Annotated in this window: 58 protein-coding genes (1 of these 58 running past the window's edge); 28 read left to right on the forward strand and 30 right to left on the reverse strand. The window is 31.2% G+C overall.

Annotation, left to right across the window (positions count from 1 at the left end; translation table 11 throughout):
* Together ACIQ06_RS09795 and ACIQ06_RS09800 are read right to left on the reverse strand one after the other, a co-directional pair.
* Positions 1-368, reverse strand: a 368-nt coding sequence (locus ACIQ06_RS09795; protein WP_396145873.1) for a hypothetical protein, incomplete at its 3' end; no start/stop codon positions are given.
* A gap of 10 nt (positions 369-378) precedes the next feature.
* Entirely contained in the window at positions 379-1,443 is a 1,065-nt protein-coding gene (locus ACIQ06_RS09800) for a DUF3810 domain-containing protein (RefSeq protein ID WP_396145875.1), read from the reverse strand.
* Positions 1,444-1,609: 166 nt separating this feature from the next.
* Between ACIQ06_RS09800 and ACIQ06_RS09805 the strand changes: the two genes are divergently transcribed.
* Both ACIQ06_RS09805 and ACIQ06_RS09810 read left to right on the forward strand, forming a co-directional pair.
* On the forward strand, positions 1,610-3,070 hold the full coding sequence (locus tag ACIQ06_RS09805) for an aminoacyl-histidine dipeptidase (protein ID WP_396145877.1): 1,461 nt from the start codon (positions 1,610-1,612) through the stop codon (positions 3,068-3,070).
* Between the two features lie 5 nt (positions 3,071-3,075).
* Positions 3,076-3,465, forward strand: a complete 390-nt coding sequence (locus ACIQ06_RS09810) for an acyl-CoA thioesterase (protein WP_290835662.1) — start codon at positions 3,076-3,078, stop codon at positions 3,463-3,465.
* A 55-nt stretch (positions 3,466-3,520) separates the two neighbouring features.
* Here ACIQ06_RS09810 and ACIQ06_RS09815 read toward each other — a convergent pair whose 3' ends face one another.
* Complete coding sequence (locus ACIQ06_RS09815) at positions 3,521-4,381, reverse strand: helix-turn-helix domain-containing protein (RefSeq protein ID WP_396145879.1); 861 nt, start codon at positions 4,379-4,381, stop codon at positions 3,521-3,523.
* A 91-nt stretch (positions 4,382-4,472) separates the two neighbouring features.
* Here ACIQ06_RS09815 and ACIQ06_RS09820 point away from each other — a divergent pair, with 91 nt between their 5' ends.
* Positions 4,473-4,835: a DUF983 domain-containing protein gene (locus ACIQ06_RS09820; RefSeq protein WP_396145881.1), complete on the forward strand. Its 363-nt coding sequence runs from the start codon at positions 4,473-4,475 to the stop codon at positions 4,833-4,835.
* A gap of 10 nt (positions 4,836-4,845) precedes the next feature.
* Here ACIQ06_RS09820 and ACIQ06_RS09825 read toward each other — a convergent pair whose 3' ends face one another.
* From ACIQ06_RS09825 to ACIQ06_RS09855, 7 genes are all read right to left on the reverse strand, one after another.
* Positions 4,846-5,616, reverse strand: coding sequence for a hypothetical protein (locus tag ACIQ06_RS09825; protein WP_396145883.1), 771 nt, complete (start codon positions 5,614-5,616; stop codon positions 4,846-4,848).
* 9 nt (positions 5,617-5,625) lie between these two features.
* A complete protein-coding gene (locus tag ACIQ06_RS09830) occupies positions 5,626-5,916 on the reverse strand; it encodes a hypothetical protein (protein ID WP_396145884.1) in 291 nt (96 codons plus the stop codon).
* Between the two features lie 22 nt (positions 5,917-5,938).
* On the reverse strand, positions 5,939-6,598 hold the full coding sequence (locus ACIQ06_RS09835; protein ID WP_396145886.1) for a hypothetical protein: 660 nt from the start codon (positions 6,596-6,598) through the stop codon (positions 5,939-5,941).
* A gap of 90 nt (positions 6,599-6,688) precedes the next feature.
* Complete coding sequence (locus tag ACIQ06_RS09840) at positions 6,689-7,237, reverse strand: PepSY-associated TM helix domain-containing protein (protein WP_396145888.1); 549 nt, start codon at positions 7,235-7,237, stop codon at positions 6,689-6,691.
* Positions 7,238-7,241: 4 nt separating this feature from the next.
* A complete protein-coding gene (locus ACIQ06_RS09845) occupies positions 7,242-9,443 on the reverse strand; it encodes a TonB-dependent siderophore receptor (protein ID WP_396145890.1) in 2,202 nt (733 codons plus the stop codon).
* Positions 9,444-9,638: 195 nt separating this feature from the next.
* Positions 9,639-10,142 carry a DUF6265 family protein gene (locus tag ACIQ06_RS09850; RefSeq protein ID WP_396145892.1) on the reverse strand — a complete coding sequence of 168 codons (504 nt, stop codon included), beginning with the start codon at positions 10,140-10,142 and terminating at the stop codon, positions 9,639-9,641.
* A gap of 6 nt (positions 10,143-10,148) precedes the next feature.
* Positions 10,149-10,658: a DUF6265 family protein gene (locus ACIQ06_RS09855; protein ID WP_396145894.1), complete on the reverse strand. Its 510-nt coding sequence runs from the start codon at positions 10,656-10,658 to the stop codon at positions 10,149-10,151.
* Between the two features lie 101 nt (positions 10,659-10,759).
* On the opposite strand from ACIQ06_RS09855, the gene prfA reads away from it, so the two are divergent.
* Positions 10,760-11,833 (forward strand): peptide chain release factor 1, encoded by a 1,074-nt coding sequence (gene prfA, locus ACIQ06_RS09860; protein WP_396145896.1) that lies wholly within the window; start codon positions 10,760-10,762, stop codon positions 11,831-11,833.
* A gap of 121 nt (positions 11,834-11,954) precedes the next feature.
* Complete coding sequence (gene pyrF, locus ACIQ06_RS09865; RefSeq protein ID WP_396145898.1) at positions 11,955-12,779, forward strand: orotidine-5'-phosphate decarboxylase; 825 nt, start codon at positions 11,955-11,957, stop codon at positions 12,777-12,779.
* On the opposite strand, the gene ACIQ06_RS09870 is transcribed toward pyrF, so the two are convergent.
* Positions 12,769-14,364, reverse strand: a complete 1,596-nt coding sequence (locus tag ACIQ06_RS09870; RefSeq protein ID WP_396145900.1) for a family 16 glycosylhydrolase — start codon at positions 14,362-14,364, stop codon at positions 12,769-12,771. The genes pyrF and ACIQ06_RS09870 overlap by 11 nt on opposite strands.
* A gap of 153 nt (positions 14,365-14,517) precedes the next feature.
* On the opposite strand from ACIQ06_RS09870, the gene ACIQ06_RS09875 reads away from it, so the two are divergent.
* On the forward strand, positions 14,518-15,300 hold the full coding sequence (locus ACIQ06_RS09875) for an alpha/beta fold hydrolase (RefSeq protein WP_396145902.1): 783 nt from the start codon (positions 14,518-14,520) through the stop codon (positions 15,298-15,300).
* A gap of 193 nt (positions 15,301-15,493) precedes the next feature.
* Here the strand turns inward: ACIQ06_RS09875 and ACIQ06_RS09880 are convergent, their stop codons facing one another.
* Positions 15,494-16,204: a DUF4197 domain-containing protein gene (locus tag ACIQ06_RS09880; RefSeq protein ID WP_396145904.1), complete on the reverse strand. Its 711-nt coding sequence runs from the start codon at positions 16,202-16,204 to the stop codon at positions 15,494-15,496.
* 234 nt (positions 16,205-16,438) lie between these two features.
* Between ACIQ06_RS09880 and ACIQ06_RS09885 the strand changes: the two genes are divergently transcribed.
* The 3 genes from ACIQ06_RS09885 (at position 16,439) to ACIQ06_RS09895 (ending at position 22,159) form a co-directional block, all read left to right on the forward strand.
* A complete protein-coding gene (locus tag ACIQ06_RS09885; protein ID WP_396145906.1) occupies positions 16,439-19,867 on the forward strand; it encodes a methylmalonyl-CoA mutase family protein in 3,429 nt (1,142 codons plus the stop codon).
* A 173-nt stretch (positions 19,868-20,040) separates the two neighbouring features.
* Positions 20,041-21,615 (forward strand): T9SS type A sorting domain-containing protein, encoded by a 1,575-nt coding sequence (locus ACIQ06_RS09890; protein ID WP_396145908.1) that lies wholly within the window; start codon positions 20,041-20,043, stop codon positions 21,613-21,615.
* A gap of 67 nt (positions 21,616-21,682) precedes the next feature.
* Complete coding sequence (locus tag ACIQ06_RS09895; RefSeq protein ID WP_396145910.1) at positions 21,683-22,159, forward strand: GyrI-like domain-containing protein; 477 nt, start codon at positions 21,683-21,685, stop codon at positions 22,157-22,159.
* Here the strand turns inward: ACIQ06_RS09895 and ACIQ06_RS09900 are convergent.
* On the reverse strand, positions 22,148-22,591 hold the full coding sequence (locus ACIQ06_RS09900; RefSeq protein WP_396145912.1) for a hypothetical protein: 444 nt from the start codon (positions 22,589-22,591) through the stop codon (positions 22,148-22,150). The genes ACIQ06_RS09895 and ACIQ06_RS09900 overlap by 12 nt on opposite strands.
* A gap of 203 nt (positions 22,592-22,794) precedes the next feature.
* Between ACIQ06_RS09900 and ACIQ06_RS09905 the strand changes: the two genes are divergently transcribed.
* On the forward strand, positions 22,795-22,974 hold the full coding sequence (locus ACIQ06_RS09905; protein WP_396145914.1) for a hypothetical protein: 180 nt from the start codon (positions 22,795-22,797) through the stop codon (positions 22,972-22,974).
* Positions 22,975-23,006: 32 nt separating this feature from the next.
* On the opposite strand, the gene ACIQ06_RS09910 is transcribed toward ACIQ06_RS09905, so the two are convergent.
* The 3 genes from ACIQ06_RS09910 to ACIQ06_RS09920 are packed head-to-tail and all read right to left on the reverse strand — an operon-like array spanning position 23,007 to position 24,097.
* Positions 23,007-23,381, reverse strand: coding sequence for a YchJ family protein (locus ACIQ06_RS09910; RefSeq protein ID WP_396145916.1), 375 nt, complete (start codon positions 23,379-23,381; stop codon positions 23,007-23,009).
* Between the two features lie 6 nt (positions 23,382-23,387).
* Positions 23,388-23,528 (reverse strand): hypothetical protein, encoded by a 141-nt coding sequence (locus ACIQ06_RS09915; protein WP_298307608.1) that lies wholly within the window; start codon positions 23,526-23,528, stop codon positions 23,388-23,390.
* A gap of 2 nt (positions 23,529-23,530) precedes the next feature.
* On the reverse strand, positions 23,531-24,097 hold the full coding sequence (locus ACIQ06_RS09920; RefSeq protein ID WP_396145918.1) for a DUF1543 domain-containing protein: 567 nt from the start codon (positions 24,095-24,097) through the stop codon (positions 23,531-23,533).
* An 89-nt stretch (positions 24,098-24,186) separates the two neighbouring features.
* Between ACIQ06_RS09920 and ACIQ06_RS09925 the strand changes: the two genes are divergently transcribed.
* Complete coding sequence (locus ACIQ06_RS09925) at positions 24,187-24,696, forward strand: hypothetical protein (protein ID WP_298307603.1); 510 nt, start codon at positions 24,187-24,189, stop codon at positions 24,694-24,696.
* A gap of 67 nt (positions 24,697-24,763) precedes the next feature.
* On the opposite strand, the gene ACIQ06_RS09930 is transcribed toward ACIQ06_RS09925, so the two are convergent.
* The gene (locus ACIQ06_RS09930) at positions 24,764-25,717 is read right to left on the reverse strand and encodes a TerC family protein (protein WP_396145921.1); all 954 of its coding nucleotides are present in this window, start codon (positions 25,715-25,717) and stop codon (positions 24,764-24,766) included.
* A 210-nt stretch (positions 25,718-25,927) separates the two neighbouring features.
* Here ACIQ06_RS09930 and ACIQ06_RS09935 point away from each other — a divergent pair, with 210 nt between their 5' ends.
* On the forward strand, positions 25,928-28,117 hold the full coding sequence (locus ACIQ06_RS09935; protein ID WP_396145923.1) for a glutamine synthetase III: 2,190 nt from the start codon (positions 25,928-25,930) through the stop codon (positions 28,115-28,117).
* 79 nt (positions 28,118-28,196) lie between these two features.
* On the opposite strand, the gene ACIQ06_RS09940 is transcribed toward ACIQ06_RS09935, so the two are convergent.
* Together ACIQ06_RS09940 and ACIQ06_RS09945 are read right to left on the reverse strand one after the other, a co-directional pair.
* Positions 28,197-29,231 (reverse strand): PQQ-binding-like beta-propeller repeat protein, encoded by a 1,035-nt coding sequence (locus ACIQ06_RS09940; protein WP_396145925.1) that lies wholly within the window; start codon positions 29,229-29,231, stop codon positions 28,197-28,199.
* A gap of 28 nt (positions 29,232-29,259) precedes the next feature.
* Positions 29,260-29,712 carry a T9SS type A sorting domain-containing protein gene (locus tag ACIQ06_RS09945; RefSeq protein WP_396145927.1) on the reverse strand — a complete coding sequence of 151 codons (453 nt, stop codon included), beginning with the start codon at positions 29,710-29,712 and terminating at the stop codon, positions 29,260-29,262.
* A 94-nt stretch (positions 29,713-29,806) separates the two neighbouring features.
* Between ACIQ06_RS09945 and ACIQ06_RS09950 the strand changes: the two genes are divergently transcribed.
* The 3 genes from ACIQ06_RS09950 (at position 29,807) to ACIQ06_RS09960 (ending at position 32,891) form a co-directional block, all read left to right on the forward strand.
* Positions 29,807-30,658, forward strand: coding sequence for an OmpA family protein (locus ACIQ06_RS09950; RefSeq protein WP_396145929.1), 852 nt, complete (start codon positions 29,807-29,809; stop codon positions 30,656-30,658).
* A gap of 146 nt (positions 30,659-30,804) precedes the next feature.
* Positions 30,805-31,596 carry an OmpA family protein gene (locus ACIQ06_RS09955; RefSeq protein WP_396145931.1) on the forward strand — a complete coding sequence of 264 codons (792 nt, stop codon included), beginning with the start codon at positions 30,805-30,807 and terminating at the stop codon, positions 31,594-31,596.
* 101 nt (positions 31,597-31,697) lie between these two features.
* Complete coding sequence (locus tag ACIQ06_RS09960; RefSeq protein ID WP_396145933.1) at positions 31,698-32,891, forward strand: AIR synthase related protein; 1,194 nt, start codon at positions 31,698-31,700, stop codon at positions 32,889-32,891.
* A gap of 19 nt (positions 32,892-32,910) precedes the next feature.
* Here the strand turns inward: ACIQ06_RS09960 and ACIQ06_RS09965 are convergent, their stop codons facing one another.
* The 3 genes from ACIQ06_RS09965 to ACIQ06_RS09975 all read right to left on the reverse strand — a co-directional run bounded on the left by ACIQ06_RS09965 (position 32,911) and on the right by ACIQ06_RS09975 (position 35,072).
* Positions 32,911-33,270 carry a hypothetical protein gene (locus tag ACIQ06_RS09965; protein ID WP_396145935.1) on the reverse strand — a complete coding sequence of 120 codons (360 nt, stop codon included), beginning with the start codon at positions 33,268-33,270 and terminating at the stop codon, positions 32,911-32,913.
* Between the two features lie 60 nt (positions 33,271-33,330).
* Positions 33,331-33,738, reverse strand: a complete 408-nt coding sequence (locus tag ACIQ06_RS09970) for a hypothetical protein (protein ID WP_396145937.1) — start codon at positions 33,736-33,738, stop codon at positions 33,331-33,333.
* A 173-nt stretch (positions 33,739-33,911) separates the two neighbouring features.
* Positions 33,912-35,072, reverse strand: coding sequence for a helix-turn-helix domain-containing protein (locus tag ACIQ06_RS09975; RefSeq protein WP_396145939.1), 1,161 nt, complete (start codon positions 35,070-35,072; stop codon positions 33,912-33,914).
* Between the two features lie 129 nt (positions 35,073-35,201).
* Here ACIQ06_RS09975 and ACIQ06_RS09980 point away from each other — a divergent pair, with 129 nt between their 5' ends.
* Complete coding sequence (locus ACIQ06_RS09980) at positions 35,202-35,636, forward strand: hypothetical protein (protein WP_396145941.1); 435 nt, start codon at positions 35,202-35,204, stop codon at positions 35,634-35,636.
* 61 nt (positions 35,637-35,697) lie between these two features.
* On the opposite strand, the gene ACIQ06_RS09985 is transcribed toward ACIQ06_RS09980, so the two are convergent.
* The 6 genes from ACIQ06_RS09985 to ACIQ06_RS10010 all read right to left on the reverse strand — a co-directional run bounded on the left by ACIQ06_RS09985 (position 35,698) and on the right by ACIQ06_RS10010 (position 40,731).
* Positions 35,698-36,897, reverse strand: a complete 1,200-nt coding sequence (locus tag ACIQ06_RS09985; RefSeq protein WP_396145943.1) for a peptidylprolyl isomerase — start codon at positions 36,895-36,897, stop codon at positions 35,698-35,700.
* A 30-nt stretch (positions 36,898-36,927) separates the two neighbouring features.
* A complete protein-coding gene (locus ACIQ06_RS09990) occupies positions 36,928-38,046 on the reverse strand; it encodes a peptidylprolyl isomerase (RefSeq protein WP_396145945.1) in 1,119 nt (372 codons plus the stop codon).
* An 11-nt stretch (positions 38,047-38,057) separates the two neighbouring features.
* Positions 38,058-38,612, reverse strand: coding sequence for a gliding motility-associated peptidyl-prolyl isomerase GldI (gldI, locus tag ACIQ06_RS09995; RefSeq protein WP_396145947.1), 555 nt, complete (start codon positions 38,610-38,612; stop codon positions 38,058-38,060).
* A gap of 3 nt (positions 38,613-38,615) precedes the next feature.
* A complete protein-coding gene (locus ACIQ06_RS10000; RefSeq protein ID WP_396145949.1) occupies positions 38,616-39,620 on the reverse strand; it encodes a bifunctional oligoribonuclease/PAP phosphatase NrnA in 1,005 nt (334 codons plus the stop codon).
* A 62-nt stretch (positions 39,621-39,682) separates the two neighbouring features.
* Positions 39,683-40,054, reverse strand: coding sequence for a fluoride efflux transporter CrcB (gene crcB, locus ACIQ06_RS10005; protein ID WP_396145951.1), 372 nt, complete (start codon positions 40,052-40,054; stop codon positions 39,683-39,685).
* Positions 40,054-40,731 carry a DUF805 domain-containing protein gene (locus ACIQ06_RS10010; protein ID WP_396145953.1) on the reverse strand — a complete coding sequence of 226 codons (678 nt, stop codon included), beginning with the start codon at positions 40,729-40,731 and terminating at the stop codon, positions 40,054-40,056. The genes crcB and ACIQ06_RS10010 overlap by 1 nt, the downstream gene beginning before the upstream one ends.
* A 111-nt stretch (positions 40,732-40,842) precedes the next feature.
* Between ACIQ06_RS10010 and guaA the strand changes: the two genes are divergently transcribed.
* The 6 genes from guaA to yidC all read left to right on the forward strand — a co-directional run bounded on the left by guaA (position 40,843) and on the right by yidC (position 48,839).
* Positions 40,843-42,372, forward strand: coding sequence for a glutamine-hydrolyzing GMP synthase (gene guaA / locus ACIQ06_RS10015; protein ID WP_396145955.1), 1,530 nt, complete (start codon positions 40,843-40,845; stop codon positions 42,370-42,372).
* Positions 42,373-42,430: 58 nt separating this feature from the next.
* Positions 42,431-44,329, forward strand: coding sequence for a LysM peptidoglycan-binding domain-containing protein (locus tag ACIQ06_RS10020; RefSeq protein WP_396145957.1), 1,899 nt, complete (start codon positions 42,431-42,433; stop codon positions 44,327-44,329).
* Positions 44,329-44,733 (forward strand): OsmC family protein, encoded by a 405-nt coding sequence (locus ACIQ06_RS10025; RefSeq protein WP_396145959.1) that lies wholly within the window; start codon positions 44,329-44,331, stop codon positions 44,731-44,733. The genes ACIQ06_RS10020 and ACIQ06_RS10025 overlap by 1 nt, the downstream gene beginning before the upstream one ends.
* A 168-nt stretch (positions 44,734-44,901) precedes the next feature.
* Positions 44,902-45,138, forward strand: a complete 237-nt coding sequence (locus tag ACIQ06_RS10030; RefSeq protein ID WP_344817248.1) for a DUF3820 family protein — start codon at positions 44,902-44,904, stop codon at positions 45,136-45,138.
* A gap of 126 nt (positions 45,139-45,264) precedes the next feature.
* Complete coding sequence (locus ACIQ06_RS10035) at positions 45,265-46,875, forward strand: CTP synthase (RefSeq protein ID WP_396145961.1); 1,611 nt, start codon at positions 45,265-45,267, stop codon at positions 46,873-46,875.
* Positions 46,876-46,946: 71 nt separating this feature from the next.
* Entirely contained in the window at positions 46,947-48,839 is a 1,893-nt protein-coding gene (gene yidC, locus ACIQ06_RS10040; RefSeq protein WP_396145963.1) for a membrane protein insertase YidC, read from the forward strand.
* A gap of 56 nt (positions 48,840-48,895) precedes the next feature.
* Here yidC and ACIQ06_RS10045 read toward each other — a convergent pair whose 3' ends face one another.
* Both ACIQ06_RS10045 and ACIQ06_RS10050 read right to left on the reverse strand, forming a co-directional pair.
* Positions 48,896-49,900 (reverse strand): fasciclin domain-containing protein, encoded by a 1,005-nt coding sequence (locus ACIQ06_RS10045; protein WP_396145965.1) that lies wholly within the window; start codon positions 49,898-49,900, stop codon positions 48,896-48,898.
* Positions 49,901-50,185: 285 nt separating this feature from the next.
* Positions 50,186-51,148: a fasciclin domain-containing protein gene (locus ACIQ06_RS10050; protein ID WP_396145967.1), complete on the reverse strand. Its 963-nt coding sequence runs from the start codon at positions 51,146-51,148 to the stop codon at positions 50,186-50,188.
* A gap of 162 nt (positions 51,149-51,310) precedes the next feature.
* On the opposite strand from ACIQ06_RS10050, the gene ACIQ06_RS10055 reads away from it, so the two are divergent.
* The 6 genes from ACIQ06_RS10055 to ACIQ06_RS10080 all read left to right on the forward strand — a co-directional run.
* The gene (locus ACIQ06_RS10055; protein WP_396145969.1) at positions 51,311-52,021 is read left to right on the forward strand and encodes a toxin-antitoxin system YwqK family antitoxin; all 711 of its coding nucleotides are present in this window, start codon (positions 51,311-51,313) and stop codon (positions 52,019-52,021) included.
* 104 nt (positions 52,022-52,125) lie between these two features.
* Positions 52,126-53,313 carry a tRNA 2-thiouridine(34) synthase MnmA gene (gene mnmA, locus ACIQ06_RS10060; RefSeq protein WP_396145971.1) on the forward strand — a complete coding sequence of 396 codons (1,188 nt, stop codon included), beginning with the start codon at positions 52,126-52,128 and terminating at the stop codon, positions 53,311-53,313.
* A 26-nt stretch (positions 53,314-53,339) separates the two neighbouring features.
* On the forward strand, positions 53,340-54,950 hold the full coding sequence (locus ACIQ06_RS10065; protein ID WP_396145973.1) for a S8 family serine peptidase: 1,611 nt from the start codon (positions 53,340-53,342) through the stop codon (positions 54,948-54,950).
* Positions 54,951-54,968: 18 nt separating this feature from the next.
* Positions 54,969-55,907, forward strand: coding sequence for an NAD(P)H-dependent flavin oxidoreductase (locus ACIQ06_RS10070; RefSeq protein ID WP_396145975.1), 939 nt, complete (start codon positions 54,969-54,971; stop codon positions 55,905-55,907).
* A 66-nt stretch (positions 55,908-55,973) separates the two neighbouring features.
* Complete coding sequence (gene pafA, locus ACIQ06_RS10075; protein ID WP_396145977.1) at positions 55,974-57,590, forward strand: alkaline phosphatase PafA; 1,617 nt, start codon at positions 55,974-55,976, stop codon at positions 57,588-57,590.
* A 73-nt stretch (positions 57,591-57,663) separates the two neighbouring features.
* Positions 57,664-57,671, forward strand: partial view of a YitT family protein gene (locus ACIQ06_RS10080; protein ID WP_396145979.1) — the start only. Its footprint extends 901 nt past the window's final position; only the first 8 of its 909 coding nucleotides appear in the window; it begins with the start codon at positions 57,664-57,666; the stop codon falls past the right edge of the window.

A 57,671-nucleotide genomic window follows, 5' to 3' on the forward strand; every position in this document is an offset into this window, starting at 1 on the left:
CTAATAACTAGAACAATACTTGTAATTAATTTTGATATTATTTTATTTTTATAATAGTTGTAAATATTTAAAATTAATACAATAGAGATTATAAAAAATATCAGTTTGTTAATTATTTTTTGTTGTGTGAAAATACTACTTACAGAGAAAATAATAAATAATGATAAAGAGAAAATTGTTAGGATGTAATTTGCAAAACTATTAGATATGTCATTGTCTTTTTTATGATATAATTTTAAATTACTTTTTATTTCATCTTCGTTAAAACCGTCATTTTTTAAGAAAAGGATTATTTCCGAAATTGCATAATTATTTTGTTGATAACGTTCAATTTCTATATTAATATTTTTTTTTGATGATGTTTTCATATTTTAAAATTTATTTTAATTCTTTTTCTTTGTAATAATTAATCAACAAATCCACATATTTACTATAACTTTCCAAACCATCTTTTTGCTGATTCATTTTTAAAAATTGATCGTAAAAAGCGTGAAATCCTTTGTCAATTATAGTGTCATAACTTTTCCAAAACGCTTCACTTTCTTTGTAGTTTTCAATAATTCCAGGATTGATTTTGTTTTTGTAATACTCAAATTTAGATTCACTTTTCATTCCAATGTTATTTAAACAATAACGCAAAGCATATTGATAAGCCGAATATTGAAAATACAAATCGTCGTTTTTTACACTTGCTAAAAATCCTATAAAGTTACATTCGCTTTCACTTGCAAAACCCATTTGATGTGCCATTTCGTGATTAATTGTCATCGGAAAACCAATCATCGGAATTTTATCATTCACTTGAGCTTCATTTGTAAACGGATTCAAATAACCTCCAAAACCCATATACGTCAACTGCAAACTAAACAACGATTTCTTTCTACTCGGAGTTTCATATTTGAAAAAAGTATATTGATTTTCCAAATTATCATAGCCATTTTGAGTCATTTTGAAAATAGAATCTTGCGAATAGGGAACACTTACTTTCAGGTTTTTATTATTCGTAATTTTAAAATGAATTTCATTGGTTTTTGCAATTAATTTCTCTGTAAAAAGAAACAAATCTTCATCAGAATATTCGCGTTTAATACTCATTTTTTCAAACAACGGAACTCTATAATAATTAAAACCCCATAAAAAATGAAACAAAAAATAAGCCACAGATAAAACATTGGTAATTTTCAATAGATTATTTTTCCAATGCAATCGCCACGATTTTCTCGTTTTCCAAAGTTGAATCAGTAAATAAATAATCAATAGTCCATAAATTACATCTCCAACAGAAAAAGGAATTTTGCCTAAAATAGTTCTAGAAATTCTCGAAATATAAACATACAAGCCATTGCTATAGATACGTTCAACAGTTTCAGGAAAAAAGGCAATCACTTTCAGAAATAGAATCTGAAATAGTAAAAATATTGGTAGAATGAATTTTCTTTTCATTAGTAAAATTAGAAATGTAAATATAATCACAAATCAATTCGCAAAGAAATTAAACTTTGTAACTTTGTGTTTTAATATAAAATAATGCAATCTGTAATTTCGTGAAATTTCCGCATTTAATTAATTCGTGAAAATTCGTGAAATTCGTGTCAAAACAAACATAAAAATGAGCCAAGAAATTAGAAACCTTGAACCAAAAGCACTTTGGAACAAGTTTGCCGATTTAAACGCAGTACCACGTCCATCTAAAAAAGAAGAGCGCGTAATTGAGTTTATGAAAAACTTCGGAACCAGTTTAGGATTAGAAACTTTTGAAGATGAAATCCGTAATGTAATCATCCGTAAACCTGCAACTCCTGGAATGGAAAACCGCAAAACCATTGTCTTACAAGGACATTTGGATATGGTACACCAAAAAAATAACGACACCAATTTCGATTTCTTGACGCAAGGAATTGACATGTTCGTTGATGGAGATTGGGTAAAAGCAAAAGGAACAACACTTGGTGCTGATAACGGACTTGGAGTTGCCGCAATTATGGCAGTTTTAGAAAGTAAAGACATTCCGCATCCTGCTATTGACGCACTTTTTACCATTGATGAAGAAACCGGAATGACTGGAGCTTTAAACCTAAAAGGTGGCATTTTAAAAGGAGAAATTCTTTTAAATTTAGATACTGAAGAAGACGACGAAATTGACATTGGTTGTGCTGGTGGCGTTGATGTTACAGCAACTAGAAGTTATAATGAAGAAGAAACTCCAGAAGGTTCTGTAGGTTACACAATCACTGTAAAAGGTTTGAATGGCGGACATTCAGGAATGGATATTCACAAAGGTTTGGGTAATGCTAACAAAATCATGAACCGACTTTTATTTGACGGTTTTGAGAATTTCGGACTTCAAATTGCTGAAATTTCTGGTGGAAGTTTGCGTAATGCTATTCCGAGAGAAAGTGTTGCTAAAGTGATTGTTGCGGCTATGTATGACGAAGCTTTTGTGTTTGATATGCAAGAAGTTATAGGTGATATTAAAGCCGAGTTTAAAGTAATGGAACCTAATTTGACTATCGAAATTGTAAAGTCAGATTTACCTGCTAAAGTGATGGATTTAGGAGTTCAAGAAGGTTTGCTTCGTTCTATTTATGCAGCTCATAATGGCGTTTACCGAATGAGTCCAGACATGGAAGATTTGGTAGAAACTTCTAATAATATTGCAAGAGTTATTGTTAAAGATGGTGAGATTTCTATTCAGAATTTAACGCGTTCGTCTGTTGAAAGTTCTAAATTTGATTTAGCAAATGCATTGCGTTCGGCATACGAATTATTTGGTTGCGAAGTTGATTTTGCAGGAAGTTATCCAGGTTGGACACCAAATCCGAAATCGGAAATATTAGATGTTCTAACTTCTATTTATGAAAAACAAAACGGCGATAAACCAAAAGTTGTAGCTTGTCATGCAGGTTTAGAATGTGGAATTTTAGGAACCAATTATCCAGGAATGGACATGATTTCGTTTGGACCAACGATTCACGGAGCACATTCTCCAGATGAGAGAGCTAGTATTTCTTCTTCACAAAAGTTTTGGAAATTTTTCTTAGAAATTTTAGCGAATATTCCTGTAAAGTAAATAAAATGAATGATTTAAGAGAAAGTAAAGTAGAAAATTCTGTTACTAGAGTTTTTAAAGCAGTTTTTCCAAATACTACAAATCACTATGATACTCTTTTTGGTGGTACCGCAATGCTATACATGGACGAAGTTGCTTTTATTACAGCAACGCGCTTTAGCAGACAAAAAATGGTAACTGTAAGTAGTGATCGAATTGATTTTAAAAGACCAATTCCGCATGGAACAATTATAGAATTAATAGGTAAAGTGACTTATGTAGGGTCAACCAGTTTAAAAATTAGAGTGGATATTTTTATTGAAGAAATGTATTCTGAAATAAGAGAAAAAGCTATAACTGGCGAATTCACTTTTGTTGCAATTGACGAAAATAAAAAACCAGTAAAAATTGTTTAATTCTATTTTTTTAATTTTATATAAAAGACTTTCTGTAAAACGAAAGTCTTTTTTTTTACAATTTATTTCTAAATTCACTCGGAGAATTTCCAGTTTCTTTTTTGAAGAGTTTTGCAAAATAGGAGTAGTTCTCATAATTCAATTCGTCTGCAATTTGACTTATCGATTTATTTTGATTGATTAATAGTCTTTTGGCTTCGAGAATTACTCGTTCTGTGATTAGTTCGGTTGCTGTTTTATTCAAAATTGTTTTGCAAATTCTATTCAAGTGTTTCAATGTAATACTCATTTTAGAAGCGTAAAACGATGGCGATTTTTCGGATTTAAAATGCAAATCAATTAATTTTTCAAACTGATTTATTTTATGATTGTAGATTGGTGTTTTGTGATTGTTTTCAGGTGAATATTTTCTCGAAATTTCTATGTTTATGATATCTAATAAATTTAAAATCGCCTCTTTTTGTTTAGATTTAACCGATTCGCTTTCCTTTTTCATCAAATGAAAATAAACTTCAATTTCTTTTAGTTCTTCTTCATTATAAATTAATTCAGGATTAGATTTCACTGATTGATAAAAAGAATAATCTTCAATTTTATTATTTCCAAAATGTAAATTATAGATTTCTTGCGAATAAAAAACAATGTATCCATCAATATCATCAGATAATTTCCAACTGTGAATTTGTCCAGGTTGTAACATAAAAAGACTTCCTCTATTTATTTCATATCGATCAAAATCAATTTCATGAATACCACTTCCATGTGTAAATAATACTAGTAAGTAAAAATTGTGACGGTGTGGTTTTTCAATAAAACTATGATCTTTTAGATGGTTTTTAAATGAATTTACATACAGTTCACTATTTACAGTATTGTAATTAAAATTTGAAATTCCGTATATTGGAAGTTTGTTCATTTTATAAAATGTCCTTTTTGTAGTAGTAATAGCGAATTTACAAAATGTTTTTCAAACAAATATCACTTAACTTTGTAGAAAATTTCAAAACATGTTATCTACCATATCGCACATCTTCAAAAATGAATGTCCAAATTGTTATAAAGGAAAAGTTTTTGCCGATAAAAGCTTCTTTTTTAGTGTAGGATTTCCGAAAATGAATACGCATTGCAGTCATTGTAATTATAAATTCGAAAAAGAGCCAGGTTATTTTTTTGGAGCAATGTTCGTTAATTATGCCATTACTGTTGGTCAAGCTTTGATTACCTTTTTTGTGGCATCGCGGTTTTTTGATAAAATTTTCGATTTCAGAATTTTATTCATCATTGGATTCGTAATTCTCGCCTTGAGTTTTTTCAATATTCGATTATCACGAATGATTTGGATTTATGCTTTTAAAAATTACAGAAATTAAAATGAGTTAACTACTGCGTTTCATAAATTAGTTTATGATTTTTAATTAGTTTTTGACTTTTATTTTTGATAGAAATGGGAAGTTTTTTCCAATTTTCATCATTTTCAATATGATAATTATCACCTTCATTTCCTGCTGGATAATAAGAGGTTGCTTTGCTTTTTTCGATGTTTTTATTGTTGAAAGTGTACACAATTTGTTTGTAAGGTTTGGCGTCTAAACCATCGCTATTTCCAAAATAAGACAAATAAAATTCAGGAATTCCGTCTTTATTTTCATCTGAAATGGAGCAATTTGGATAATCAAATTCAGGCCAATACACTACATTTCCAAAATCTTGAAATTTGGCTTTTTGAACAATTCCACCATGATCGTGAGCTACAATTAGAGCATATAAGTTATGCTCACTAAAATTGATTGAATCAACAACTTCGGTATTTGTGGTTGGATATGGATTAGAATCTTCCGTTAGTTTCCAACTTTTAGTTTTAAAATCAAATACTTCAGAAACACTTGTTTTTTCATAATCGAGAATTCTTGAAAGTTTCAAAATTTGTTTCTTAAAAATAAAATCAAAAGTACCATAAGCACTTTCGCAATGTACAATCATGGTTGTTTTACCAAAAGTTTTGAATTCGTAATTATATTCTAGTTCTTCAAATTGGTGATTGAATTGTAAAGAATCTTTAGGATAGAAATAAGTTACTTTTATATTTTTATTTTGACCAAAAGAAATATAAAAAACTAAAAAGCTAAGAAAAGTAAAAAGAAATTTATTCATAAAATACAATTAATTTCCAGCTATTGGACTACCAAAAATGCCAACAGCAAGTTCTGCCCAAAGCAAGAAAAGCAAAAGTAAAATAATTCCGGAAATGAGTATTCGATGCTTTGTACTTTTTACTTTACGAAGTACAAATTCAATTACCAAACTCGTTCCAAAAAGTAATATTCCAGCCATAACAAAATCCATAACCGACCAATTGACTTCATTAGTGAATTGCATCGCAATGAATGGAATTAGTAATAGTAGGAATACTATTGAGAGTAGAAGAAGGATAGTTTTTGGTTTTGGTAGCATTTTTATATTGAATAATTAATTTTTATTTTCTGTTATCTTCAATAACTTCGAAAAAGTAGCTGTCATAAATTTCATTTTTAGATTTATCAAAACCTAACAATCTATTTTTTATTTCTCTATTATTTTCATCAATTTGAATTAGATATTTTTTTGTTTTTCCGTTATCATTTTCACCGAAAGCATTTGAGATGTTTCTAATTACGAATTTATCTGTTATCAGAACATCATCAAACTTTTTCCTGTCAATTGTAATTAAACTATCTTTTATAGAATATTTTCCATAAAAGTGTTTTCTACTTGCCCAACTTCCACTTTTAATTATGTATTCTCCATTTTTTTTGAAATCAGCATAGACACCATGATTTTCTACTTTAAATAACGTTTTAGAATTTAGTTTTATTTCGTAGTAAGATACTATTCCGAGATTTAGAAAAACTAAAATAATACCAATAATTGTTATGGAATAACTCTTTAATTTTTTCGTTTTCTTGTAACTCTCAATATCATCAAAAATTCCTTTGTAAAGTGTATAAAGACCAATTCCGCCAATAATAGGATAAATAAATATCTGAAAAATATTGTCTTGATGATATGATCGAAATAGTATGTATGCGAATAAAAATCCACTTATTATTAATGTAAAAATTTTATTTTTATCAATCAGTAATTTTAAATTTTTCAATTTAGAAATTGTTTAACATTTTTTTTTGTCATAATTAATCTTCCCAAATATACCAAAAAAAGCTCCAATCTAAATCGGAGCTTTACAACCTTAAACAAAAATCAATATCAATAACGGTACTATTAATCCGGCTAGTGCTAGTTTCCAGCCACGTTTTTTGAAAGTAAACTTTCCTGCAGGAATCATGATGGCACCAGTTAGTGCTATAGTTATTAATGATAATCCAAAAATATCACTGTAATAAATCCACCAATTAGAAGTGCTTTTATGTAATTTCATGGTTTGGCTAATGATAGGTGTTTTCATGAATGTTACAATTTCACCTTTGCCAGTTTTCAAATCAATTTCAACATCATTTTTCTCGAAGGATATTTTCAATTCGTCCTCTTTCACTTTGTGACGTCTAATTTTATCATCGATGCCAAGTTGTTTGCCAAGTTCTTCGGCATACTTTTCTGTGATATCCATATCTTTTGGAATGTTTACAGAAATAGTTTTTGTTTGAACCGTATATTTTTCAGGATGCCAATGTTCTCTGTGGTTCATCAATATTCCTGAAAAGGCAAAGGAAATAATCAATCCAATGTAAAAATAACCCAAATCGCGGTGTAAGTTTCTAGCTTTTAAAGGTGAAATCATGATTTTAAAATTTGTATCGTAATGATGTTAGTACTTGTCTTGGCGCAATAGGATTAACGCTATAATTTTCGTGAACCGTGTAATTCAATTCGTTGGTAATATTTGATAATTTGCACAATAATGAGAACTTTTTCCAATCATAACCAATAGAAAAATCAATTGTTGTATAATCATTAAGCGTAATTTCTCTGTCATTAATACTAGTTGCAAATGTTGTTGGGTTTACAACTACTTGATTGTTCCAACCTCCAACACGTTTTCCAATGTAATTTCCAATGGCTCCAAAAGACAATCCTTTTAGTTTTCCGTTTGGTAAGGTATAGAAAAAACTTAAATTAGCTGTGTTTGCTGGAGTTCTTACTAATCTATCGCCAACAATAAAACTTCCATTTGTTCCAGATGTTTTGGTATATCGCATATCATTGTAACTGTAACCAGCGTTGATATTTAAACCTTCAATTGGTCTTGCTGTAATGTCAACTTCAATTCCTTTGCTCTTGGTTTCGCCACTCAAAACTTTTACAGTTGTGTCAGTATTAGTTGAACCATCGGCTTTGAATTCTGCTGTTTGAGCTAAATTGTCGTTTGTTATTTGATACAAAGTTACATTCAAACTCAGTAATCCTTTCCAAAAATCATTTTTAACTCCTACTTCATATTGAGCAATGATTGACGGATCTAAAACATCACCTGAAACTGTTGTTCCGGTATTTGGAGTAAATGAATCGGAGTAACTAGCAAATAATGAAGTATTCTTTGTCGGTTGGAATACCAAACCAATTTTTGGAGAAAAAGCTACGTCTTTTTGTTTTACACCATTTGTAGTTACATTCGGATTTACAGCTAAATTATGTGTTACAGGTTGCGATTCTTGCCAAGACCAACGAAGACCTGCCAAAATTTTAAATTTTTCTGTAATTGAAATTAAATCTTGTATATAAACTCCAAATCTATTTGTGGTTGTTTTTACAATTCGTGTGTTAGTGCTTTCTGGAATTCCTGTACCTTGATTGAAATTTTCAAAGTCGTAAATGTTTCCACTTCCATACGTAGTTGGATTAAAAACATATGTGTAGGCTTGTGCAAATGAGTTTTCATAATCTACACCAGTAAGTAATTGATGTTTAATTTTTCCAGTTGAGAAATTTCCCTGTAAACTCAATTGTTCTGAGGCAATGGCTTCTTCGTTTCTATTTTGTCCCAAAGGTCGATTCCAATCACCATTTGCAGCTGGTTGAATACGCTCAGTTCCTTTAAAAGTTCTTGTATAATCTTGAAATGAACTATTGAAATTTATTTTCCAATTAGAATTAAATTCGTGTTTAACTAATGCAGAAACTGTAGTTTGTTTCGTCTGCCCAGTTGACCAAGTTGCTCCCAAAAATAAATCTCGAGGCAAATCAATTATTTTTTTACCAATAATAACGGTACCGAAATCTGGAGTCCAATCATCATGTAAATAGTCACCTTGAATGAGAATTTCCGTTTTTTTATTTACTGCAAATAACAAAGAAGGATTAATGTAGAAACGTTCTTTCTTTACAATATCTCTAAAACTTTCTGAATTTTCGTAAGAACCATTAATGCGATAAGCTATACTTTTATTTAGAGGACCATAAAAATCTAAAGAAGGTTTGTAAAAATTATAGCTTCCTGCTTGCATGGCTATTTCTCCACCTTTGGTAAAAGAAGGTGCCTTTGTTACCATATTTAAGATGCCACCAGGAGCAACATTTCCAAATAACAAGGCAGCGCTTCCTTTCAAAATTTCAACTTTTTCAAGAGAAGAAACTTCAGGCATTGAACCACTATTTAATCGGAAACCATTTTTAAAAATATTATTGGCAGACATATCATATCCTCTAGAGAAAAATGATTCCTGAGCACCACCACGAGCCGAACCAACATAAACACCGTTAGCATTCTTTATTACATCACTTAATCTTATGGATTGTTGTTGTTCAATTATAGTGCTACCAATTACCTGAAAGCTTTGAGGTAAATCTAAAGGTTTGATGTTAGAGCGAACAACAGAAGGTGTTTTTTGATGTTTGTTTGAAATAATAACCTCTCTAAGAATTTCACCTTTTCTCTTTTTTATAGTATCATTTTCTGCATAAAAATCATCAAATGTTTCGGCTTCTTGAGAGAAACTTATGGAGCAAATCAAAAGTGATAGGATTGGAAATAATTTATATTTGTACATTTATTTAGAATAATTAAAAATAATATTGTTTTAACGGTGCAAATATAAATACGTAAAATCAATTTACAAAACTTATTTAGACTAAATATAAATAATTAACATTTCAACAAATTTAAATCATTGATTTGTTTAAAAATAGAGATAAAAAAAACTTGCCATTAAGCAAGTTTTAAAAGATTTGAAATAGGTAATTAACTATTTTACCTTATTCATAGGATAATCTTCAGCACTGTTTTTTCCGTTTTGTTTTCCGGATATGGTTGTTATTAAACTTCCATTTTTCATAAGTTTATACTGAATTTTTTGAGGATATTCATGTTTCGGATTTTCAAAAACCAATAAGCTATCTTCGTCTTTAGTCATTTGAAATGGAATAGGTGAGTCGTTGTTTTCTCCTTTAATTGTAGTTGTATAAAATAAATGTTCACCATTTTGCATTAGTTCAACTTGTTCGTTGTGCAATGTGTCTTTTTCATTTTGAATGTAATAAGACAAACCAACAAATGTGCTGTCATCTAATCGCTCCCAAATTTCTCTAAGTGTTCCTAGACTATCTTTTTTCTCCCATTCTCCCAATATCCAATTGGCTTTTTCAAGCTCTTCGTAGTCTTTTATAATATTTCCATTAGCGTCATATTTGTTACAAGAAACAATAGATAGTAATAGAATTGTAAGTAGTGATATAGATAATTTATTCATGTTCTTTTATTTAGTTTTTTTCATTGGAAAAGTTTCTTTCATTTCCTTGCCGTCTTTTTTACCATAAATAACAGCAACTAAACTATCATTTGTGATTTTTGTATAAACAATTTTGGTAGGAAAATCATGCTTTGGATTTTCGAAAGTTAACTCTTTATCGTCAGATTTTGTCAAATAAAATGAAACTGGCTTTTCCTTATTTTGATCTTTGACAGAAACTTTGTAAAACAAGGAATCGTTTGATTCAAATAAATCTATTTTTTCATAGAAAACAGTGTCTTTTTCTACAATCACAAAACTTTCTCCAACAAATGTGCTATCATTTTCCGTTTTCCAAATTTCCTTAAAGGTAGCTTCCTTTGAAATGTTCTCCCAATTACCAATAAACCAATTAGCTTTTTTAAGTTGATTGAATTCTTTTTTTGTTTTAATTCCAAAAACTTCAATTTGAGATTCTTTTTTACAAGATGTCATCAAGATAATTGAAAGTAGCGTGATTAGAAGTGTTTTTTTCATTTAAAATAATAATTTATACAATATTATAAAAAAACTGCCAACTGAACACTGCCAACTGAACACTTTTTTTACTACTTTTGCACTCCAAAATACAGATTACAATGTTAGAAAGACTTCAATATGTAAAACAGCGTTTCGATGAAATTTCAGATTTGATTATTCAACCTGATGTTATTTCGGATCAAAAGCGTTATGTGCAATTAAATCAAGAGTATAAAGGACTTAAAGATTTGATGGAAAAGCGCGAAGAATTGATAAATATTACAGGAAATATAGAAGAAGCCAACGAAATTATAGCCGATGGTTCAGATGCAGAAATGGTTGAAATGGCTAAAATGCAATTGGACGAAGCTAAAGAACGTCTTCCTCAACTAGAAGAAGAAATCAAGTTTATGTTGATTCCTAAAGATGCTGAAGATGCAAAAAATGTAATGGTTGAGATTCGTGCTGGAACTGGTGGTGATGAGGCTTCTATTTTTGCAGGAGATTTATTCAGAATGTACACTAAATATTGTGAAACACGTGGTTGGAGAACTTCTGTGGTTGATATGAACGAAGGAACTTCAGGTGGTTTTAAAGAGATTATTTTTGAAGTTACAGGTGAAGATGTTTACGGTACTTTAAAATTTGAAGCTGGCGTTCATCGTGTGCAACGTGTTCCTCAAACAGAAACTCAAGGTCGTGTGCATACATCAGCTGCAACAGTAATGGTTTTACCTGAAGCTGAAGAATTTGATGTTCAAATTGATATGAATGAAGTTCGTGTGGACTTTTTCTGTTCTTCTGGACCAGGTGGACAATCGGTAAATACTACTAAATCTGCGGTTCGTTTAACACACATTCCAACAGGATTAGTGGCTCAATGTCAAGATCAAAAATCACAACATAAGAATAAAGATAAAGCTTTAGAGGTTTTACGATCACGTTTATATGAACAAGAATTAGCCAAAAAACAAGCCGAAGATGCAACTAAACGTTCATCTCAAGTAAGTTCTGGTGACCGTTCGGCAAAAATTAGAACTTATAACTACTCTCAAGGTCGTGTAACCGATCACAGAATTGGTTTAGACGTTTTCGATATGGATGGCGTTATGAATGGTAAAATTCAAAAATTTGTTGACGAATTGCAATTGGTTAACAACATGGAGAAACTTAAAGAATCTGAGGTTTTTTAATCAAAGAAAATAGAGAATAGAATAAAGAAAAAAGAGGCTGAACAATTTATGTTTAGCTTTTTTTTTAACACATAGCGAACTTTGCAAAAAACTTTGCGAACTTTGCAATCAAACAACTACGATGACAACACAGCAACTAATCGAACAAATTCAACTAAAAAAATCCTTTCTATGTATTGGTTTAGATGTTGATTTAACCAAAATTCCGCAACATTTACTTGAAGTTGAAGATCCAATTTTTGAATTCAACAAAGCCATAATTGATGCGACACATGATTTATGTGTTTCTTATAAACCAAATACAGCTTTTTATGAAGCATACGGAATAAAAGGTTGGCAATCATTGCAAAAAACCATTAATTATATAAACGAAAAGTATCCAGAAATTTTCACAATTGCAGATGCAAAACGTGGTGATATAGGAAATACTTCATCAATGTATGCCAAAGCTTTTTTTGAAGATTTGAATTTTGATTCCGTTACGGTTGCACCATATATGGGAAAAGATTCAGTGGAACCATTTTTGGCTTTTGAAAATAAACATACTATAATGTTGGCATTAACATCCAATGAAGGTGCTTTTGATTTTCAGACATTAGAAACTAATGGAAAAGAGTTATATAAGCAAGTTTTAGAAACTTCTAAAGGATGGAAAAACTCCGAAAATCTAATGTATGTAGTAGGAGCAACCAAAGCTGAATATTTCACCGAAATAAGAAAAATAATTCCAAGTAGTTTTCTTTTAGTTCCTGGAGTTGGTGCTCAAGGTGGAAATTTACAAGATGTTTGTAAATATGGAATGAGTGATAATGTTGGGTTACTTATTAACTCGTCAAGAGCCATAATTTACGCATCCAATACAACAGAATTTGCTGAGCAATCGAGAATGGAAGCTTTAAAAATTCAGAAAGAAATGGAAATAATTTTAGATACATTTAGTTCTTAACAAATTTAAATGTTTTTATACCAGTTTCATTTTCTAATTTTATAAAGTAAATTCCATTTTGAAAATGAGCTACATCAATAGAATTTTTAATTTCATTTAAAGAAATAGAACCAACTTCTTGTCCCAAAATGGAATAAATTTTAGCTTTTGTACCAATCAGGTCATTGGTTATTTGTATAGTTAAATTAGCTGTTACAGGATTTGGATAAACAATCAAATCATTTAAATTATTTTGATCTGGTGTTGATAAAAGATTTTCTTGATATACTCTTATATAGTCTACTTCCATCGAGCTCTGGGTAAAATTAGCAGCTACACCAGGTTCAATCGCAATATTTAATAAAAAATATTGTTGCTCATTAAATGGCCATGTATTAGCATTTTTTACTGCTGGATTATAGATGTAATGTACAATATCATCAACACTAAAAATCATTCGTTCAGCAGTCCACTCTAAGGTATAAACATGAAATTCACTTGAAACAGTATTTATTGTTCGACCACCTTTATTTATAGTATTTCCAAAGCTAGACGGAGTATGCATTGCACTTTGCACATAATTTTGGTTAGAACCCCAGTGTTCCATAATGTCTATTTCTCCGCAAGCAGGCCAATTGACTGTGCCATGGGTACTAGTCCAGAATGAGCCAGGTTCAATAATGTTTTTACCTAACATCCATATAGCAGGCCAAGTGCCAGAACCGATGGGCATTTTGGCTCGCACTTCAACGCGTCCATGTTTAAAAGCAAATTTTGAATTTAATCGAGCCGATGTAAATTGTTTAGTTTGTCCTTGATCTGTAAAAGTTTCTCTTTTGGCAACAATATTTAACATGCCATTATTTACGAAAGAATTCACTTGTCTGTTAGTATAATGCTGTAATTCGCCGTTATACCAATTTCCTCCAGCAGGTAATTGTGTTTGTAAAAACCAGTTGTTTGCGTTTACAACTCCATTTCCATTAAATTCATCAGACCAAACTAAATTATTAAAAACAGGTGTGTTGGTAAATGAATAAAGAAAATCATCAATATATGCAACAACTTGATTAGTGTTGTTTTCTCCGTTAACTTGAATCACGACTCTATTGAAATCAGATCTGTATAGTGGATTGGGTGAGCCACCATTTAAATTTATATAGTTATCTGTTGCAAAATTGAAAGTTACCACCTGCCATTGGTTTAATACAATTGGTTTTATAATTTCACATTGTGTGCTCCAGGGCTCTGCCAACAAACCATTTTGAAGTTTTAATGAGATTTGATTGGTTTGATTTCCAGTTATACCAGATGAAGGGACATATATCTTTAACGAGAATGTATGGTTTGCAGTTAAGTTAAAATTTGACGCTGTATCAAATCGCACATTTGCATATTGTCCGCCTGTATCTGAGTATTGTAGTACTTTTGTAGAAGTATTTATTCCAGTTTGAAAAGGATTGGTAAAACTATTGTTCATTCCACAGTTATCACCAAACCATGTTGTTATAGTGCCATTTCCTTGAAAATTATCGGATATTGTTTGTGCTTTTGAACTGTTTACAAAGACAACGATAATAAAAAATAATAAAGTAGTTGTACGCACGATTTGGTATTTATAGATGAGCAACAAATCTAAATGTAATTTTTAATAAAATAAAATTCTTTACCTTTATAAAAACTATACTAAAGGGTCAATAATGCTCAAATAACACGATAGAATCAAACAATAATAGTATTTTTGCCAAAAAGTAAACTTTTGATTTCCTACACACTATATAAAAACGAAAATTCTAACCAATGGGTAACTTTTGTGCACGGCGCAGGAGGAAGCTCTTCCATTTGGTTTAAGCAAATTAGAGAATTTCAAAAGCATTTTAATGTGTTGTTGTTAGATTTAAGAGGTCATGGCGATTCAAATTCTCAAATAAAAAAAGCATTTAAACAAAAATATACTTTCAAGTCAATAGCAAACGATGTTTTAGAAGTATTAGATCATTTACAAATTAAAGCATCCCATTTTGTCGGAATTTCATTAGGAACAATTGTAATTCGACAACTCGCAGAAATGCATCCCAATAGAGTGAAAAGCATGATCATGGGAGGAGCAATCTTAAAAATGAATTTCCGTTCTCAAATATTAATGCGATTAGGAAACATCTTTAAATATGTCTTGCCTTATTTGGTTCTATATAAGTTTTTTGCGTTTGTCATAATGCCTAATAAAAACCACAAACAATCTCGATTACTATTTATAAACGAAGCCAAAAAGTTATACCAAAAAGAATTCATAAGATGGTTCAAACTCACAGCCGAAATCAATCCAGTTTTGAAATGGTTTCGCCAGCAAGAGCTCAATATTCCAACTTTTTATGTTATGGGTGAAGAAGATTATATGTTTTTACCATCAGTAAGAAAAGTAGTCGAAAAGCATTATAAATCTTCTAAGTTATTTGTAATTGAAAAATGTGGCCACGTTGTAAATGTCGAGCAATCAACTATCTTTAACAATAAAGTTATCGCATTTATTCAAAAGAACTAAAACTAACTTTGCGACTTTAGGACAAAAAAAATGCCAATGCTTTCACAAACACTGGCAATCTTTTTAACTAACCTAAACCAAACAAAATAATAAATCCTCATTTATTACTCTGCAAATATCTTACTTAATTCTTAATGAGTATGTTAAGATAATGTTATACTTATGTTATTGATTATTAAAATAATAGCAATTATTATTTATTATCCTGCAAAGCAAAAACTTTTTTCAATAAATCAGAGGTTCTAGAGTTTAAATCTGTTCTGATATTCTTTTCTTCCACTGAGATCATTTTAAAAACACCTTCCATAGCTTTGTTTGTTGTATAGTCAGTTAAATCAGGATTTACTTTTTTAACTAATGGAATGGAATTGTATTTGGTAATAATATTAGCCCAAACTTTGTCAGCTCCAACTTTAGCAAATGAATTTTTAATCACAGGATTAAATTTAGCATACAAAGCTGTTGAAGTTGAACTTTGTAAGTAAGTTGTGGCTGCACTTTCATTTCCCATCAAAATGTTTTTAGCATCTGTAAAAGTTATTCCTTTTATGGCATCTACAAATATTGGAGTGGCTTGTTTTACAGCATCTTCTGCAGTTCTATTTATTGCTCTCAAACCATCATCGGCCAATTTTCCTAAACCAATTTTTCTTAATCCTGCATCTACTTTTTGTAATTCTTCTGGTAACAAAATTTTGACCATTTCGTTTTTATAAAATCCATCTACAGCAGTAAGTTTAGTTACTTGTTTATTGATTCCATTGTTTAACGCTTCTTTCAATCCGCCTGCAATATCTACATTTCCTTGTTCCAAGACGCCAGGTAGTTGATTGGCTATTTGTTGCATTTCTGCACAACTAGATAAGGTTAATCCAGCTAATAAAAGTAAAATTGTTTTTCTCATGGTGTTTTATTTTCTCATATAGGTTTACAAATATAGTGCCTCAAATGTTTATTTATTTTAAAATCAGCTTAATCCTATTTTTAAAATATTTTTTTAGTTTGTAAATCAGTTAATTGCTTAAAAATTTGTAGTCAAAATGATACAAAAATGAGTTGTTTTTTTTCTTGGTAATAAAATCGTATAAAAATTATTAAATTCGTAAATTGCACTCCTAAATTTGAATAAAAATTACAAATGGAACCACAAACTCCTTATATTCCTAAAAATAAAGTAAGAATTGTAACTGCAGCATCACTTTTTGATGGTCACGATGCAGCAATTAATATCATGAGAAGAATTATCCAAGCTACCGGTGTGGAGGTAATTCATCTTGGTCATGACAGAAGTGTTGAAGAAGTTGTAAATACAGCTATTCAAGAAGATGCTAATGCCATTGCAATGACTTCTTATCAAGGTGGTCACAACGAATATTTTAAATACATGTTCGATTTGCTTAAAGAAAAAGGAGCAGGACACATCAAGATTTTTGGTGGTGGTGGTGGCGTAATCCTTCCTTCTGAAATTTCTGAATTGCACGAATATGGAATCGAAAGAATTTATTCTCCAGATGACGGTCGTGCCATGGGTTTACAAGGAATGATTAACGATTTAGTACAACGTTCTGATTATCCAATTGGGGATAAATTAAATGGCGAATTAGCTCATATTGAGGATAAAAATCCAACGGCAATTGCAAGATTAATTTCTGCAGCTGAGAATTTCCCAGAAATTGCAAAAGCAGCTTTTGATGAAATTCATAAGAAAAATGAAACGAATAAAATTCCGGTTTTAGGAATCACAGGAACTGGTGGAGCTGGAAAATCATCGTTGGTTGACGAATTAGTTAGAAGATTTTTAATTGATTTTCCAACAAAAACTATCGGATTGATTTCTGTTGATCCATCAAAACGTAAAACTGGCGGCGCGCTTTTAGGAGATAGAATTCGTATGAATGCCATCAATAATTCTAGAGTTTACATGCGTTCGTTGGCAACTCGTCAATCGAATTTGGCTTTGTCTAAATATGTGAACGAGGCAATCGAAGTTTTAAAAGCAGCTAAATACGATATTATCATTCTAGAAACTTCTGGAATTGGACAATCGGATACTGAAATTATGGATCATTCCGATGTTTCACTTTACGTAATGACACCAGAATTTGGAGCAGCTACACAATTGGAAAAAATCGATATGTTAGATTTTGCTGATTTAGTAGCGTTGAATAAATTTGACAAACGTGGCGCTTTAGATGCCATTCGAGATGTAAAAAAACAATACCAACGCAATCATAATTTGTGGGATGCTGATGTAGAAACGATGCCAATTTTCGGAACAATTGCTTCACAATTCAACGATCCTGGAATGAATACACTCTACAAATCTATTATGGATAAAATTGTAGAAAAAACAGGAGCTGATTTAAAATCTACGTTCCAAATTACTCGTGAAATGAGTGAGAAAATTTTCGTAATTCCTCCACATAGAACTAGATATTTATCGGAGATTGCTGAAAACAATAGAAAATACGATGAAACTGCTTTAACTCAAGTTGAAGTAGCTCAAAAATTATATGGAATTTATAAAACGATAGAAACTGTTTTCGGAAGCAAGCCAAACTTAACAAAAGCAGGAATCGAAGAAACTATTTTACATTCAAAAGATGAAAGTAGAAATGAGTTTTTAAATCTTTTAGTAAAAGAATTTGATCGAGTAAAAATGAATCTTGATCCATACAATTGGGAAATCATTTTGACTTGGGATGAAAAAGTAAACAAATACAAAAACCCAATTTATAGTTTTAAAGTTCGTGATAAAGTCATTGAAATTAAAACACATAGCGAAAGTTTATCGCATTCTCAAATTCCAAAAATCTCATTACCAAAATACCAAGCTTGGGGTGATATTTTAAAATGGAATTTGCAAGAGAATGTTCCAGGAGAATTTCCTTTTGCTTCAGGTTTATATCCATTCAAACGTGAAGGAGAAGATCCGTCAAGAATGTTTGCCGGTGAAGGTGGACCAGAAAGAACCAACAAACGTTTCCATTATGTTTCTGCTGGATTGCCTGCAAAACGTCTTTCAACAGCTTTCGATTCGGTAACTTTATACGGAAATGACCCACACGTTCGTCCAGATATTTATGGAAAAATCGGAAATGCTGGAGTTTCAATCTGTTGTTTGGATGATGCTAAAAAATTATATTCTGGTTTCGATTTAAGTCATCCATTAACTTCGGTTTCGATGACAATCAATGGTCCGGCTCCAATGTTGTTAGGGTTTTTTATGAATGCTGCTATTGACCAAAATTGTGAAAAATACATTATCGAAAATAATCTTCAAACAGAAGTTGAAGAAAGAATTAACGAAATTTATAAGAAAAAAGGAACAGCTAGACCAAAATACCAAGGTGCTTTACCAGAAGGAAATAATGGTTTAGGTTTGATGCTTTTGGGTGTAACAGGAGACCAAGTTTTGCCTTTGGATGTTTATAATGATATTAAAATTAAAACTTTAGCTCAAGTTCGTGGAACAGTTCAAGCCGATATTTTGAAAGAAGATCAGGCACAAAATACTTGTATTTTCTCAACAGAATTTGCATTACGATTGATGGGTGACGTTCAAGAATATTTTATCAAACAAAATGTTCGTAATTTCTACTCGGTTTCTATTTCTGGGTATCATATTGCTGAAGCTGGTGCGAATCCGATTTCACAATTGGCATTTACATTAGCAAATGGTTTCACTTACGTGGAATATTATTTAAGTCGTGGAATGAATATCAACGATTTCGGACCAAACTTATCATTCTTCTTCTCAAACGGAATTGATCCAGAATATGCTGTAATCGGTCGAGTTGCTCGTAAAATTTGGGCGAAAGCCATGAAAAACAAATATGGAGCCAACGAAAGGGCCCAAATGTTGAAATACCATATTCAAACTTCTGGACGTTCTTTACACGCACAAGAAATTGATTTTAATGATATTCGTACAACGTTACAAGCATTGTATGCGATTTATGATAACTGTAATTCGTTACATACAAATGCATATGACGAAGCGATTACTACACCAACCGAAGAATCAGTTCGTAGAGCAATGGCAATTCAGTTGATTATTAATAAAGAATTAGGTTTAGCGAAAAACGAAAATCCAATTCAGGGTTCGTTTATTATTGAAGAGTTAACCGATTTAGTGGAAGATGCCGTTTTACAAGAATTTGACCGAATCACGGAACGTGGAGGTGTTTTAGGTGCAATGGAAACTATGTACCAACGTTCTAAAATTCAAGAAGAAAGTTTGTACTACGAAACTTTAAAACACACAGGTGAATTCCCAATTATCGGAGTAAATACGTTCTTGAGTTCTAAAGGTTCGCCTACGGTAATTCCGGCAGAAGTAATTCGTGCTACTGAAGAAGAAAAACAATATCAAATCGATATGTTGAACAATCTTCATAAAACAAGTGGTGAAAAAGTTGCAGAACAAATCAATATCATTCAAGATGCAGCCATCAACAACCAAAACATTTTTGAAAAATTAATGGATGCCACAAAAGTTTGTTCGTTAGGACAAATCACAAGTGCGTTGTTTGAAGTTGGTGGACAATATAGACGCAATATGTAAGCGACTCATACAAATCTTAATAAAAAATTGGCTATTAATTCGTAATTGAATTTAGTAGCCATTTTTTTATTATATTTTGTTTAATTTGTTTTTTAAAAATAGGTGAAATAATTTTTTTTCATATAATTTGTTAAAAACTAGATAATAAATTAATTTTGAGCAAAACAAACAACATGAAAAAAAGTACTTTTATTTTATTTATTTTTATTTTTAATCAAATAGGATTTAGTCAAACTACCTATACATCTACAAATTTTGCTAATGCTGGTGATCAATTAATGGTCAGTACATCTACTCCAGCAGGATTAACCTTAGATTATGTTCAAACAGGTACAAATAGTAATTGGGATTATTCAGCATTAATTCCTGCTAGTCAAGAACCACTTATTTGGCAAAATCCCAATACTGCTGGATATAAAAATATATGGTGTTTATTAAATGGATATTTGTTTAATTGTAATTCTCAATTTAATAATAATTTTAATTTGGCTACCAAACTTACCAACGGATTACAATTTCAAGGTTTAGGTTTTGCAAATGTGATTGATCATTTGAATAAAACAACTAGTCAGTTAGCTAATAAAATGATTGGAGCTCAAATTACTTTAAATGGAACTACAATTCCATTTGTTGCATCTTATCAAAGTCCTGATGTTTTATATCAGTTTCCTATGAATTATAACGATTCCTATAGCAATCCAATTGCATTGAATGTTAATTTAAATAGTTTTGGAATTCCAATTCAACTAGGAATTAATGGTACTCGTTCAAATGTAGTTGAAGGTTGGGGTACATTAACAACGCCTTTTGGAACCTATAATAATGTTTTAAAAATCAAATCTACTTTAGTTCAACAAATCACAATTACAACTCAAGCTGGTCCGCAAGTTGTAGAACAAACTACTGTTTCCTACGAATGGTTTGATCCAGCTTATAAAATAGCTGTCCTTCAAGCAACAGGAACAATAGTAGCAAATCAATGGGTTCCAAATTCAGTTACTTATTTTGATATCCAACGTTGTTTACAGCCTACTGCACTTTTTGTTCCTGCACCAATAACAGCCGATTTTAATCCGACAACAAATAATGCATCAATATCTTTTTTTAATAGTAGTATTAATTATGATACTTTAAGTTGGAATTTTGGTGATGGTTCACCTACAAGTTCACAAGAAAATCCTGTTCATAATTTTTCTTGTCCTGGTACTAAACAAGTGACATTAACAGTTACAAATCTATTTTGCAATCCTGATCAAGTAGATACATTTACAATTCCAGTAGTAATTACTGATAGCCAAAATGCATTTACAACGAATGTAACAGTAAATAGTACCAATTTAACAGCTGATAGAACGCTTGCTGGAACAGCCTATCAATGGATTGATTGTAATAACAATAATACTCCTATCAGTGGTGCTACAAGTCAAGTATTTACACCAACTCAAGATGGGAATTATGCAGTCCAATTAACCACAAATGGTTGCATAAATGTTTCTGATTGTTATCCGTTTTCAACATTAATGACTTCATATTTTAATTGGGAGAATGAAATTAAAGTTTACCCTAATCCAACCAATGGTCAAATTGTAATAAATGGTCAAGTTGATGTTCAATCTGTTGAAATTTATAATGTTTTAGGTGAATTAATTAATAATAAAGCCGATTTGTCTGGTTTTTCAAGTGGGTTATATTTCCTAAAGATAAAAACATCTCAAGGAACTGCTATTAGAAAAATAATTAAAGAATAAACCTTTTTATCCGAAATATCATCTTTTAAAATCCAATAAATTGGAGAGTTAAAAAATTTACTGAGTAATGACTCCAACCATAAAAACCTTCCCAACCACAAAATTCATAGGTAAAAACCTTTCGTTTACCTACGCGGATTATCGTGTTTTTGAATTATGGAGCAGTTTTATGCCACGACGAAAAGAAATTCAAAATACAATCGGTTCTGAATTATATAATATTCAAATCAATCCTGAGAATTTCGATTTTCAACCCAATACGCCTTTTGTAAAATGGGCAGCAGTAGCTGTTTCAACATTTGATTTTATTCCAGATGGAATGGAAACCTTGGAAGTTCAAGAAGGTTTATATGCCGTTTTTAATTATAAAGGTGATCAAAGCAATGTTGCTGCATTTTTCAACTCAATTTATAAAGAATGGTTGCCTAATTCTGATTATGAATTAGGCAATCATCCACAGTTTGAGGTTTTAGGTGAAAAATATAAAAATAACGACCCAAATTCTGAAGAAGAAATTTGGATTCCAATTAAATTAAGAAATTGATATAATGGTATTTTCAATTGTTCCAATTGTTATTTTTTCTCCAATTGTTTTTTCTTTAATTGAGTTATAAATAGGTGCTTCTTCGGAAATTGCAATTACATTTTTGCCATTCAACTTAAATTGTTGAAGTGAGATTCCAATAAAAATGTACAAATCTTCAGTTTCTATCAAGCTTCCCAATTCAATTTTAGTTGTTTCTTTATTTTTATAGGTTTCTAAAAAATCTAAATTGTTTTTGGCTTGAACTAGAATTTGCTCATAGCGTAATTGCATTTCTTTAGCTTCATCTTGATGAGAAAAATCTTCAGGATCGATACTATCATTTTCGTCAATATCGGAAGCGTTTTTATATCTTGAAATAGAATTCTCTATAGTACTTATAACAACGTTTTGCTCGTTGATGATGCTTTTAATAATTTCATTTTTGTTCATAGTAATCTCTTTTATATTTTTATATATACAAAGTTATAACTCAAATAATGATTGATTTGAAACCAAAATCATTGTTTAATTAGAAAAAAAGTGGTAAATAATTATAAAAATTAATATATTGTGTGCCTATTAACCAAAAAAAACTATAATCAATGAAACATTTCTGAGGTTTTCTGGCATTGCTTGGTATTGCAGCAATAGTTATGAATTATTTGGACAGAGTGCCAAGATTGTTAATGTGGATATATAATTGGGGTGATAATGTAGCTTGGGCAATTAAAATTGGCTTAGTAGTAATTGGAGGTGCGATGTATTTATTTGGGCCAAAAGACGAAGAGGATGCTCCAGAAGAAGGTAGTCCGAAAGAACCAACAGAGGAATAAATACTAAACCGAAGCTTTTGTCTTCGGTTTTTTTATTGATAGGTTCCATCAACATAAAACCAAGTTCCATTTTCAAAAGTAAATGTTGAATGTTCATGATGAATTTGAGCTTTCAATTGGTAATCCAGATAGTAAGCTTTAAAAGTTACTGTAGTTTCTGTACTTGCTATTACCTCGAGTTTTATCCATTGGTTGCTTTTGCTCCAAGCTAAAATATCAGATTTTTTATGAAATTTTCTTGTACTTGAATGAGTTGTAGCAACTAAATAATCAGCTTCACCAGTTGCAAAAGCAGAATATCTTGAGCGCATTAATACTTCAGCCGTTGCAGGTTTTTGAATTTCTTTGATATAAATTTCACAACAATTTTCAAAAGTCTCAGAACTTCCACAATAACAATTCTTCATAGAAAATTATTCTTTTTGCTCGTTAAATTTTCGAACCATTGCTTTTAGCTTTTCTTCACGTGCTGCCTTTTTTGCTTTGGCTTTGTCTTGCGCCTTATGGAGTTTGTCGTTATGCGCTTTGATGTTTTTATCTGTATTTCTGCTCATAATTAAACAATTTTATCAATTTTTAAATAGCCAATATGCAAAACATCTTCTGATGAACCTTCTTCTTTTTTAGAGATTGAAATATCAAAGTTATCCTTAAAAATTGGAGCCAATATTTCTTTTACATTAAAGGCATCATCAATATCAATTCCGAATTTATCATCAATGTGAGAAGTCGCTCCTTTAAAAGTGCAATGTTTGTAAAAAGTAGTTGCTTTTGCTTTTTTGGAAGCTTCTGCTAATGTTTCGCCAACTGCAAGAACTTTATAATGATATTCTTCAAATTCATTTTCTTTATAACCACCAAGATTGATAAAAAATAAATTATCAGAAGAAGCGATTGCTTTTCCTTTTGGAAGAATTTCTATTTGAAAATTATCCACATTGGTAACTTCTCTCCAAGCATCAATGTGAATTCTACCTTTTGCTTCTGGCCAAAAAGCCTTCATATTTGGAATTAATTCTTTTAATGATGTTCCAATTCCAAAAAAAATATCGTGCTGCTCTGTGTAGCGTCCTTCTGGTCTACAGCCGAGCATTATCATGTAAAGTTTGTTTTCATTTTTCATCCTTCAAAGGTACAATTTTTTATAAAAAGAAATTTTTGGCACAACAATTGAATAAGGTTAAATATCATTAATCATAAAAAATAGAAATCATGAGAAAAATTACTTTATTATTAGCATTTATCGGGATGATAAGTCTAAACAGTTGTACCGTTAACGAGGTAAGAGATACGCCAGTTGATAATGATACTATAAGTGAAGTTTTTGAAGTTACGCGTTCTTTTACGCCTTCAAATAATTTTTACAATTTCATTGTTTTACCACACACTACTTACAGTTCTGATATGATTTTAATGTATAGATTGACAAGTACATCTGGACCTGATGTTTGGAAAATGCTTCCAGAAACCTATTTCTTTAATGACGGAACATTAGATTTTGGTTACGATTTTAATTTCACACAAAATGATATTGAATTGTTCATGCACGGAAATGATTTAGGAACAGTTTCAAATAACTTCAGAATAAATCAAGTATTTAGAATAGTAATTATTCCTGGATTTTTTGGAAAAAGCGCTTCTAATACAGTTGACTTAAACGATTACAATGCAGTTATAAAAGCATATAATATCGATGACTCTAAAGTAAAAGTATTAAAATAAAATAGATTTGGTTAGTCTATAGTTTGTTTGTTTGGATAGAGGTTGTAAGTAATTACAGCCTCTTTTTTTATGCCTCTTTTTCTTCGTCCTTAGCTTTTGATAATGAAACCAAAATCCCTCCAAGTAAAGCCAATGCAATAAATCCTAAAGAAACCCATTCTGGAAATTTGTAATGGTGAATAATCAACATTTTAATTCCAACAAAAGTCAAAATGGCAATCAAACTGTATTCTAAGTAGCTGAATTTTTCTAACATATTGGCTAGGAAAAAATACATAGAACGCAATCCAAGAATGGCAAAAATATTAGAACTAAATACTAAAAACGGATCGGAAGTAATGGCTAAAATAGCAGGTACGCTATCCATAGCAAATAATACATCCATTAATTCAATTACGATAAGAGCTACAAATAAAGGTGTTGCAAAAGTGATGTTTCTTTTCTTGATGAAAAATTTCTGTCCTTCTATGTGCATTGTCACCGGAATTATTTTTCGCATGTTTCTAAAAATAAATGATTTCTTCGGATTGAATTCGTCATCTTCACCTTTGAATAACATTTTGGCTGCTGTAAATATTAAAAAAGCGCCAAAAACATAAGTCATCCAACTGAATTTATTGATAAGTAAAACACCAAAATAAATCATCAAACCTCTAAAAATGATGGCGCCAAGAATTCCCCAAAACAAAACGCGATGCTGATATTTTTGTGGAATTTTAAACGATGCAAAGATTACTGCAATTACAAATATATTATCAACACTTAAAGAAAGCTCAATTAAATAACCTGTAATGTACTTCATTACAGCTAAATTGGGTGTAAGTTTTGTCGGATTATCAATATAACCATTTTGGTAAATCCAATAAACCACTCCTGAAAAAAGAAAAGAGATGGTTACAAAAATACCAGTCCATTTCCCAGCTTCTTTTGAAGATATGATATGAGGCGTTTTATTGAAAACACCTAAATCTAATGCTAAGAAAAATAAAATTGAAGCAATAAAAATTATCCAAACTAACATATAATTGTTTTTTACAAAGATAACATTATAAAATTTCAAATTCCAAATTCCAAATTCCAAAATTAAATATAGTAAGATTGGTGTTTGGAATTTAAAAAATTGGAATTTATTAATTTTACCCCTAAAAAAATAGGGTATAATTATTTTTGAATGAAAATATTATTATATTTGCATCAAAATATAAGGGTATAAATTTTAAAAATCAATTTTATGTCAACTTTACGTTTTCAAGCATTAAAAGATGCATCGGCTAGAAAGCCAGTAAAATTTGAAGAAGCTGGAAGAAAATCAGCTCTTTTTGGTTCAAATGTTTTTAATGACAAAGCAATGAAGCAATTTTTGACTTCAGATGCTTATAAAGGTGTAAAAGATGCTGTCCAACACGGAACTAAAATTGACAGAAAATTAGCCGATTATATTGCAATGGGCATGAAAGAATGGGCTTTGTCAAAAGGCGTAACTCATTATACACACTGGTTTCAACCATTAACAGGAACAACTGCCGAAAAACATGATGCTTTCTTCGAAACTTCTTACGATGGTTCAGATCCAGTTGAAAAATTTGGTGGAGGTCAATTAGTTCAACAAGAACCAGATGCTTCTTCTTTTCCAAATGGTGGAATTAGAAACACTTTCGAAGCTCGTGGATATACTGCTTGGGATCCAACTTCTCCAGCATTTATTTTCGGTACAACTTTATGTATTCCAACGGTTTTTATCTCTTACACAGGTGAAGCTTTAGATTATAAAACACCACTTTTACGTGCATTAAACGCTGTTGATGAAGCTGCAACTGATGTATGTAAATATTTCGATAAAAACGTTAAAAAAGTAACAGCAACTTTAGGTTGGGAACAAGAATATTTCTTGGTAGATAGCTCTTTAGCAAATTCTCGTCCTGATTTAGTAATGACAGGAAGAACCTTACTTGGACACACTTCTGCTAAAGGACAACAATTAGACGACCATTATTTTGGTTCTATTCCTTCTCGTGCTCTTAATTATATGAGAGAATTAGAAGAGGAATGTATGTTATTAGGAATTCCAGTTAAAACACGTCACAATGAGGTGGCTCCAAATCAATTTGAGTTAGCTCCAATTTTTGAAGAAACTAACTTAGCAGTAGACCACAATTCCTTATTAATGGATGTAATGTCTAAAGTAGGTGAGCGTCATGACTTTATGGTTCTTTTCCACGAAAAACCTTTCAAAGGTGTAAATGGTTCAGGAAAACATAATAACTGGTCGTTGGCAACTGATACTGGAGTAAATTTACTTTCTCCAAGTAAAACACCAATGAGTAATTTACAATTCTTATCGTTTTTTATCAATACAATCAAAGCGGTAAATGAATATGAAGAGTTACTTCGTGCTGCTATTGCTACTGCAAGTAATGACCATAGATTAGGTGCAAATGAAGCGCCACCTGCAATTATCTCTGTTTTCATTGGAGAACAATTGACAAAAGTTTTAGCTGAATTAGAAGGTGTTTCTAAAGGAAAATTATCTCCAGAAGAAAAAACCGATTTAAAACTAAATGTTGTAGGTAAAATTCCAGATGTAATGTTGGATAATACTGATAGAAATAGAACGTCTCCATTTGCTTTTACAGGAAATAAATTTGAATTTAGAGCCGTTGGTTCTTCTGCAAACTGTGCTAACGCGATGACAACTTTGAATTCTATCGTTGCAAAACAATTGAAAGAGTTCAAAAAAGAAGTAGATGCTTTAATTGAAACTAAAGATTTAAAGAAAGACGAAGCAATTTTCAATGTATTAAGAGAATACATCAAAGAAACTAAAAACATCCTTTTTGAAGGAGATGGATATAGTGATGCTTGGGAAAAAGAAGCTAAAAAACGTGGCTTGAGTAATCATAAAACAACTCCAACTGCTTTGAAAGCTAAAGTATCTCAAAAAGCGTTGGATTTATTCAAAGACTTAAACGTAATGAACCACGTTGAGGTAGAAGCACGTTACGAAATCGAATTGGAAGAATACACTAAGAAAATTCAAATTGAAGGAAGAGTTTTAGGAGATATCGCAAGAAATCATGTGATTCCAACAGCTATTCGTTACCAAAATACATTAATTGAAAATGTTCGTGGATTAAAAGAAATCTTCGGAAAAGATTTTGAGAAAATTGCAAAAGAGCAAATCTCTTTAATCAAAGAAATTTCGGCTCACATTGAAGGAATTAACTCTAATGTTGAAGCTATGACAGAAGCTCGTAAAAAAGCAAATGCTTTAACTGATGCTCAAAAAATGGCTGAAATGTACTGCGATAAAGTAAAACCATATTTCGAAGTTATCAGAGAACACTGCGATAAATTAGAACTTTTAGTTGATGACGAAATTTGGACGTTGACTAAATACAGAGAGTTATTGTTTACTAGATAATAAACCATCTATTTATAAATAAAATCCCGCTTAATAAGCGGGATTTTATTTGTAAATTTATTATAAAAATATGTGTTTTTTAATTAGTTGAAGAACTAACCACACTTGTTGAACCAGATAAATTTCCAAATTGTGAAACCCATGAACCAGTTATGGTGTTAAATACGTATACATTACCATTTGAGGAAGCATAAGCTAAACTTGTATCTCCAGAAATTATAGTAGAACTTCCAGATAGGTTTCCTGACTGTCCAATCCATGTTCCAGTTGTTTTATTAAAAGCATAAACGTTTCCATTAGAGGAAGCAAAACCAAAGCTTCCATTTTTAGTAGCAACTACGGTTGTAGAACCTGATAAGTTTCCTGATTGTGCTACCCAAGAATTAGTGTTTTTATTAAAAGCATAAACATTGCCGTTTGAAGCTGCAAATGCGAAATTACCATTCGAACTAACAATAGACGTCGTCCCTGAAAGGTTTCCTGGTTGAGCTATCCAGTTACCAGTAGTTTGACTAAAAGCATATACGTTACCATTAGAAGCAGCAAAAGCAAAATTTCCATTAGAAGCTACAATAGATGTAGTTCCAGAAAGGTTTGCAAATTGTGAAACCCATGTTCCGTTATTTTGGTTGTAGGCATAAACATTACCGTTTGAAGATGCAAAAGCAAAATTTGTTTTTTTATTCTCTAAAATACTGTCATTTGCAGATGATCCAACTAAACTTCCAGCGGCTAAAGCATAAGGAACTGAAAGTAATTGAGTAGTGCCAACTAAAACATAATTAGTTCCACCTGCAACATCCAATTCAACTTTTAAAAATTTAGAATTCGTTCCCCAATTAATAGTAGAAAATGTTCCTGTTGTTGGAGTTCCTTGTCCTATTACAAGATTGAATAACCCTTGTGGATTGGTCATTTTAACTTGGGTTTCGGTATATAAAACGGTCCCAGTTGCTGAGTTATCAAGAATGGATAAGCGAATACCAACATTAGAACTTACAACTGGATTTCCTGAACTGTTCATGGCAATTGCTTGATAAGAAATTCCTTGTGGCACTTGTGCAAATATTGCTGTAGAAATTAAAAAAATATAAAGGCTAATTATTCTTTTCATACTTGTTTTGATTTTAAAATTGTTTTTTCTAACGTTTGATTATTTTGAATGAGTTGAATTTTTTATTTGAAAATTGAATCAAGTAGATACCACTTGATAATTTATTTAAATCTAAAGAATTATTATTTTCAATTTTACTTTCCAAAACTAATTGTCCAGTAGTATTGTAAATTGATACATTTTCGTTCAAAAGATTTTCAGAAGTCTTAAAATAAATTGTTGCGATAGTTGGATTAGGATAAACCACAATATTTTCTGAAATTTCAAATTGCGAAACTTCTAATTGTTGTTGATTTACTTGCGTTAAAATTCCAATAAGTCCAGAGCTAGATTGATTTTGAGTTGGAGTAATCACAATTTCTCCAATTGAAACTGATGTTTGCGTTGTAATTAGACTACCAGAATTAACTGATTGTAGAACAGACTGTGAATAACATATGCTACTCACACAAAATAGTACTGAAAATAGAAATTGTTTCATAAATGTATTTTTTACAAAAATATATTTTTTTGTTAATTAATCTACTATATATTTTATTGGTAAAATATATTTTCCGTAAATTCGTTATATGCTAATGAAGAAAAAAATACTATTGCTACTTTTTATTGTTGTTCATTTTTCAAATGCTCAAGAACGGTTTGTAGTTTATTTTGACAACAACAAATTTGAACTGAATAAAACAGAACAAGCAAAATTTGATAAATGGATTTTAGAAAATAAAACATCTAAAATTTTATCAATTACTGGTTCTACAGATGAGGTTGGTTCGTCAGGATTTAATGATACGCTTTCTCAAAAACGTGTCAACTCTATTTATTCTAAAGTCAATGGAAAGATAAAAATAAGAGAAGATTTTAAGAGTATTTCTCTTGGCGAAAAAGGAGCGACTTCTCCAAATAAAGCTGAAAATAGAAAAGCAATAATTCATTATATTCTCGAAAAAGACTTAGCTCGTGAAAACGAAATATTAGGAATTAAGCCCAAAGTTGTGGTCGAAGAAGAAATTGTTCCAATAGAGGAAGAAACTATGAATTTTCCAGAAGGAGCAACTTTAGAGGATAAAATAGGACTTTCTACCAAAGGAACGTTAATCCGATTGGAAGATATTAATTTTCATATCAATACGTTTGCTATAATTCCATCGTCTAAAAAATCTATCGATGAATTAATTTATGTTTTAAAGAAATATCCAAAGTTAAAAATTGAAATTCAAGGACATATTTGTTGTGTAAATAAAGACGCAAGAAACCTTTCTTTAGACAGAGCGCGCCAAGTAAAACGAATCTTAATGTCGGAAGGGATTGACGATAAAAGAGTAAAAGTAAAAGGATTTGGAGTGTCAAAACCTAAGTTTGCTATTCCAGAGAAAAGTGAATTTGAAGCTGGTAGAAACAGAAGAGTTGAGATAATGATTTTAGACAAATAATCTAATGAAATCGCCATAAACAACTCGTTTGCTTGCAATTGATAAATCATCGAACTCCTATGAAAAATAAAATCTTTGTGAGATAAACACCAATAAATAAAAAGGCGATACCATATATGACCTCTAACAAATCAAATTTTACATATATGAAAAAGTATCTATTTCTTATTATTTTCTTTACCTTTTTTGCACAAGCACAAGAGAAACTCAACGTGTATTTTGATTTTGATAAATACAATTTGAATGACGAAGCCGTTAGAAAAATCAATTCTTGGATTGCAGAAGGAAAAAACTATCAAGTAACCAAACTTTATGGTTTTTGTGATTGGAAAGGAACGAATTCCTATAATGATACGCTGGCTTTAAAACGAGTAAATGAAGTTTATAATTTCTTGAAAGAAAGTGATATTGAAGTAAAAAAAGATATTGAAATTCGTGGTTTTGGTGAAGATTTTGTACAATCAAAAATACAAGGAGAAAATAGGAGAGTTACCATCATTTTTCAAGAAAAAAAGGAAATTATTGTAGCAGATAAAAAGCCAGAAATCCCAAAAGAACTTCTTAAAGACAAAGTAAAATCAGCCAAAAAAGGCGATTTGATTAAATTAGATAATATTTATTTCTATAATAATTCGGCTAAAGTAGTTCCCAAATCGGAACCAGTTTTATATGAATTACTGTGTATTATGGTCGATAATCCTAAGTTGGTGATTGAAATTCAAGGACATATTTGTTGTAAGTCAGCTACACAAGAAGATCCAATTTCTTCGGCTCGTGCTAAAGCAGTTTACAATTATTTGATTCGAAATAAAATTGATAGAAAACGAATGACTTTCAAAGGATATGGTGTTTCGAGACCTATTCATCCAATTCCAGAGAAAAATGCTTTGGAAGAAGATGAAAATCGAAGAGTTGAAATTTTGATTGTTGAAAATTAAATATAAAAATTCTCTTCCGAAATCGGCTTTCTACAATCTTTGAATTATCTTTGCCCAACAACTAAAAACTGATATACATCAGTTCAAGCAACACACTAAAGATGAGTTCTGATAATAGCCAACGCTACGCCATGCGCGGAGTTTCTGCATCTAAAGAAGATGTGCACAATGCCATCAAAAACATTGATAAAGGATTATTCCCAAAAGCATTTTGCAAAATTGTTCCCGATTACTTAACCAACGACGAAGACTATTGTTTGATAATGCACGCCGATGGTGCTGGAACAAAATCGTCTTTGGCTTATATGTATTGGAAAGAAACTGGAGACATTTCGGTATGGAAAGGCATTGCTCAAGATGCTTTAATCATGAACATTGACGATTTACTTTGTGTAGGAGCAACCGACAATATTTTACTTTCATCAACTATAGGAAGAAATAAAAACTTGATTCCGGCTGAGGTGATTTCGGCAATTATCAACGGAACTGAAGAATTGATTCAGGAGTTAAAATCGTTTGGAGTAACCATTCATTCTACTGGTGGTGAAACAGCTGATGTTGGTGATTTGGTAAGAACAATAATCGTTGATTCAACTGTTACGGCTCGAATGAAACGCAGCAAAGTCATTGATAATGCCAATATAAAACCTGGCGATGTAATTGTTGGAATGGCAAGTTTTGGACAAGCCAATTATGAGAAAAGTTACAATGGCGGCATGGGAAGCAATGGATTAACTTCGGCGCGACATGATGTTTTTGCGAACTATTTGGCAGACAAATTTCCAGAGAGTTTTGATAGTTCTGTTCCAAAAGATTTGGTGTATTCTGGTAACATAAAATTGACTGATGCAGTTGAAAATGCTCCAATTGATGCAGGAAAATTAGTGCTTTCTCCAACGCGTACTTACGCACCAATCATCAAAGCTATTTTAGATAAATATACTTCAAGCGACATTCACGGAATGGTACATTGTTCTGGTGGAGCACAAACTAAAGTACTTCATTTTGTTGATAATGTTCATGTTATCAAAGATAATTTATTTCCAGCGCCACCTTTGTTTCAATTGATTCAAGAGCAATCTAAAACCGATTGGAAGGAAATGTACCAAGTGTTCAACTGTGGTCATCGTATGGAAGTTTACGTTCCTCAAGAAATTGCCAAAGATATTATAGCTATTTCAAACTCGTTTGGTGTTGAAGCTCAAATTGTAGGTAGAGTAGAAGTAATGGATTCTGATATTCATCAGAACAAGAAGCTAACTATCGAAAGCGAGTTTGGAAAGTTTGAGTATTAGTTTTTTGTAATATAAAGAATTAGGAAAATTTCAAGAGTTTATTTTCTTTAAATTCTGCCTGAACTGCACAAATTTTAATTGATTTTTTATTTTTTATAAAAACTAAAGTTAATTTGGAATCATCTGCGGTTTGATATTCAGATATATTTGACAAATCTACATTGTATTTTTTTCCAACTTCTTCTGGGATTTGATATGGACCAATCACAATGTAATTATCCCAGTCAAAATCGGTTATTTTAGTTAAATCAATTGGCTTTTTTTCTTTCAAATATTCTAAGTTTATTTTTTTACTTAATTCTTTATCTGTACTTAATTCAAAAAAAGAGTTGCAAGAAGTAAGTGACGTAATAAATATTAATAATATTATTTTTTTCATTTTTTTGTACTTTCAAATAAAACACCTAATTTTTTAAAATCGCTGATAGCAGTAGTTTTCTTATTTAACTTTTATTAGTTTGTCTTGATTACCCATTTTATCATATTCAATTAAAGTATCTTTATTTATTTTGTAATCAAATCTATATTTGTCTGTTAAAATTGATATTCTAGTACTATCCACAAAGTCTAGTTTAGCTTTTGAATTGTATAGCCAATACCTTTCTTTTTTAATAGAGTCAATAAGTGCTTTTCTATCCACAAATTCCGAATAACTTACATTCGAATTGCTTTCAATTTCTAATATTTTAAAACCTTTATTATTATGGCAAATCCAAGTTCCTCTTACGTTTGAGATTAACTTCTTTTCCTTTTTTTGATTTTTTTGAGTATTCTCTGTTTCTACTTTTCGATTTTCGTTACAACTATAAAATAGAATAACAAATGCAATAATAATAGTCTTATTCATCTTAATAAGGTTTTTTTGTCAAAATGGAAGATAACGTGTCTCGTCTTCAAGAAGTTGAAGATAAATCAAGACTTCACAAATATAGATAAAACTTTAAATTAAAAACTTTTTGCATTTTAAAATGAAACCTTACTTCTCCATTTCTTGAAACCGTTGTTTGCAGAGGTAATTATTTAGATATTAATTGTTACCGAGTCTTCAATCGGCATTTTAATATTTTTAGCAAATATTTTTATCGCTATTTCAATATTATTTTCTATCAAATAATTATTAATTACAAGTCTCAATTCAACATCAAGTGTTTTTGTAGGCAAATGATGTTTTATATTACCAATTTCTGAATATATTCTATATTTTCCTTCTTTATATTCTATTTTTGGATAATTAAGTTCTTCCCAACTAGCCATTCTTGGATTCATATTAATTAAAGGGTTGTAATATTCTGGTTTTGTATAAATGCTTTCTCTAATGATATAGTTTTCAGAAGTATCAACTAAAATTTCAACTGATACATCTTCTAAAAATTTATGACTATTGTTATGTATATAAAAATTTAATTTATAAGCATTTTTTTCAAATAGGTAATAATTATCTTGTTCTTTATAATCTTCTTTAATTTCTTCTAAATTTTTTCTCAATGTATGTAAATCTCTATCTTCATATTTAGTAAAACTGAAAGGTGATTGAGATATAAAACGAATATTTCTCAATGATTCAAATTTGATTTCATTTTCCTTTCTTGAAATAATGTTTTCTATTTTAGCTTTTGTAATATCTGAAGGCAACTCAATTACCTTTCTATCAAATCTAATTTCTTTTATTACTTCACTTTCAGATAATGATAAAAATACATTTTCTGAAATGTCTGTTTCTTTTTTTTCAATAATTTGATTATCAATATCCTTTCTTGTCAATCTTGTTTGATACGAGCCTTTTCTTATAAATGAATCTCCAATTTTTAAGTTTCCATAATCTTTCTTCATCATATATGGAGGATTTGAGCAATCTATAATTTGAAATATTCCAAATGTTTTTTCATCATAAATAATCGGAAAATATTTTAAATCAATTTGAGGCTCAATATTTGAATCAATTAATTGTAGATATGTAGCTTCATCAATAAAATTCTCCTGAATGCCTAATAAATCCCTTTTTCCGTTTGGAAAATGTTTAACACCAATAATTATAAATTTATCCTCTTTGGAATTAGCATTTGCCAAAGACATAATATCTTTAAGAAAACTTTCATACATTTCTTTTTTATACTGTATAGCTTTAAAATCTAATGAAGTATTTTCGTTTTCGTATTCAATTAATTCTCCAATGTCTCTCATATTATTTCTGCTAACTAATGTATATTCGTTATTAAAGTAAAATCCTCATAACAACTTCCGTAAAAATACCAAAACTTCTTTAACTTCTTAAAAAAAACTTTGCGACCTTTGCGGTTAAATACAAATGAGATGAAACTAAACCCAAAAAGCGGAATCGATAGTTTGCTTTTCGGAATGAAGCAGCAAGATGTAATGGCGCTTTATGGCACACCAGACAAGAAGTTTGAAGACGATGATAACAACATAATCTTTTTGTACAACCAACAGAAACTGCGTTTAACGTTCTATGAAGATGAGGATTTTCGTTTGGGTTATATCATCACTTCTAATGAAAATGCAACTTTATTAGACAAAAAAGTAATTGGATGTAATGTAAAAAGTCTAATCGCTGATTTACCTTTCAAATCTTGGGAGAAAGAAGATTTCGATTCTACAGAAAATCATTTTAATGAAAGCAATTGGCTAACATTACAATCGGAATTTGATGTAGTTATAAGAATCGAATTAGGAGCCATTATAAAAGATAACGACGAGTTTGATTGGAAGTTTAAATCAAAAAAATAGTCATAAAAAAAGCACAAAATTCTAAATTAGAGTTTTGTGCTTTTTTATAATTTGATTTAAATTACTGTTTTGCAGGTAATTTATCCAAAAGTTCAATTTCAAAAATGATATTTGCATTTGGTGGAATTACACCACCAGCACCTTTTTCACCATAAGCTAATTTAGAAGGAATAAATAAAGTTGCTTTATCTCCAACAGACATTAAATTCAATCCTTCAATAAATCCAGAAATAAATTGATAGTTTCCAGCTGATGCTGTCATTGGAGCATATCCATTAGCTTTTGCTCTATTTTCATCGAATTTACCAAATTCTTTTGTTACACTTTCTACACAACTATCGAATAATGTTCCATCTTCTAAAAACCCAGCATAGTTGATATAAACGGTAGTTCCATTTGCAGGTTTTACACCATTTCCTTTTTGCGTAATTATGTATTTTAATCCTGATTCAGTTTGTGTTGCAGTCTCTTTCGTTTTTTTCAAAACATTAGATTTTGCAGCCATTACAGGTCCGAATTTTTCAATATATTCCTTTTTCTTTTGCGCTTCAAGTTCTGCTTGTAATTTTCTTTTTTCTGCTTCTAAAGCTGCTTGTTTAGCATCATCATCTGCTTTATTAGCAAAGTAATCTGTGAACGTTTTTACTGCGTCAAAAGCTTTTGCATCAGCACCTTTTCTTACAATAGTCATCGCCATAATTACATCATTTTGCTCAATCATGTTAACGACATCCATACCAGAGGTTACTTCGCCAAAAACAGTGTGTTTTCCATCTAGCCAAGGTGTCTCTTTGTGAGTAATGAAGAATTGCGAACCATTAGTTTTTGGTCCAGAATTCGCCATAGAAAGGATACCACCTTTGCTGTGTTTTAAATCAGTGATTTCATCTTTAAAAGCATATCCTGGTCCACCACTACCATTTCCAAGAGGATCACCACCTTGAATCATGAAATCTTTAATTACTCTGTGAAATTTCAATCCATCATAGAATTTTTTTCCTTTGTAAGTTTCAGAAACCTTTGGATTAGTACCTTCAGTCAAAGAAATAAAGTTAGCAACAGTTACCGGAGTTTTTTTGTACTCTAATCGAATTACAATTTTACCTTTAGTAGTTTCAATCTCTGCGAAAATCCCATCATTCGGATTGGCAACTTTAGCCATTACTTGCGTAGTTGGTTTTTTAACGACTTTCTTCTTCTTAGTTTGAGCATTCGAAATTGTTAATGCTAAAAAGAATAACATCATGATTTTTAATTTCATTTTCATTGTTCTAGTTTTAATCGGTTTTAATTATAGTTTTTCTAATATTTCTACTTCAAAAATAATATTTGCGTTCGGTGGAATTACATCTCCAGCTCCATTTTCTCCATAACCTAAATTAGAAGGAATAAATAAAATGGCTTTATCTCCAATATTTAATAACGACAATCCTTCTTCAAATCCTGGAATAGCAGCACCTTTAGAACCACATTGAAAAGGCAATGGACTATAACCATTCTGAGAAGCTCGTTGAGGATCTGATTTTCCGAAAGCATTTGCTATTTCGGCTGAGCTGGTATCAAATAATGTTCCATTCTCTAAAAATCCAGCATAATTTACAAATATTTGAGAGCCAGCTAATGGTTTTTTACCAGTACCTTTTTCTAAAATAGCATATTGTAAACCTGAAGGTAATTTTGTTGAAGCAGCTTTTTGTTCTGCAAAAAAGGCAATTTTATCAGTAATAGCTTTTTTTAGCGTTGCAGCATCAATAGCAGCTTGCTTTTTCTGTTTTTCAGATTCTACTTTAAAGTAATCGCTGAAAACTTTTACAGCATCAAATTTTTTAGCAGCTTCTCCTTTACGAATGATTTTAACCGAATTAATGGCATCGTTTTGAACAATTGTATTTACTACTTCCATTCCGTTTTCTACAACGTGACCAAAAATAGTGTGTTTTCCATCCAACCAAGGAGTTTCTTTAATAGTAATAAAAAATTGACTGCTATTAGTTGCAGGACCAGAATTTGCCATTGCTAATAATCCACCTTTATTGAATTTTAAATCGGTAATTTCATCTTTAAATTTGTATCCACAATCACCAGAACCATTCCCAAGTGGATCACCACCTTGAATCATAAAGTCTTCGGCATCACCATTACATTTAGAAATAACTCTGTGAAATAACAAATTGTCATATAATGGTTTGTCTTTCAAATTTTCTGAAACAAACGAATTGGTTCCTTCTGCTAAAGTCACAAAATTTGCCACAGTAATTGGAGTTTTTTCATATTCCAATGCCACTAGAATAGTTCCTTTTGAAGTTTCAATTTCTGCATATAATCCGTCTTTTAAGTTGGTGTGTTCGTCTTTACATCCTACAAAAAACGTTGTAATAACTGCTAATAGTAAAATTATTCTCTTTTTCATTTCTATTTAATCTATTGTTTGTTTTCGGGTTTAAAATCGTTTAAAGTTACAGTACAAATTAATGGTTCGTTGGTTCCAATTCTTCTGTCGTCACCATGATAACCAAAGGCTAGGTGAGAAGGAAATAAAAAAGTCACCGTTTCCTTTTTATGCATTTGTTTTATACCATGACGCAAACCAGACATGATGTTTTGTTTGTCAACCAAATACGTTTGTGGTTTAAGTTCTAACTGAGAGTAAATAACATTTCCAGCAATATCTTTGATTTCGTAATCAAAAAAGGCAACATCACCTTTTTTAGGACGCAAAGTATCGCTGTCATTTTTCACATCATAATGGTACCAATATCCTTTCTGTGAGGACAAATATTTTATCTGAGGATTGCTCTTGATGATAGAATCAATCTGCTTTTCTTCACCTTTAATCAATTTTTTGTTTCGCTCTACAGATTCATTCATGAAAGCTCCAGAATTTCTTGAAATTGGCATTCTTGCTTGTTGCTCTTTACAACCAATTAAGGTTAAAAGAACAAAGATAAAAACAATGCTAAATTTTATATTTCTCATAATTTATAGTTCAATTTTAGAAATGATTTGTTCAAATTTCTTTATAGTATTTGCCAAGGAATCATACGATTTTCCTCCAGCAGCATTGATGTGTCCGCCACCGCTAAAATGGTCTCTAGCAAATTGATTTACATCAAAATCTCCTTGCGAACGAAACGATATTTTAATGATATTCTCGTCTCTATGTTCGATGAAAATAGCTGCAAAAACGATGCCTTTTATAGTCAAACCATAGTTAACGATTCCTTCTGTATCACCTTTTACGTATTTAAATTCGTCTAATTCCTTTTGAGATAACGAAATATAAGAAGTTTTCTTGTCAAAAAGTACTTTCATATTTTGCAAAGCTCTTCCCAATAATTGCAATCTATCATAAGAATTATTGTCGAAAAGTAAATTCGGAATTTCAGTATTTTCAACACCTAAATCGATAAATTCTGCAACAATTCTGTGAGTCGTTCCAGTAGTTTTCGGAAATCTAAATCCGCCAGAATCGGTTAGAATTCCTGTATAAAGACAAGTTGCAATAGTTTTATCAATAAGGGCTTTTTGATTCAAATATCCAATGAAATTGTAAATCATTTCACAAGTAGAACCAAATGAAGTGTCTGAATAAGTGAACGTTGCATAAGAATCAGGCAATTGATGATGGTCAATCATAATCATTGGAGCAGAAAGTTTGCTTAAAACTTGTTCCATTTCTCCAGTTCTATGCAAAGCATTGAAGTCTAAAGTGAAAACCAGTTCGGCTTCGTTAAGAATTTTAGTGCAATTAACTCTGTCATTTTCATAAACCAAAACCGTTTCTGAAGATGGTAACCATGCCAGAAATTCAGGGAATTCATTCGGCGCAATTACTACTGGTTGATGGTTTAATTTTAATAGAAAATGATATAAACCAAGCGTCGAACCCATGGCATCACCATCGGGACTTCGATGTGGAATAATTGCAATTTTCTTAGGAGAAGCCAATAATTCTTGAATGGCTAAAATGTCTTTTTCGTTCATAGGTTGCGAAAATACTAAAAATTAACACAATCACTATATAGATTAACACAGAATTTAAAGTTTTATTTAGAAACAAAAAGTCCTAACCAAACCGCAAATATTCCTAACAAAACACTCAAAGCAATATAGCCAAAAGCTAACAAGGAATTATTGTTTTGAAACAAAGTATAATTTTCAAATCCAAAGGTGGAAAAAGTAGTATAACCTCCACAGAATCCTGTGATTAAAAACCATTTTAAATTGCTATTAGTCAAGTTGTTTTTCTCTAAAATTCCAATTAAAATTCCAATTAAAAAACAGCCCAAAACATTAGTAATAAAAGTAGCCAAAGGAAAATGATTTGCCCAATATTTATTGACAAAAACAGCTGTTAAGTAGCGTAAAACACTACCAATAGCGCCTCCAATAGCAATATAAAGAATTGTTTTAATCATTAAAATTGAAAATTATTAGAACTTAGCATAAAGGATTTAACAAATTCGTAAAATCCATATAACATATATCCTACTGAACAAATAAGTAGTATGATTTTCCATTTGTAGTTTCTAACGGATAAGGATAAGATAATAGGTATAAACATCCATATAAAATTACTGAATACATTAAAATATTTATAAATCGGATTTTCATAAAACCTTTCTGATGAACTTACAATGAAAGTCCAAATAATTTTACTAGTAAAAATCCAAAGTAAAAACGATATAAGAATAGTTGATGAGGTTTTGCTATCTAGAATAAATTCAGCAATATCAGAATTTACAGGTTTTTCTCCATATAAATTTTCTTCGTCTTCACTTTCTGTACAATATAATGCTATAATATAAAGCCCTACTAAAGGTATTAAAGCTAAAAATAGATAACTACCACTTTTACCAACATCATGCAATCGTCTTACAGCAACTGCAAGGCCTGGAATAAAGCTAAAAAGTAAATAAAGGATATAAAAAGGACCAATTAAATGGCCATCAAAATTAATTTTAAAGGATAAATCAATACAAAAGAAAAATATTGCAAAAGTTAGGTTAAACAAACTGAACATCCAGTATTCTGTACGACTTGCACGATCATCAAAGTTGGCGTAATTTCTAATTGCGTGTAAATACCATTTCATGGTTAAGTTTTTATATTGTTTTCAAAAGTAATGAAAATTATTTACCAAATAAAAACTACTATTTTATCAAAACCACTTTTTATTTTCTACTAAAAAATAGTACTTTTGCGCATGCAACACAACGTACTTATTTTAGATTTCGGCTCGCAATACACACAACTTATTGCACGCCGCGTTCGCGAATTAAATATATTCTGCGAAATTTTTCCTTACAATCATTATCCAACTGATTTATCGTCTTACAAAGCGGTTATTCTTGGCGGAAGCCCTTACTCGGTGCGCTCAGAAGATGCTTTGCAAATCGATTTATCCGAAATTAGAGGTAAATTACCTTTGCTTGCCGTTTGTTATGGTGCGCAATATTTAGCTCATTTTTCAGGTGGTGAAGTAGCCGCTTCCAATATCAGAGAATATGGAAGAGCCAATTTATCATACATCAAAGAAGATGAAGTTTTCTTCGAAAATGTAAACCTCAATTCACAAGTTTGGATGAGCCACAGTGACACCATTAAACACTTACCAACCAACGGTGTCAAACTAGCCAGTACCAACGACGTAGAAAATGCAGCTTACAAAATTGAAGGCGAAACTACTTATGCTATTCAATTTCACCCTGAAGTATATCATTCAACTGATGGTAAACAAATGCTTGAGAATTTCTTAGTAAAAATCGCAGAAGTTCCTCAAAATTTTACACCAAATGCTTTTGTTGACGATTGCGTTAAAGACTTACAAGAAAAAGTAGGAAATGATAAAGTAGTTTTAGGACTTTCAGGTGGAGTAGATTCTACAGTAGCAGCAGTTTTATTGAACAAAGCTATTGGTAAAAATCTATACTGTATCTTCGTTAATAATGGTTTATTACGTAAAAATGAATTCGAAAACGTTCTTCACCAATACAAAGACATGGGATTAAATGTCAAAGGTGTTGATGCTTCGGCACGTTTTTTGGAAGCATTGGCTGGAGTTGATGATCCAGAAACAAAACGTAAAATCATAGGAAATGCTTTTATAGAAGTTTTTGATGATGAAGCGCACAAAATAGAAGATGTAACTTGGCTAGCACAAGGAACGATTTATCCTGATGTAATAGAATCTGTTTCAGTAAAAGGTCCAAGTGCAACAATTAAATCACATCACAATGTTGGCGGTTTACCCGATTTTATGAAATTGAAAATTGTAGAACCTCTTAGAATGTTATTTAAAGATGAAGTAAGAAGAGTTGGAGCAACTTTAGGAATCGATCCCGAATTGTTAGGAAGACATCCGTTTCCAGGTCCAGGATTATCGATTAGAATATTAGGTGATATTACACCAGAAAAAGTGCGTATCTTGCAAGAAGTTGATGCTGTGTTTATTAACGGATTAAAAGAACACGGATTGTACGATAAAGTTTGGCAAGCAGGAGCAATTTTGCTTCCAGTAAATAGTGTAGGAGTAATGGGCGATGAGCGTACTTACGAAAAAGTAGTAGCACTTCGAGCAGTAGAATCTACCGACGGAATGACAGCGGATTGGGTACATTTACCTTATGAGTTTTTGATGAAAATCTCTAACGAAATCATCAATAAAGTGAAAGGTGTGAATAGAGTTGTATATGATATTAGCTCAAAACCACCAGCGACTATTGAATGGGAGTAAGAAAGTTGGCAGTCTCAGTTGGCAGTGTTCAGTCTGAATTTGAAATAAATAAAAAGATATGTTTAAAAAAGGTATTTACATTTTAGTATTGATGTTTGCAACTTCTGTTTTCGGACAGAATTATACTAAGCACAAAGTGGCTAAAGGAGAAACGATTACTCAAATTGCACAAAAGTACAAAGTGACACCTTACGATATCTATAAGTTAAATCCAGATTCGCAAAGCGGAATTCAACCAGATGCTATTTTACTTATTCCTAAAAGTATTGAAAATGTAACTTCAAATACAGCTCTATATAAAGGAAAATCACACGAAGTAAAAGTGAAAGAAACCCTTTATAGTATTGCAAAACAGAATAATGTAGAAATTTCAGATTTAGAGGAAGCTAACCCATTTTTGAAAACTGATGGATTGCAACCAGGACAAGTTTTGAAAATAATGAAGTATGAAAATCCGCCTAAAATGGAACCAGGAACTGTCGTGTATTCTGTTCATGAGGTGCAACCTAAAGAAACTAAATACGGAATTGCTACCAAATACGGAATTTCTGTAGATGAATTAGAAAAGCAAAATCCTGAAATAAAAGACAATCTTCCTGTTGGTTTTAAATTAAAAATAAATAGTAGTGAGAAAGTAGTTGCTCAAACTGAAGTAGTAAAACCAAAAACAGAAGTTTATAAAGGAAATACTTTAGAATATAATGTAAAATCAGGCGAAACGATGTACAGTTTAACCAAACTTTTAGGTCTATCGGAAGCTTCATTAATTGGTTTAAATCCTGAATTAAAAGATGGTGTTAAAGAAGGAATGATTCTTAAAGTACCAGCAACACTTTCGTTTTCTAAAGAAACAAAAAACAGTTTGAAAGACTTGACAAAATCTATTTCAAGCCAAAAAAGAAAAGAGTTAGTCTTGTTTTTACCTTTCAATGCATCTAAAATCCAAAACGATACGGTTACTTCAATTTCAGAACGATTGAAGAAAGATAAATTTCTAAACATGACTTTAGATTTTTATGCTGGAGCTTTAATGGCAATAGATTCAGCAAAAGTTCTCGGAATGAATTTGGATATTAAAATATACGATTCTCAAGAAACCAAAAATTCAACTAGTGCTCTTTCGGTTATTTCTAATAATGATTTTTCATCAACAGATGCAGTAATTGGTCCGTTCTATCAAGTAAATGTAGAAAAAGTAGCTGATGCTCTAGAGAACAAAAACATTCCTGTAATTTCACCATTGTCAAGAGATGAAGGAAAATCATATAAGAATTTGTTTCAATCGATGCCTCATGCTGATGCTGTTAAAGGTGCAATGTTTAGTTACATGCAATCCAAAAACGGAAATATAATCGCAGTAATTGACCCTAAAAAAACTTCAATAAAAGAATATATTCAAGATTTTCAAAAGGATGTTAAAGTAGTTGGTCTTTCTGACAAAGGTGGATTTGTAGCCGATAGTATTAAAAAGCATTTTGTAAAAGACAGAATAAATTATGTTGTAATGGCTTCCGAAAAAACTGGAACTATTTTTACAACAACATCAGCAATGTCGAGTGTTATGAAAGACTATCAAGTGCAATTGGTAATTTTAGAACCAAACGAAACTTTAGATTTTGAAGAAATAGCTTTGTCTCGATTAACAAAATTAAAAATGGCTTATCCTTCAGCAACAAAAGACAATGATTCTGATGAAGCACAAAAATTTGAAAGAGCTTTTAAAAAGAAAAATAAAATACTTCCAAATCAGTACGCAGTTCGCGGTTTCGATTTAACTTTTGATACAATGTTGCGATTAGCACAAGACAAACCTTTTGAAGAATCCATAAATGATGATGCAACAGAACAGGTGGAAAGTAAATTTGATTACGCCAAGAAAATTTCAGGCGGTTACACTAATAATGGTATTTATATTCTTTATTACGACGAAGATTTAACAATAAAACAAGCACAATAATGGCAACTTCCAAAGTAACTTATTTAGGAGATTTACGAACTTCTTCCATTCATTTGCAATCGGGTTCTGAGATTATTTCAGATGCACCAATTGACAACAACGGAAAAGGAGAAGCATTTTCTCCAACAGACACCGTTGCCAATGGTTTAGCTAGTTGCATGTTCACCGTTATGGGAATAAAAGCACGCGATTTAGAAGTAGATTTTTCAAATTCAACAGCGGAAGTAACCAAAATCATGGGAACTGAACCAAGAAGAATCACCGAAATTCATGTTACTTTCAATATGAACTTAGTTGCCGATGACAAAACTAAAACCATACTAGAAAGAACAGCAATGACTTGCCCAGTTTTTTATAGCTTGCATCCCGATATAAAAAAGGAAATTGTTTTTAATTGGAAATAAATAGGTTGCGAGTTTCGAGTTGAAAGTTTCGAGTTTAAGATTTTGTGAATTTCAATTAGTAAAAAGTAATTGTTTTAATGGAGATTTGAAGGTTATTTAAAACAATCAAAACTCGTAACCCGTAACTCGCAACACGCAACCCGAAACACGCAACCCGAAACCTTTCCAATGGACGACCAACAAAAATCCCTAATCAAACTAGCTCACACCAAAATGCCTTTCGGCAAATATGAAGGTAAATACTTAATTGACTTACCCGAATATTATTTAGTTTGGATACACAACAATCGATTGCCAAATGGACAGCTTGGCGAACAACTCAAACTCGTTTATGAACTCAAATTAAACGGTTTAGAAGAGCTAATTCGCAACATTAAAAAGCAATATCCGAAGACAGATCGTTAGAATTTTTGATTACTAGATTTTAGGATTTTTTTCTAACAATCCAATAATCTAAAAGTCTAATAATCCATTTTAAATTCTTATTTTTGCATCGTTTTTTACAACAACACAACTACAACAAACAATAAAATGAATCAAACGAAATACATTTTTGTTACTGGCGGTGTGACTTCTTCCTTGGGTAAAGGAATTATCGCAGCATCTTTGGCAAAATTATTACAAGCACGAGGTTACCGAACAACCATTCAAAAATTCGATCCTTATCTAAATGTTGATCCAGGAACTATGAATCCTTATGAACATGGCGAATGTTATGTTACAGATGATGGTGCCGAAACAGATTTGGATTTAGGTCACTACGAAAGATTTTTAAATGTCCCAACATCACAGGCAAACAATGTAACTACAGGAAGAGTTTATCTTTCAGTTATTGAAAAAGAACGTCGTGGTGAATTTTTAGGAAAAACAGTTCAAGTGGTTCCTCATATCACAAATGAGATTAAAGAACGCATGCAATTGTTAGGTAATTCTGGCGATTTTGATATTGTAATAACTGAAATTGGTGGAACAGTTGGTGATATTGAATCACTTCCTTACATCGAATCGGTTCGTCAATTAGTATGGGAATTAGGTGAAAGTAACGGAATTGTAATTCATTTAACGCTAGTTCCTTATTTGGCTGCAGCAGGTGAATTGAAAACCAAACCAACACAGCACTCAGTAAAAACATTGATGGAAAGCGGTATCAAAGCCGATATTTTAGTTTGTAGAACAGAACACGAATTGTCTGATGAAATTCGTCAAAAATTAGCTTTGTTTTGTAATGTAAAACGCGAAGCAGTTATTCAATCCATCGATGCTTCAACGATATATGAAGTTCCTTTGTTGATGCTTGAAGAAGGTTTGGATGTTGTGGCTCTAAAAAAATTAGATTTACCTCAAAAAAACACTCCAGATTTAGAAAATTGGAACACCTTTTTACACCGATTAAAAAATCCAAAACATACGATTAATGTTGGTTTGATTGGAAAATATGTAGAATTGCAAGATTCTTATAAATCGATTTTAGAAGCATTTATTCATGCTGGTGCATCTAATGAAACTAAAGTAAATATCATTAGCATACATTCAGAATATATTGATAGTGATAATATTGCAGAGAAACTCAACGGAATCGACGGTATTCTAGTTGCTCCTGGTTTTGGTGAAAGAGGAATCGAAGGTAAAATAGAAGCTGTTCGTTACGCTCGTGAAAATAATTTACCATTTTTCGGAATCTGTTTAGGAATGCAAATGGCTGTTATCGAATATTCTAGAACTATTTTAGGATTAGCTGATGCCAATTCAACAGAAATGAATCCAAACACTACTAATCCAGTTATCGATTTGATGGAAGAACAAAAAACCATCACCGACAAAGGAGGAACAATGCGTTTAGGTTCATGGAAATGCGATTTGAAAGAAGGAACTTTGGCACATCAAATTTATGGTAAAACACAAATTTCAGAACGTCATCGTCACCGATATGAATACAATAATAAGTACGCAACCGAATTAGAAAATGCAGGATTAATAAGCTCAGGAATCAATCCAGACACAGGTTTGGTAGAAATTGTAGAGATTAAAAATCATCCGTTTTTTATCGGTGTGCAATACCATCCAGAGTATAAAAGTACTGTTGCCAATCCACAGCCAGTTTTTGTTAGCTTTGTGGCCGCAATGGTAAAGAATAAAAAATAATTTTCAGAATAATTTGAAAATTGGAAACAAAACAGTCAAAAAAGCGACTGATGTATAAATTATAAAGAGTAATGGAAGAAAAGAAGTTTGACAAAAATTCGATTATTGGTTTCGCCTTAATCTTCGGGATTATCATGTGGATGATGTACAATAGTCAAAAAACAGCACAAGAAGAACAAGCCCAAAAAATCAAGCAAGAAAAAATTGATAAAGCCAAAAAAGCTAAGGAAGTTGCTACAAAACAAGTTTTGCAAACCGTTGTAGATACTACAGTTAGCGATACAGTTAAACTTCAAAAACTTAGTGGTGCTTTAGGAAGTTTTGCTTATTCAGCAACATTGCCATCAGCAAAAGAAAGTTTCACAACTATTGAAAACGAATTGGTGACTTTAAAAATCGCTAATAAAGGTGGATATATCGCTGAAGCAGTTCTAAAAAACTACAAGAAATTCGAAAAGAATTCAGGACAATTAGTGGAGTTAATCAAAAATAATAACGCAAATTTCAATCTTGAGCTTCAAACGAAAGACAATCGAGTTTTAAACACTAAAGATTTATTCTTCGAACCAACTTTAACTAAAAACGGAAACGATCAAATCCTTTCTATGAAGTTAAAATCAGGAGCAAACGAGTTTTTAGAATATAAATATGTACTGAAAGCTAACGATTATATGTTAGATTTTGACGTTCGTTCTCAAGGATTAAGTAAAGTTTTAAATACTTCAAAAGCGGCCGATTTACAATGGGATTTGAAAACCTATCGTAATGAGAAAAGTGTTTCTTACGAAAACCGTTATGCAGAAATCTATTTTGAAAACGACGGAAAAGTTGATTATGCTGGTTTAGGAAAACAAGAAGATGAAACTTTAGAAAAAGCAACTTTTATCGCTTACAAGCAACATTTTTTTAGTTCTATTTTATTGTCACAAACTCCAATCGAGAATGTAAAAGTTAGTTCTACAGATTTAGTTAATGATGACAAAATTGATACTGTTTTCACAAAACAATTTAAAACGACTTTACCATTAGCATTTAAAAATGGTGAGTTAGATTATAAAATGAATTGGTATTATGGTCCAACAGATTATAAAATTTTAAATAATTACGAAAAAAATATCGAAGACATCGTTCCATTAGGTTGGGGAATTTTTGGTTGGATAAACAAATTAATCTTTATTCCACTTTTCGGATTCTTAAGTTCATTCATGGGATTAGGAATAGCAATTATAATTTTTACAATAATTATTAAAATTGCAATGTCGCCAATTACTTTCAAATCGTTCTTGTCACAAGCAAAGATGAAAGTATTGCGTCCAGAAATTACAGAGCTTAACGAGAAATTTGCAAAAGACCCAATGAAGAAACAACAAGAAACAATGAAATTGTACAACAAAGCCGGAGTAAATCCAATGGCAGGTTGTATTCCAGCGTTGATTCAGTTGCCATTTATGTATGCTTCATTTCAGTTTTTCCCATCTGCAATTGAGTTGAGACAAAAAGGATTCCTTTGGGCAGACGATTTATCATCATTTGACCAAATTTTCAAATTACCATTCAACATTCCATTATATGGTGATCACGTGAGTTTGTTTCCTATATTGGCAGCAATAGCTATTTTCTTTTACATGAAAATGACTTCAGGCGATCAAGCTATGGCTCAACCGCAACAAGAAGGTATGCCAGATATGGGAAAAATTATGAAAATCATGATTTATGTTTCTCCTGTAATGATGTTAATTTTCTTCAATACTTACGGTTCAGGATTGAGTTTATATAACTTTATTTCTAACTTAATCACTATCGGAATTATGTTAGTTATCAAGAAATATTTTATTGATAGTGATAAAATTCATGCTAAGATTCAAGAGAATAAAACTAAACCAAAAACAGAAAGTAAGTTCCAAAAGAAGATGAGAGAAATGATGGAACAAGCAGAAGAACAAAAGAAATTAAATAAGAAATAATATAAAAAAACCCAATCAATTTTGATTGGGTTTTTTGTTTTTATAAATAGGATAAATTATAATGTAGGTTGTAATACTTTGTCAACCGCATGTATTACACCATTTGAGCATTGAACATCCGTTACAATGATATTCGCTTTTACTGGAGTAGTATCCGAAATTTTAGCACCAGCTGTCAAATCGATAGTAAGATTTTGAACTGGACTTGTAATAGTTGGAACCACTTGACCATTAGTTAGACTACCTGCTAATACATTTCCTGCTGTTGTTACATGATATTGTAATACTTTAGATACTTGTGCTGGAGTTGCACCTACTGCAAATCCAGAACCAGTAGTAGCTGCAGTAAAGGCAGCATTTGTTGGAGCAAAAACGGTTTTAGTTGTAGTATTTGATAAAGCAGCAGCAACTGCTGTTTGATCTCCAAATCCATTTCCATTTGTTGCTGTACTTGTAACAACGGTTACCAGAGTTGAAAATGCTGGATTTGCAGCTGCATGTGTAATAATAGTTGGAAGAGTGATAACAGCATCAACTTTATGAATAACTCCATTTGTTGCAATAATGTTAAAAGTTCCTCCAGCTGTTGTTGTAATTACAGATGAAACACCATTTAATCTAACACCAGATGTTGTATTAACATACATATCTAATTTATTAGTTGTTGAAGCAGATCCAACAGCTAATGTCTTGATGTAAGAGTTGTTTGTTAAACCTGATGATTGAACTGAACCATTCACTACATGGTTTAACAAAATTTGTCTAAGTGCAGGAATGTCAGCTGTAGGATAATTGTCAATAACAGTTGCAGTTAATCCTGCGTTAATAAAAGCTTGATCTGTTGGAGCAAAAACGGTGAATGGTCCAGCACCTTGTAAAGTAGCAGCTAAATCTGCTTTTTTAAGTGCTTTTACTAATAATGTTAAGTCACTTGCTTTTGAAGCAATACCTGTAATTGTATTGTCTACTGTTGGCTGTGGATTGTCATCATCACTGCAAGAAGTTAACATTAATCCTAAAAAAGCAAAGATTGCGATTAATTTGGTTTTGTTTGTTTTCATAATAATTTTTTATTTAAAGTTATTTTGTTTAGCTAAGTAACAAAACGATTAAACAAAAAATTAAAATTTTTAATAGGTTTAACTTTTTTGTTTAACCCTTAAAATCAATTACTTGTGTTTTTAATTAGTAAATACTTGATTCTGTTGTTTATGTTAATTGATTAAAAATTAAACAAAACATATAAATCTATGAATTTATTTATAGTTTTTTTCTTACAAGTATTTTATTTTAACAAAAAAAAGCTGCCAGATAATTTGACAGCTTTAGAATATTGTTAATTACTATTACAAAGTTGGACGTAATGCTTGACTTAATACATGTATTACTCCATTTGTACATTGAATATCAGTTATGATAATGCTGCAATTTCTATTGTTAGCATCTTTTAATTTAGGACCAGTACTCAATAAAACTTTAACAAATTGAGGTGTTGCTTGTGTTGTTAAAATTTGTCCTTCAGATAAATCGGAAGCCAAATTATTACCACTTACAACATGATAATTTAATACTGTAGTTAATTGTGCTGAGGTTAATGCAGCAACTCCTCCAGGTAATTCATTATTTAAAGCTACCAATGCAGTATTATATGGCGCAAATAAAGTAAATGCTCCAGAACCAGATAATGTAGTAATATAATCCGGTTGACCATTTGTAGTTAATAAACTTGATAATGTGTTAAAATTTGAATTTGCATTAATATGAGTAACAATTGTAGGTAATCCAATTACAGCATCAACAACGTGAACAATTCCATTACTTACATAGTTATTTGCTGCAGTAACTTCAGAGATACCATTTAAAACCACACCATTAGTTTTGTTTACATATAAACTCAAGTTGTTGTCAGATACATTTCCTACAGCTAATGTTTTTATATATCCAGTGAATGGCAAATCATTTGCAGTTTTCACTTGAGTCACAACATGATTTAAAAGTATTTCTCTTAAAGTTGTTGTAGGAACAGCATTAATGTTTGCAAAACCATTGGCTAATAAAAACGCATCAAAAGCTTCATTGGTTGGTGCAAAAAGAGTATATTTTGTATCACCATTTAGAGTTGCAAGTAAATTAGTTCTTTCCAATGCCACACCTAGTGAAGTTAAATTTGACTTTGATTGAACAAAACCTGAAATACTTAATTTTTTTGCATTAATATCATCTTCTTGACTACAACTTACAAAAAAAGCTGAAATGGATAAAAAGAGTACAATTAATATTGAACTTTTTAGAATAGATAGTTGTTTCATAATTTATTTAATGTTGTTTTCTTACATACTAATAATCAACAACAAAAGTATACAAATAATTTAATTTACAAATAATATTTTTGCACTAAGCTTTTTTGGAACTACATTTGCTATAATAATTCGATTATTATTTAGTTATATAGACATTAAATATTTAAACGTATGAAATACATAATGCTAGCTTTATTTTTTACAGTTTCCATCTTTGCTCAAGATATCAATAAGTTAGACGAAAAAGGTAAAAAGCATGGAACATGGAAAGGTATTTACGAAGAATCTAAGCGTCCCAGATATGAAGGAACATTCAATCATGGAAAAGAAACAGGAATATTCAAGTTTTTTGATGATACAAAAGATGGAACTGTAATAGCTACAAGAGAGTTTAATGTAAAAGATAATTCTTGCTACACTATTTTCTACAACCAAAAAGGAAATAAAGTTAGTGAAGGTAAAGTAGTGAATAAAAAATATGAAGGCGAGTGGAAATATTATCATGAAGATTCACCGCAACTTATGACTCAAGAATTTTACAAAAACGGAAAGTTAGATGGCTTAAGAAAAGTGTTTTATGTAAGTGGTAAAATTGCTGAAGAATGCAATTATTCAGCTGGGGTTAAAAATGGAGCCTACAAAAAATATACAGAAACCGGAATCATCATTGAAGAAAGTAACTATAAAAATGGCGAATTCGATGGTCCTGCGGTCTTTAGAAGTTCTGATAATGTTGTAATGGCAAAAGGAAATTTTGTAAACGGAAAAAAAGAAGGTATTTGGGAGTTTTTCAAAAATGGTAAAAGAGTAAAGGAAAATATGAGCAAACAGAAGGTTAGAAAGTTTGTCAAAAAACCAATGACTCGAGAGGAAGATAGATAATTTAATAATAAATAATATTTACCTAAGTATATGTTTTAACAATTAAAGCATATACTTTTTTTGTTTTTATTAATGTAAATTTGCATTCAAATTAAATCAATTAAATGAAACGTGTAGTTGTCGGACTTTCTGGTGGTGTAGATTCAAGTGTTGCTGCTTATCTTTTAAAGGAGCAAGGCTACGAAGTAATTGGTCTTTTTATGAAAAATTGGCACGATGATTCTGTTACGATATCTAACGAATGTCCATGGTTGGAAGACAGTAACGATGCGCTTTTAGTAGCTGAAAAACTCGGAATTCCATTTCAAACAGTAGATTTAAGCGAACAATACAAAGAAAAGATTGTCGATTACATGTTCAAAGAATATGAAAATGGACGAACTCCAAATCCAGATGTTCTTTGTAATCGTGAGATAAAATTTGATGTTTTCATGAAAATTGCGCTAACACTGGGTGCCGATTTTGTGGCAACAGGTCATTATTGCAGAAAAGGAGAAATTGAAGTCGACGGTAAACCTGTTTATCAATTACTTTCAGGTAAAGATGATAACAAAGACCAATCTTATTTTCTTTGTCAATTATCTCAAGAACAATTAGCTAAATCTTTATTTCCAATTGGTGAATTAACGAAGCCTCAAGTTAGAGAAATAGCATTGCAATTGGATTTGGTTACTGCAGAAAAGAAAGATTCTCAAGGATTATGTTTTATAGGAAAAGTACGTTTACCTGAGTTTTTACAACAACAATTGCAACCAAAAGAAGGTTTGATTTATGAAATTCCAGCAGATAGCGAAATTTATAACGCCTCAAAACCTACTTTTAATTCATTAGAAGAAGAACTAATTTTTGAATCAACATCAATTAAATATAATTCAGAAAGCGGAAAAGTTGTTGGAAAACATCAAGGTGCTCACTATTTCACAATCGGTCAACGAAAAGGATTGAATGTTGGTGGTACAAAAGAAGCACTTTTTATAATAGCAACCGATGTTAAATCTAATGCAATTTACACTGGACAAGGACACAGTCATCCTGGTTTATTTAAGAAAGCTTTGAAAGTAAATTCCTCTGAAATTCATTGGATACGAGAAGATTTAAAACTTAAGAATGGCGAGTCAATGAAAGTTATGGCGCGCATTCGTTACAGACAAGAATTGCAACAAGCAACACTATATCAATTTGAAAGCGGACTTTATGTTTACTTCGACCAACCACAATCAGCAATCACAGAAGGACAATTTGTTGCATGGAATATTGAAGATGAATTAGTTGGTTCGGGAGTAATTTCGTAATTTAGTACTTTCCAAAAATAAAAGCTATGAAGAAAATCCTACTATTAATTGCTTTTTTTGTGTCATTTGCCTCTTTTTCCCAAGAAGATGCATGGGTTTATTTTAGTGAAAAGCCTAATGCACAAACTTATTTGAATAATCCGTTAACGATGCTTACCCAAAGAGCATTAGATAGAAGAGCGGCTCAAGGAATAGCATTAAATGTTAATGATGTTCCAGTTGCACAAACGTACATAGATCAAGTTGATGCTGCTACAGGAATTACTGTAAAAGCCAAATCAAAATGGCTAAATTGTGTTCATGTGAGAGGAACAGAAACCGATATTAACGCTTTAGAAAGTCTTCCTTTTGTAAGTCAAGTAGTTTTTGCTGACAATTCCCTTAATGCAAGAAGTGCAATCACAAAAAAAAACAAACCAGTCAATAAGCAAATGAATGTGCAAACAACTTTTGCTTATGGAAATTCAGCCAATCAAATAGAAATGCTTAACGGACATTTATTACATCAAGCGAATTATACTGGAACAGGTAAAGTGATTGCAGTTCTTGATTCTGGTTTTTTAAATGTTAATACGGCGCAACCTTTTCAAAGGCTATTCAATAATAATTTAATCCTTGGCGGATACAATTATGTTAGTCAAAATACTAATGTTTATTCTTTACACAATCATGGTACACTAGTGCTCTCCTGTATGGGTGGATTTACAGACGGTCAACTAGTAGGAACCGCACCAGATGCTCAATATTATTTATACGTAACAGAAGATGTCTTAGAAGAAAATCCAGTTGAAGAAAGTTACTGGGTTGAAGCTGCAGAAGAAGCAGATAGGTTAGGAGCCGATATTATAACAAGTTCACTAGGATATTTTGGATACGATAATCCTAATTACAGTCATACGTACTCTCAAATGACTGGAAATATTGCTTTTGCTTCTAGAGGTGCTAATATTGCTTTTTCTAAAGGAATGGTTGTACTAGCAAGTGCTGGTAATTCTGGTAGTTCAGCCAATCCACATATAGGAGTTCCAGCTGAAGCTACAAATGTTCTTGCAGTTGGAGCAGTTAGATTTGACGAAACTTATGCAACTTTTAGCTCAATAGGTCCTTCTTTTGATGGAAGAGTAAAACCCGATGTTATGGCTAAAGGTCAAGCAACAACTCTTTCTAATATAAATGGAGATATTGTAACAGCAAGTGGAACTTCTTTTTCTTGTCCAGTTATGGCAGGAATGATTGCTAGTTTTTGGCAAGCAGTTCCCAATCTTACTAATCAACAAGTTGTAAATTTTGTAAAACAATCTGCAGATAGATTTACCAATCCTACCTCGCAATTTGGCTATGGAATTCCAGATTTTCAATTGGCTTTGCAAAACGCTCTTCTTAATGTTGGTGAAAATCAAATTGAGCAATTTCAATTTTTCCCAAATCCTACAAATGACATTATAACTTTTGTTTCGCCAGATGTTGTTCTTGGTTCATCAGTAAGATTTTACAATAACTTAGGTCAATTAGTTTTGTCAAAAAATATTGATAATCCTATTCAAAATCTTTCATTAGAAAGCTTAAATGCTGGAATTTATTACTTTACAATTTCAACTTCAGAAAAAGTACTTCAAGGAAAAATCATTAAAAATTAATATCTGAATTCCGATTCAATGAATAGAATTACACAACTTTTCAATATACAATATCCAATTATTCAAGGTGGAATGATATGGAATTCTGGTTACAAATTAGCAAGCGCTGTAAGTAATGCTGGCGGATTAGGATTAATTGGCGCAGGTTCAATGTATCCAGATGTTTTGCGAGAACACATTCAAAAATGCAAAAAAGCAACGGACAAACCTTTTGGTGTAAATGTTCCGATGTTGTATCCCAATATTGAAGAAATCATACAGATAATTATTGAAGAAGGTGTAAAAATAGTCTTCACATCGGCAGGAAACCCAAAAACTTGGACTTCACATTTAAAAGCCAACGGAATTACTGTTGTTCATGTTGTGAGCAGTTCTAAATTTGCGTTAAAAGCTAAAGAAGCTGGAGTTGATGCAGTAGTTGCTGAAGGTTTTGAAGCTGGAGGACACAATGGAAGAGAGGAAACAACTACGTTAACTTTAATTCCGATGGTGAAAGAAAATATTTCTATTCCACTAATTGCTGCTGGAGGAATTGCAACTGGCCGTGGAATGTTAGCAGCAATGGTTCTTGGTGCAGATGGAGTTCAAATGGGAAGTCGTTTTGTGGCTTCTACAGAAAGTTCAGCACACGATAATTTTAAGAAAACAGTTATCGAAACTGGTGAAGGTGAGACACAATTAACCTTAAAAGAATTAGCTCCAGTTCGTTTAATTAAGAATAAGTTTTATAACGATTTGCAAGAATTGTACGCCAAATGTCCAACCAAAGAAGATTTGGAAACGCTTCTAGGTAAACGAAGAGCAAAACGCGGAATGTTCGAAGGTGATTTAGTTGAAGGCGAGCTAGAAATAGGCCAAATCGCTGGATTAATTCACGATATTAAACCAGTTGAAACCATTATTAATGATATTGTAGAAGAGTTTGAAAAAGCAAAAAAAGAAGCTAGTAGTTTTTAGTATTTCTTAATGGTTTATTTATAAACAATCACTTTCTATTCCTTACTTTTACACAAATTATCTATCATGAAAAAGTTTTTCCTTTTAATTTTTCTTTCTTTTATTTCATTAAAAATTCAAGCACAAGAACGTCCAAAATTAGTAGTTGGAATTGTTGTCGATCAAATGAAAATGGAATACTTATACCGTTTTGAAAGTGATTTTTCAGAAAATGGTTTCAAGCGTTTGATGAATAATGGTTATACTTTTCATAATGCGCATTATAATTATATGCCAACTTATACTGCACCAGGACATGCTTCTGTTTACACTGGAACAACACCATCAATGCACGGAATTGTAAGTAACGAATGGTTTCACAGAACTTTAAAAAAAGAAGTGTATTGTACAGATGATGCAACGGTTTCAACATTAGTTCCTGGAACAGAAACCGAAGGAAAAATGTCTCCAAGAAACTTACAAAGCACTACAATTACAGACGAATTGAAATTGGCAACTAATTTTAAAGGAAAAGTTATCGGAATTAGTATTAAAGATAGAGGTGCGATTTTACCTGCAGGGCATTTTGCAGATTGGGCTTTTTGGTATTGTAAAACAGGTGAGTTTATTTCAAGTACTTTTTATGGTGAGAAATTACCAACTTGGGTAGATGATTTTAATAAAGAGAAAAAGTATTTAGACTATACCAATAAAGGCTGGGATTTATTAAAATCTAAAGAAACTTACAACGAAAGTCTTCCAGATGATAATCCTTATGAAGGAAAATTGTATAAAAAAACACCATTCTTTCCATACAATATGAAAGAAATGTTGGATAATAATGACCCTGGAGTTATTAGAGTTAGTCCGTACGGAAATAATCTTCTCGCTGATTTTGCAAAAAAAGCTATAGAAAAAGAACAACTTGGAAAAGATGAAATCACCGATTTTCTAGCAGTAAGTTTTTCATCAACCGATTATGTAGGCCATACTTTTGGTCCGCGTTCTATTGAGATTCAAGATACTTATTTACGCTTAGATGAAACAATAGCCGATTTTTTAAATTATTTAGACAAGACTGTTGGTAAAGATAATTATTTAGTTTTTCTAACCGCTGATCACGCTGGAGCAGAAAATGTTACTCATTTAAAAGATAATAAATATCAGGTAAATAATATCAATTATAAAAATGTTTCAAGTGATTTAAAAGACTTTTCTAAAGCTACTTTTGGTGAAGATTTGATTTTGAAATACGATAGTTTCAATGTCTTTTTTGATAAAGATTTAATTAAAACTAAAGGATTGGATTTTGCTAAAGTAAAGCAATCATTCAAAGATTTTTTATATACAAAAGAGTATGTAAAACGAGTTTATACAGAAGAAGAAATTTTAGCATCATCTCCAAATGATGAATTGCTAGGATTTATTTCAAAAGGCTATGATCCAACACAAAATGGTGAATTGTATTTTGTTTACAAACCAGGTTATATGGAATATGGAGTTACTGGTACAACTCATGGATCACCTTATTCTTATGATACTCATGTTCCAGTCATTTTTTACGGATGGCACATCAACAAAGGAGCTTCTCATGATAAAAAAGTGATTACTCAAATTGCTCCAACTGTATCACAATTGCTAAAAATAACGATGCCAAACAGCACTAAAAGTGAAGTATTGACAGAACTTTTCACTAAAAACTAAAGTACTGTTAAAAATTGTAACATCACTTTTCATTCGTTTCAAAATTTAGTAACTTGTGCTAAAATGAAAATGTATGAAATT

The sequence above is a fragment of the Flavobacterium sp. genome (assembly GCF_044341265.1).
GTDB lineage: Bacteria > Bacteroidota > Bacteroidia > Flavobacteriales > Flavobacteriaceae > Flavobacterium.

Excerpts from the sequence above, each read along its gene's own strand:
- ACIQ06_RS09840 (WP_396145888.1), bottom strand. The coding sequence starts at position 7,237 with ATGATTTCACCTTTAAAAGCTAGAAACTTACACCGCGATTTGGGTTAT.
- ACIQ06_RS09805 (WP_396145877.1), top strand. The coding sequence starts at position 1,610 with ATGAGCCAAGAAATTAGAAACCTTGAACCAAAAGCACTTTGGAACAAG.
- ACIQ06_RS09905 (WP_396145914.1), top strand. The coding sequence starts at position 22,795 with ATGAATTATTTGGACAGAGTGCCAAGATTGTTAATGTGGATATATAAT.
- ACIQ06_RS09935 (WP_396145923.1), top strand. The coding sequence starts at position 25,928 with ATGTCAACTTTACGTTTTCAAGCATTAAAAGATGCATCGGCTAGAAAG.
- ACIQ06_RS09985 (WP_396145943.1), bottom strand. The coding sequence starts at position 36,897 with ATGAAATTAAAAATCATGATGTTATTCTTTTTAGCATTAACAATTTCG.
- guaA (WP_396145955.1), top strand. The coding sequence starts at position 40,843 with ATGCAACACAACGTACTTATTTTAGATTTCGGCTCGCAATACACACAA.
- ACIQ06_RS09885 (WP_396145906.1), top strand. The coding sequence starts at position 16,439 with ATGGAACCACAAACTCCTTATATTCCTAAAAATAAAGTAAGAATTGTA.
- ACIQ06_RS09910 (WP_396145916.1), bottom strand. The coding sequence starts at position 23,381 with ATGAAGAATTGTTATTGTGGAAGTTCTGAGACTTTTGAAAATTGTTGT.
- ACIQ06_RS09960 (WP_396145933.1), top strand. The coding sequence starts at position 31,698 with ATGAGTTCTGATAATAGCCAACGCTACGCCATGCGCGGAGTTTCTGCA.
- ACIQ06_RS10050 (WP_396145967.1), bottom strand. The coding sequence starts at position 51,148 with ATGAAACAACTATCTATTCTAAAAAGTTCAATATTAATTGTACTCTTT.
- ACIQ06_RS10070 (WP_396145975.1), top strand. The coding sequence starts at position 54,969 with ATGAATAGAATTACACAACTTTTCAATATACAATATCCAATTATTCAA.
- pafA (WP_396145977.1), top strand. The coding sequence starts at position 55,974 with ATGAAAAAGTTTTTCCTTTTAATTTTTCTTTCTTTTATTTCATTAAAA.
- ACIQ06_RS10000 (WP_396145949.1), bottom strand. The coding sequence starts at position 39,620 with ATGAACGAAAAAGACATTTTAGCCATTCAAGAATTATTGGCTTCTCCT.
- ACIQ06_RS10020 (WP_396145957.1), top strand. The coding sequence starts at position 42,431 with ATGTTTAAAAAAGGTATTTACATTTTAGTATTGATGTTTGCAACTTCT.
- mnmA (WP_396145971.1), top strand. The coding sequence starts at position 52,126 with ATGAAACGTGTAGTTGTCGGACTTTCTGGTGGTGTAGATTCAAGTGTT.
- ACIQ06_RS09825 (WP_396145883.1), bottom strand. The coding sequence starts at position 5,616 with ATGAATAAATTTCTTTTTACTTTTCTTAGCTTTTTAGTTTTTTATATT.
- ACIQ06_RS09965 (WP_396145935.1), bottom strand. The coding sequence starts at position 33,270 with ATGAAAAAAATAATATTATTAATATTTATTACGTCACTTACTTCTTGC.
- ACIQ06_RS09810 (WP_290835662.1), top strand. The coding sequence starts at position 3,076 with ATGAATGATTTAAGAGAAAGTAAAGTAGAAAATTCTGTTACTAGAGTT.
- ACIQ06_RS09850 (WP_396145892.1), bottom strand. The coding sequence starts at position 10,142 with ATGAATAAATTATCTATATCACTACTTACAATTCTATTACTATCTATT.
- ACIQ06_RS09945 (WP_396145927.1), bottom strand. The coding sequence starts at position 29,712 with ATGAAACAATTTCTATTTTCAGTACTATTTTGTGTGAGTAGCATATGT.
- ACIQ06_RS09880 (WP_396145904.1), bottom strand. The coding sequence starts at position 16,204 with ATGAGAAAAACAATTTTACTTTTATTAGCTGGATTAACCTTATCTAGT.
- ACIQ06_RS09970 (WP_396145937.1), bottom strand. The coding sequence starts at position 33,738 with ATGAATAAGACTATTATTATTGCATTTGTTATTCTATTTTATAGTTGT.
- ACIQ06_RS09940 (WP_396145925.1), bottom strand. The coding sequence starts at position 29,231 with ATGAAAAGAATAATTAGCCTTTATATTTTTTTAATTTCTACAGCAATA.
- gldI (WP_396145947.1), bottom strand. The coding sequence starts at position 38,612 with ATGAGAAATATAAAATTTAGCATTGTTTTTATCTTTGTTCTTTTAACC.
- ACIQ06_RS09900 (WP_396145912.1), bottom strand. The coding sequence starts at position 22,591 with ATGAACAAAAATGAAATTATTAAAAGCATCATCAACGAGCAAAACGTT.
- pyrF (WP_396145898.1), top strand. The coding sequence starts at position 11,955 with ATGACAACACAGCAACTAATCGAACAAATTCAACTAAAAAAATCCTTT.
- ACIQ06_RS09930 (WP_396145921.1), bottom strand. The coding sequence starts at position 25,717 with ATGTTAGTTTGGATAATTTTTATTGCTTCAATTTTATTTTTCTTAGCA.
- ACIQ06_RS10035 (WP_396145961.1), top strand. The coding sequence starts at position 45,265 with ATGAATCAAACGAAATACATTTTTGTTACTGGCGGTGTGACTTCTTCC.
- ACIQ06_RS09920 (WP_396145918.1), bottom strand. The coding sequence starts at position 24,097 with ATGAAAAATGAAAACAAACTTTACATGATAATGCTCGGCTGTAGACCA.
- ACIQ06_RS10030 (WP_344817248.1), top strand. The coding sequence starts at position 44,902 with ATGGACGACCAACAAAAATCCCTAATCAAACTAGCTCACACCAAAATG.
- ACIQ06_RS09845 (WP_396145890.1), bottom strand. The coding sequence starts at position 9,443 with ATGTACAAATATAAATTATTTCCAATCCTATCACTTTTGATTTGCTCC.
- ACIQ06_RS10010 (WP_396145953.1), bottom strand. The coding sequence starts at position 40,731 with ATGAAATGGTATTTACACGCAATTAGAAATTACGCCAACTTTGATGAT.
- ACIQ06_RS09895 (WP_396145910.1), top strand. The coding sequence starts at position 21,683 with ATGACTCCAACCATAAAAACCTTCCCAACCACAAAATTCATAGGTAAA.
- yidC (WP_396145963.1), top strand. The coding sequence starts at position 46,947 with ATGGAAGAAAAGAAGTTTGACAAAAATTCGATTATTGGTTTCGCCTTA.
- ACIQ06_RS09855 (WP_396145894.1), bottom strand. The coding sequence starts at position 10,658 with ATGAAAAAAACACTTCTAATCACGCTACTTTCAATTATCTTGATGACA.
- ACIQ06_RS09800 (WP_396145875.1), bottom strand. The coding sequence starts at position 1,443 with ATGAAAAGAAAATTCATTCTACCAATATTTTTACTATTTCAGATTCTA.
- ACIQ06_RS09820 (WP_396145881.1), top strand. The coding sequence starts at position 4,473 with ATGTTATCTACCATATCGCACATCTTCAAAAATGAATGTCCAAATTGT.
- ACIQ06_RS10065 (WP_396145973.1), top strand. The coding sequence starts at position 53,340 with ATGAAGAAAATCCTACTATTAATTGCTTTTTTTGTGTCATTTGCCTCT.
- ACIQ06_RS09950 (WP_396145929.1), top strand. The coding sequence starts at position 29,807 with ATGAAGAAAAAAATACTATTGCTACTTTTTATTGTTGTTCATTTTTCA.
- ACIQ06_RS09955 (WP_396145931.1), top strand. The coding sequence starts at position 30,805 with ATGAAAAAGTATCTATTTCTTATTATTTTCTTTACCTTTTTTGCACAA.
- ACIQ06_RS10025 (WP_396145959.1), top strand. The coding sequence starts at position 44,329 with ATGGCAACTTCCAAAGTAACTTATTTAGGAGATTTACGAACTTCTTCC.
- ACIQ06_RS10045 (WP_396145965.1), bottom strand. The coding sequence starts at position 49,900 with ATGAAAACAAACAAAACCAAATTAATCGCAATCTTTGCTTTTTTAGGA.
- prfA (WP_396145896.1), top strand. The coding sequence starts at position 10,760 with ATGTTAGAAAGACTTCAATATGTAAAACAGCGTTTCGATGAAATTTCA.
- ACIQ06_RS09975 (WP_396145939.1), bottom strand. The coding sequence starts at position 35,072 with ATGAGAGACATTGGAGAATTAATTGAATACGAAAACGAAAATACTTCA.
- ACIQ06_RS09830 (WP_396145884.1), bottom strand. The coding sequence starts at position 5,916 with ATGCTACCAAAACCAAAAACTATCCTTCTTCTACTCTCAATAGTATTC.
- ACIQ06_RS09890 (WP_396145908.1), top strand. The coding sequence starts at position 20,041 with ATGAAAAAAAGTACTTTTATTTTATTTATTTTTATTTTTAATCAAATA.
- ACIQ06_RS09980 (WP_396145941.1), top strand. The coding sequence starts at position 35,202 with ATGAAACTAAACCCAAAAAGCGGAATCGATAGTTTGCTTTTCGGAATG.
- ACIQ06_RS09925 (WP_298307603.1), top strand. The coding sequence starts at position 24,187 with ATGAGAAAAATTACTTTATTATTAGCATTTATCGGGATGATAAGTCTA.
- ACIQ06_RS09915 (WP_298307608.1), bottom strand. The coding sequence starts at position 23,528 with ATGAGCAGAAATACAGATAAAAACATCAAAGCGCATAACGACAAACTC.
- ACIQ06_RS09815 (WP_396145879.1), bottom strand. The coding sequence starts at position 4,381 with ATGAACAAACTTCCAATATACGGAATTTCAAATTTTAATTACAATACT.
- ACIQ06_RS10055 (WP_396145969.1), top strand. The coding sequence starts at position 51,311 with ATGAAATACATAATGCTAGCTTTATTTTTTACAGTTTCCATCTTTGCT.
- crcB (WP_396145951.1), bottom strand. The coding sequence starts at position 40,054 with ATGATTAAAACAATTCTTTATATTGCTATTGGAGGCGCTATTGGTAGT.
- ACIQ06_RS09990 (WP_396145945.1), bottom strand. The coding sequence starts at position 38,046 with ATGAAAAAGAGAATAATTTTACTATTAGCAGTTATTACAACGTTTTTT.